59 protein-coding genes and 1 pseudogene (1 of these 60 only partly in view) are annotated in these 55,410 nt (G+C 60.6%); 18 read left to right on the top strand and 42 right to left on the bottom strand.

Annotated elements, in window-relative coordinates:
• The 5 genes from hisD to JM93_RS00265 form a co-directional block, all read right to left on the bottom strand.
• Positions 1 to 1,048, bottom strand: partial view of a histidinol dehydrogenase gene (gene hisD, locus JM93_RS00285; protein ID WP_145340063.1) — the 5' portion only. The gene continues 266 nt to the left of window position 1, outside the view; only the first 1,048 of its 1,314 coding nucleotides appear in the window; it begins with the start codon at positions 1,046 to 1,048; its stop codon lies beyond the left edge, outside the window.
• A gap of 8 nt (positions 1,049 to 1,056) precedes the next feature.
• A complete protein-coding gene (locus JM93_RS00280; protein ID WP_145340062.1) occupies positions 1,057 to 2,388 on the bottom strand; it encodes a TRAP transporter large permease in 1,332 nt (443 codons plus the stop codon).
• Positions 2,389 to 2,399: 11 nt separating this feature from the next.
• Positions 2,400 to 2,915 (bottom strand): TRAP transporter small permease, encoded by a 516-nt coding sequence (locus JM93_RS00275; protein ID WP_145340061.1) that lies wholly within the window; start codon positions 2,913 to 2,915, stop codon positions 2,400 to 2,402.
• 126 nt (positions 2,916 to 3,041) lie between these two features.
• Positions 3,042 to 4,184, bottom strand: coding sequence for a TRAP transporter substrate-binding protein (locus JM93_RS00270; protein WP_145340060.1), 1,143 nt, complete (start codon positions 4,182 to 4,184; stop codon positions 3,042 to 3,044).
• Between the two features lie 33 nt (positions 4,185 to 4,217).
• Positions 4,218 to 4,397 carry a hypothetical protein gene (locus JM93_RS00265; RefSeq protein ID WP_145340059.1) on the bottom strand — a complete coding sequence of 60 codons (180 nt, stop codon included), beginning with the start codon at positions 4,395 to 4,397 and terminating at the stop codon, positions 4,218 to 4,220.
• A 146-nt stretch (positions 4,398 to 4,543) separates the two neighbouring features.
• Here JM93_RS00265 and JM93_RS00260 point away from each other — a divergent pair, with 146 nt between their 5' ends.
• Complete coding sequence (locus tag JM93_RS00260; RefSeq protein WP_145340058.1) at positions 4,544 to 5,584, top strand: LacI family DNA-binding transcriptional regulator; 1,041 nt, start codon at positions 4,544 to 4,546, stop codon at positions 5,582 to 5,584.
• Between the two features lie 28 nt (positions 5,585 to 5,612).
• Here JM93_RS00260 and JM93_RS00255 read toward each other — a convergent pair whose 3' ends face one another.
• From JM93_RS00255 to JM93_RS00220, 8 genes are all read right to left on the bottom strand, one after another.
• Positions 5,613 to 6,395, bottom strand: a complete 783-nt coding sequence (locus tag JM93_RS00255) for a carbon-nitrogen hydrolase family protein (RefSeq protein WP_170230455.1) — start codon at positions 6,393 to 6,395, stop codon at positions 5,613 to 5,615.
• 439 nt (positions 6,396 to 6,834) lie between these two features.
• Complete coding sequence (locus JM93_RS00250) at positions 6,835 to 7,938, bottom strand: variant leucine-rich repeat-containing protein (RefSeq protein WP_145340056.1); 1,104 nt, start codon at positions 7,936 to 7,938, stop codon at positions 6,835 to 6,837.
• 621 nt (positions 7,939 to 8,559) lie between these two features.
• Positions 8,560 to 9,363, bottom strand: coding sequence for an ABC transporter permease (locus JM93_RS00245; RefSeq protein WP_145340055.1), 804 nt, complete (start codon positions 9,361 to 9,363; stop codon positions 8,560 to 8,562).
• A complete protein-coding gene (locus JM93_RS00240) occupies positions 9,360 to 10,217 on the bottom strand; it encodes an ABC transporter permease (protein WP_145340054.1) in 858 nt (285 codons plus the stop codon). Before JM93_RS00240 ends, JM93_RS00245 begins: the two co-directional genes overlap by 4 nt.
• A gap of 4 nt (positions 10,218 to 10,221) precedes the next feature.
• The gene (locus tag JM93_RS00235) at positions 10,222 to 11,262 is read right to left on the bottom strand and encodes an ABC transporter ATP-binding protein (protein WP_145340053.1); all 1,041 of its coding nucleotides are present in this window, start codon (positions 11,260 to 11,262) and stop codon (positions 10,222 to 10,224) included.
• 65 nt (positions 11,263 to 11,327) lie between these two features.
• Positions 11,328 to 12,416: an ABC transporter substrate-binding protein gene (locus tag JM93_RS00230; protein WP_145340052.1), complete on the bottom strand. Its 1,089-nt coding sequence runs from the start codon at positions 12,414 to 12,416 to the stop codon at positions 11,328 to 11,330.
• A 90-nt stretch (positions 12,417 to 12,506) separates the two neighbouring features.
• Positions 12,507 to 13,559 (bottom strand): agmatinase, encoded by a 1,053-nt coding sequence (gene speB, locus JM93_RS00225; protein WP_145340051.1) that lies wholly within the window; start codon positions 13,557 to 13,559, stop codon positions 12,507 to 12,509.
• Positions 13,552 to 14,766 carry an aminotransferase gene (locus tag JM93_RS00220; RefSeq protein WP_244300730.1) on the bottom strand — a complete coding sequence of 405 codons (1,215 nt, stop codon included), beginning with the start codon at positions 14,764 to 14,766 and terminating at the stop codon, positions 13,552 to 13,554. The genes speB and JM93_RS00220 overlap by 8 nt, the downstream gene beginning before the upstream one ends.
• 129 nt (positions 14,767 to 14,895) lie before the next feature.
• Between JM93_RS00220 and JM93_RS00215 the strand changes: the two genes are divergently transcribed.
• On the top strand, positions 14,896 to 15,795 hold the full coding sequence (locus JM93_RS00215; RefSeq protein WP_145340049.1) for a LysR family transcriptional regulator: 900 nt from the start codon (positions 14,896 to 14,898) through the stop codon (positions 15,793 to 15,795).
• Between the two features lie 3 nt (positions 15,796 to 15,798).
• Here the strand turns inward: JM93_RS00215 and JM93_RS21885 are convergent, their stop codons facing one another.
• On the bottom strand, positions 15,799 to 16,719 hold the full coding sequence (locus JM93_RS21885; RefSeq protein WP_208994931.1) for an ankyrin repeat domain-containing protein: 921 nt from the start codon (positions 16,717 to 16,719) through the stop codon (positions 15,799 to 15,801).
• On the bottom strand, positions 16,644 to 17,339 hold the full coding sequence (locus tag JM93_RS21880) for a hypothetical protein (protein WP_208994841.1): 696 nt from the start codon (positions 17,337 to 17,339) through the stop codon (positions 16,644 to 16,646). Before JM93_RS21880 ends, JM93_RS21885 begins: the two co-directional genes overlap by 76 nt.
• 509 nt (positions 17,340 to 17,848) lie before the next feature.
• Between JM93_RS21880 and JM93_RS00205 the strand changes: the two genes are divergently transcribed.
• Positions 17,849 to 19,147, top strand: coding sequence for a DUF4214 domain-containing protein (locus tag JM93_RS00205; RefSeq protein ID WP_145340048.1), 1,299 nt, complete (start codon positions 17,849 to 17,851; stop codon positions 19,145 to 19,147).
• A 696-nt stretch (positions 19,148 to 19,843) separates the two neighbouring features.
• On the opposite strand, the gene JM93_RS00195 is transcribed toward JM93_RS00205, so the two are convergent.
• Complete coding sequence (locus JM93_RS00195; protein WP_145340047.1) at positions 19,844 to 20,647, bottom strand: LuxR C-terminal-related transcriptional regulator; 804 nt, start codon at positions 20,645 to 20,647, stop codon at positions 19,844 to 19,846.
• A gap of 189 nt (positions 20,648 to 20,836) precedes the next feature.
• Here JM93_RS00195 and JM93_RS00190 point away from each other — a divergent pair, with 189 nt between their 5' ends.
• The 4 genes from JM93_RS00190 (at position 20,837) to JM93_RS00175 (ending at position 23,883) form a co-directional block, all read left to right on the top strand.
• Positions 20,837 to 21,250 carry a nuclear transport factor 2 family protein gene (locus JM93_RS00190; RefSeq protein ID WP_145340046.1) on the top strand — a complete coding sequence of 138 codons (414 nt, stop codon included), beginning with the start codon at positions 20,837 to 20,839 and terminating at the stop codon, positions 21,248 to 21,250.
• Positions 21,250 to 22,425 (top strand): MFS transporter, encoded by a 1,176-nt coding sequence (locus JM93_RS00185; protein ID WP_145340045.1) that lies wholly within the window; start codon positions 21,250 to 21,252, stop codon positions 22,423 to 22,425. Before JM93_RS00190 ends, JM93_RS00185 begins: the two co-directional genes overlap by 1 nt.
• The gene (locus tag JM93_RS00180; RefSeq protein WP_145340044.1) at positions 22,422 to 22,970 is read left to right on the top strand and encodes an amino acid synthesis family protein; all 549 of its coding nucleotides are present in this window, start codon (positions 22,422 to 22,424) and stop codon (positions 22,968 to 22,970) included. The genes JM93_RS00185 and JM93_RS00180 overlap by 4 nt, the downstream gene beginning before the upstream one ends.
• A 658-nt stretch (positions 22,971 to 23,628) precedes the next feature.
• Positions 23,629 to 23,883 (top strand): integrase core domain-containing protein, encoded by a 255-nt coding sequence (locus JM93_RS00175; RefSeq protein WP_208994840.1) that lies wholly within the window; start codon positions 23,629 to 23,631, stop codon positions 23,881 to 23,883.
• A gap of 256 nt (positions 23,884 to 24,139) precedes the next feature.
• On the opposite strand, the gene hglS is transcribed toward JM93_RS00175, so the two are convergent.
• From hglS to JM93_RS00155, 4 genes and pseudogenes are all read right to left on the bottom strand, one after another.
• Complete coding sequence (gene hglS, locus JM93_RS00170) at positions 24,140 to 25,501, bottom strand: 2-oxoadipate dioxygenase/decarboxylase HglS (protein ID WP_145340043.1); 1,362 nt, start codon at positions 25,499 to 25,501, stop codon at positions 24,140 to 24,142.
• An 18-nt stretch (positions 25,502 to 25,519) separates the two neighbouring features.
• Positions 25,520 to 25,720, bottom strand: a complete 201-nt coding sequence (locus tag JM93_RS00165; RefSeq protein ID WP_145340042.1) for a hypothetical protein — start codon at positions 25,718 to 25,720, stop codon at positions 25,520 to 25,522.
• Complete coding sequence (gene amaB, locus JM93_RS00160; RefSeq protein WP_145340041.1) at positions 25,717 to 27,219, bottom strand: L-piperidine-6-carboxylate dehydrogenase; 1,503 nt, start codon at positions 27,217 to 27,219, stop codon at positions 25,717 to 25,719. The genes JM93_RS00165 and amaB overlap by 4 nt, the downstream gene beginning before the upstream one ends.
• Positions 27,219 to 28,292: pseudogene (locus JM93_RS00155) on the bottom strand (pyridoxal phosphate-dependent aminotransferase); the annotation flags it as partial. The gene amaB and the pseudogene JM93_RS00155, both read right to left, overlap by 1 nt.
• 244 nt (positions 28,293 to 28,536) lie before the next feature.
• Here JM93_RS00155 and JM93_RS00150 point away from each other — a divergent pair.
• A complete protein-coding gene (locus JM93_RS00150; RefSeq protein WP_208994838.1) occupies positions 28,537 to 29,421 on the top strand; it encodes a LysR family transcriptional regulator in 885 nt (294 codons plus the stop codon).
• Between the two features lie 36 nt (positions 29,422 to 29,457).
• Here the strand turns inward: JM93_RS00150 and JM93_RS00145 are convergent, their stop codons facing one another.
• The 4 genes from JM93_RS00145 to JM93_RS00130 all read right to left on the bottom strand — a co-directional run bounded on the left by JM93_RS00145 (position 29,458) and on the right by JM93_RS00130 (position 32,776).
• Positions 29,458 to 29,895 (bottom strand): universal stress protein, encoded by a 438-nt coding sequence (locus JM93_RS00145; RefSeq protein ID WP_145340039.1) that lies wholly within the window; start codon positions 29,893 to 29,895, stop codon positions 29,458 to 29,460.
• A 4-nt stretch (positions 29,896 to 29,899) separates the two neighbouring features.
• On the bottom strand, positions 29,900 to 31,204 hold the full coding sequence (locus tag JM93_RS00140; protein ID WP_155197405.1) for a TRAP transporter large permease: 1,305 nt from the start codon (positions 31,202 to 31,204) through the stop codon (positions 29,900 to 29,902).
• The gene (locus tag JM93_RS00135) at positions 31,201 to 31,728 is read right to left on the bottom strand and encodes a TRAP transporter small permease subunit (protein ID WP_145340038.1); all 528 of its coding nucleotides are present in this window, start codon (positions 31,726 to 31,728) and stop codon (positions 31,201 to 31,203) included. The genes JM93_RS00140 and JM93_RS00135 overlap by 4 nt, the downstream gene beginning before the upstream one ends.
• Positions 31,729 to 31,819: 91 nt before the next feature.
• A complete protein-coding gene (locus tag JM93_RS00130) occupies positions 31,820 to 32,776 on the bottom strand; it encodes a TRAP transporter substrate-binding protein (protein WP_208994836.1) in 957 nt (318 codons plus the stop codon).
• 254 nt (positions 32,777 to 33,030) lie between these two features.
• On the opposite strand from JM93_RS00130, the gene JM93_RS00125 reads away from it, so the two are divergent.
• The gene (locus JM93_RS00125) at positions 33,031 to 33,780 is read left to right on the top strand and encodes an aspartate/glutamate racemase family protein (protein WP_145340037.1); all 750 of its coding nucleotides are present in this window, start codon (positions 33,031 to 33,033) and stop codon (positions 33,778 to 33,780) included.
• Here JM93_RS00125 and JM93_RS00120 read toward each other — a convergent pair.
• Positions 33,777 to 34,841, bottom strand: a complete 1,065-nt coding sequence (locus tag JM93_RS00120) for a saccharopine dehydrogenase family protein (RefSeq protein ID WP_145340036.1) — start codon at positions 34,839 to 34,841, stop codon at positions 33,777 to 33,779. The two genes, JM93_RS00125 and JM93_RS00120, sit on opposite strands and share 4 nt — an antisense overlap.
• Positions 34,842 to 34,908: 67 nt before the next feature.
• Complete coding sequence (locus JM93_RS00115; RefSeq protein ID WP_145340035.1) at positions 34,909 to 35,394, bottom strand: Lrp/AsnC family transcriptional regulator; 486 nt, start codon at positions 35,392 to 35,394, stop codon at positions 34,909 to 34,911.
• 96 nt (positions 35,395 to 35,490) lie between these two features.
• Here JM93_RS00115 and JM93_RS00110 point away from each other — a divergent pair, with 96 nt between their 5' ends.
• On the top strand, positions 35,491 to 36,408 hold the full coding sequence (locus tag JM93_RS00110) for a LysR substrate-binding domain-containing protein (RefSeq protein WP_170230453.1): 918 nt from the start codon (positions 35,491 to 35,493) through the stop codon (positions 36,406 to 36,408).
• Here JM93_RS00110 and JM93_RS00105 read toward each other — a convergent pair.
• The 3 genes from JM93_RS00105 to JM93_RS00095 all read right to left on the bottom strand — a co-directional run bounded on the left by JM93_RS00105 (position 36,392) and on the right by JM93_RS00095 (position 40,812).
• On the bottom strand, positions 36,392 to 37,660 hold the full coding sequence (locus JM93_RS00105; RefSeq protein ID WP_208994835.1) for an NAD(P)/FAD-dependent oxidoreductase: 1,269 nt from the start codon (positions 37,658 to 37,660) through the stop codon (positions 36,392 to 36,394). The genes JM93_RS00110 and JM93_RS00105 overlap by 17 nt on opposite strands.
• A 60-nt stretch (positions 37,661 to 37,720) precedes the next feature.
• Positions 37,721 to 39,475 (bottom strand): thiamine pyrophosphate-binding protein, encoded by a 1,755-nt coding sequence (locus tag JM93_RS00100; RefSeq protein WP_145340033.1) that lies wholly within the window; start codon positions 39,473 to 39,475, stop codon positions 37,721 to 37,723.
• A gap of 137 nt (positions 39,476 to 39,612) precedes the next feature.
• Entirely contained in the window at positions 39,613 to 40,812 is a 1,200-nt protein-coding gene (locus JM93_RS00095; protein ID WP_208994834.1) for a hypothetical protein, read from the bottom strand.
• A gap of 64 nt (positions 40,813 to 40,876) precedes the next feature.
• On the opposite strand from JM93_RS00095, the gene JM93_RS00090 reads away from it, so the two are divergent.
• Positions 40,877 to 41,095: an AbrB/MazE/SpoVT family DNA-binding domain-containing protein gene (locus JM93_RS00090; protein ID WP_007427722.1), complete on the top strand. Its 219-nt coding sequence runs from the start codon at positions 40,877 to 40,879 to the stop codon at positions 41,093 to 41,095.
• Positions 41,095 to 41,475 carry a type II toxin-antitoxin system VapC family toxin gene (locus JM93_RS00085; RefSeq protein ID WP_145340032.1) on the top strand — a complete coding sequence of 127 codons (381 nt, stop codon included), beginning with the start codon at positions 41,095 to 41,097 and terminating at the stop codon, positions 41,473 to 41,475. The genes JM93_RS00090 and JM93_RS00085 overlap by 1 nt, the downstream gene beginning before the upstream one ends.
• Here JM93_RS00085 and JM93_RS21875 read toward each other — a convergent pair.
• The 3 genes from JM93_RS21875 to JM93_RS22050 form a co-directional block, all read right to left on the bottom strand.
• Positions 41,465 to 41,635: a DUF7697 family protein gene (locus JM93_RS21875; protein WP_425280807.1), complete on the bottom strand. Its 171-nt coding sequence runs from the start codon at positions 41,633 to 41,635 to the stop codon at positions 41,465 to 41,467. The two genes, JM93_RS00085 and JM93_RS21875, sit on opposite strands and share 11 nt — an antisense overlap.
• A gap of 71 nt (positions 41,636 to 41,706) precedes the next feature.
• Entirely contained in the window at positions 41,707 to 42,144 is a 438-nt protein-coding gene (locus JM93_RS00075; protein WP_145340030.1) for a hypothetical protein, read from the bottom strand.
• The gene (locus JM93_RS22050) at positions 42,144 to 42,590 is read right to left on the bottom strand and encodes a phage tail tube protein (RefSeq protein ID WP_244300729.1); all 447 of its coding nucleotides are present in this window, start codon (positions 42,588 to 42,590) and stop codon (positions 42,144 to 42,146) included. The genes JM93_RS00075 and JM93_RS22050 overlap by 1 nt, the downstream gene beginning before the upstream one ends.
• On the opposite strand from JM93_RS22050, the gene JM93_RS22045 reads away from it, so the two are divergent.
• Positions 42,552 to 42,956, top strand: coding sequence for a M48 family metallopeptidase (locus JM93_RS22045; RefSeq protein ID WP_244300728.1), 405 nt, complete (start codon positions 42,552 to 42,554; stop codon positions 42,954 to 42,956). The two genes, JM93_RS22050 and JM93_RS22045, sit on opposite strands and share 39 nt — an antisense overlap.
• 375 nt (positions 42,957 to 43,331) lie before the next feature.
• Here JM93_RS22045 and JM93_RS00060 read toward each other — a convergent pair whose 3' ends face one another.
• From JM93_RS00060 to JM93_RS00050, 3 genes are all read right to left on the bottom strand, one after another.
• On the bottom strand, positions 43,332 to 43,649 hold the full coding sequence (locus JM93_RS00060; RefSeq protein WP_145340029.1) for a type II toxin-antitoxin system RelE/ParE family toxin: 318 nt from the start codon (positions 43,647 to 43,649) through the stop codon (positions 43,332 to 43,334).
• A 4-nt stretch (positions 43,650 to 43,653) separates the two neighbouring features.
• Positions 43,654 to 43,908, bottom strand: coding sequence for a ribbon-helix-helix domain-containing protein (locus JM93_RS00055; RefSeq protein WP_145340028.1), 255 nt, complete (start codon positions 43,906 to 43,908; stop codon positions 43,654 to 43,656).
• Between the two features lie 100 nt (positions 43,909 to 44,008).
• On the bottom strand, positions 44,009 to 44,389 hold the full coding sequence (locus JM93_RS00050; protein ID WP_208994832.1) for a hypothetical protein: 381 nt from the start codon (positions 44,387 to 44,389) through the stop codon (positions 44,009 to 44,011).
• Between the two features lie 182 nt (positions 44,390 to 44,571).
• Here JM93_RS00050 and JM93_RS22320 point away from each other — a divergent pair, with 182 nt between their 5' ends.
• The 4 genes from JM93_RS22320 to JM93_RS00035 are packed head-to-tail and all read left to right on the top strand — an operon-like array spanning position 44,572 to position 47,783.
• Complete coding sequence (locus JM93_RS22320) at positions 44,572 to 45,621, top strand: recombinase family protein (protein WP_341873613.1); 1,050 nt, start codon at positions 44,572 to 44,574, stop codon at positions 45,619 to 45,621.
• A complete protein-coding gene (locus tag JM93_RS22315) occupies positions 45,521 to 46,141 on the top strand; it encodes a hypothetical protein (RefSeq protein WP_341873612.1) in 621 nt (206 codons plus the stop codon). Before JM93_RS22320 ends, JM93_RS22315 begins: the two co-directional genes overlap by 101 nt.
• Positions 46,138 to 47,052, top strand: a complete 915-nt coding sequence (locus JM93_RS00040) for a plasmid partitioning protein RepB C-terminal domain-containing protein (RefSeq protein ID WP_196220703.1) — start codon at positions 46,138 to 46,140, stop codon at positions 47,050 to 47,052. The genes JM93_RS22315 and JM93_RS00040 overlap by 4 nt, the downstream gene beginning before the upstream one ends.
• Positions 47,049 to 47,783: a plasmid partitioning protein RepB C-terminal domain-containing protein gene (locus JM93_RS00035; protein WP_341873611.1), complete on the top strand. Its 735-nt coding sequence runs from the start codon at positions 47,049 to 47,051 to the stop codon at positions 47,781 to 47,783. The genes JM93_RS00040 and JM93_RS00035 overlap by 4 nt, the downstream gene beginning before the upstream one ends.
• Positions 47,784 to 48,173: 390 nt before the next feature.
• Here JM93_RS00035 and JM93_RS21640 read toward each other — a convergent pair whose 3' ends face one another.
• From JM93_RS21640 to JM93_RS00015, 6 genes are all read right to left on the bottom strand, one after another.
• Complete coding sequence (locus JM93_RS21640; protein WP_170230450.1) at positions 48,174 to 48,341, bottom strand: DUF6441 family protein; 168 nt, start codon at positions 48,339 to 48,341, stop codon at positions 48,174 to 48,176.
• Positions 48,272 to 48,658: an amidohydrolase family protein gene (locus JM93_RS22360; RefSeq protein WP_208994831.1), complete on the bottom strand. Its 387-nt coding sequence runs from the start codon at positions 48,656 to 48,658 to the stop codon at positions 48,272 to 48,274. Before JM93_RS22360 ends, JM93_RS21640 begins: the two co-directional genes overlap by 70 nt.
• A 17-nt stretch (positions 48,659 to 48,675) precedes the next feature.
• Entirely contained in the window at positions 48,676 to 48,912 is a 237-nt protein-coding gene (locus JM93_RS21860) for a hypothetical protein (RefSeq protein ID WP_208994830.1), read from the bottom strand.
• 103 nt (positions 48,913 to 49,015) lie between these two features.
• Positions 49,016 to 49,990 (bottom strand): class A beta-lactamase, encoded by a 975-nt coding sequence (gene bla / locus JM93_RS00025; protein ID WP_145340027.1) that lies wholly within the window; start codon positions 49,988 to 49,990, stop codon positions 49,016 to 49,018.
• Positions 49,991 to 50,215: 225 nt separating this feature from the next.
• Positions 50,216 to 51,910 carry an amidohydrolase family protein gene (locus JM93_RS00020; protein ID WP_208994829.1) on the bottom strand — a complete coding sequence of 565 codons (1,695 nt, stop codon included), beginning with the start codon at positions 51,908 to 51,910 and terminating at the stop codon, positions 50,216 to 50,218.
• Positions 51,911 to 52,008: 98 nt separating this feature from the next.
• On the bottom strand, positions 52,009 to 53,568 hold the full coding sequence (locus JM93_RS00015; RefSeq protein ID WP_145340026.1) for an amidohydrolase family protein: 1,560 nt from the start codon (positions 53,566 to 53,568) through the stop codon (positions 52,009 to 52,011).
• A gap of 197 nt (positions 53,569 to 53,765) precedes the next feature.
• On the opposite strand from JM93_RS00015, the gene JM93_RS00010 reads away from it, so the two are divergent.
• Positions 53,766 to 54,767, top strand: a complete 1,002-nt coding sequence (locus JM93_RS00010) for an AraC family transcriptional regulator (RefSeq protein WP_145340025.1) — start codon at positions 53,766 to 53,768, stop codon at positions 54,765 to 54,767.
• A 390-nt stretch (positions 54,768 to 55,157) separates the two neighbouring features.
• Here the strand turns inward: JM93_RS00010 and JM93_RS00005 are convergent.
• Positions 55,158 to 55,410, bottom strand: a 253-nt coding sequence (locus JM93_RS00005) for an ATP-binding protein (RefSeq protein WP_170230452.1), incomplete at its 5' end; no start/stop codon positions are given.

Raw genomic sequence — 55,410 nt, 5'->3', positions numbered from 1 at the left:
CAACGGTGGTTTCTTCCCCGAGGAACAAGGAGCCATAACAGGCCAGGCGGTCCAGCCACCAATCCAGATCTTCGGCCTGCACCGTCAAATGCTCGGGAGCATAAGAATCCGAGGTCGCCGCCATCTCCTCGCGGGTGCCGCACAAGATCACTTCGGCATAATCCCGCCAGGCGGCCGCCGCGTTCTGGCTGTTCACTTCCGGCAGATCGTCGATGAGCTTGGGAACCAAAGCCATGACCTCTTCGGCCAGGGACCGTGTGTTGGTGACGAGCCAGACCGGCGAGTTGTAGCCATGCTCGGCCTGACCGACGAGATCGGCGGCGACCACTTCAGGATCGGCTGTCTTGTCGGCAAGGATCAGGCTGTCGGTGGGTCCTGCGAACATGTCGATGCCGACCCGGCCGAACAGGATGCGCTTGGCTTCGGCGACAAACTGGTTGCCGGGACCAACGAGGATGTTCGCCTTTGGAAGACCGAAGAGGCCAAAGGTCATGGCAGCGACACCCTGAACCCCGCCCATGGCGACGATCTTGTCGGCGCCGCACACATGGGCCGCGTAGATGATTGCCGGGTTGATGCCGATGCCGGGGCGCGGCGGGGAGCAGGCGACGATGTTCTCGCAGCCCGCCACCTTGGCGGTCGTGACCGTCATGATCGCGCTGGCAATGTGGCTGTAGCGGCCGCCGGGGATGTAGCAGCCGGCCGTGTTGACCGGGATGCTCTTCTGGCCCGCGATCAGGCCCGGAACAACCTCGACCTCGATGTTCTGGCAGGTCGCTTTCTGCGCTTCGGCGAATCGCTTCACGTTGGCATGGGCGAATTCGATGTCGCGCTTCAGCTTTTCAGGCACCTTGGCGCTGGCGGCCTCAATGTCGGCATCGGTCAGGATGATCGTGCCGTCATACTTGTCGAACCTGGCGGCGTACTCCATCGCGGCGGCATCGCCGCCCGCCTCAATCGCATCGAGGATTTCCTGAACGATCTTCGTGGTCTCGGACGCATCGGTCTTTGAGGTCAGATCTGCTTTCTTCAGATATTCAACGGTCATGGCTGAACCTACTTGTAGATTTCAGGCAGCAGCGTTGTGGAGATTGCCGGCACGTAGGCAATCAGCAGGGTCACTGCGAGCATGAAGAGGACGAAGGGAACGGCGCGGGCGGCGATCTTCAATATCGACTCACCGGTCAGGCCGGAGACGACAAACAGATTGAGACCGAGCGGCGGGGTGATGAACCCGACACCGAGTGCGGTGATCATCATGATGCAGAACTGGATCTCGTTCATGCCGATGTTGTCGGCGAGCGGTTTCAGGATCGGCGCCAGGATCACGATGTTCGGCGTGGTTTCCATGACGCAGCCCGCGGCGATCAGCACGAGGACCATCATCATGATGAGCACCCAGGGCTCATCGCTGATGCCCGTTGCGACAGCCACAAACCCTTGCGGCACACCGATGATGGCGAGCGCTTCGGCCAACGGAATGGAGAAGGCGATGATCGGAATGATCACCCCGTTGACCTTGGCCGAGCTGACCAGCATGGCCGGGAAGTCCGAAAACCTCATCGTTCCGAGGATGAACCCCATGACAATGGTCACGACGACGGCGGTGGCGCCGGCCTCGGTCGGTGTCAGGCGGCCTGAGAAGATGCCGTAGAAGATGATCACCGGAACGATAAACGCGTACCAGCCGGACTTCAGGGCGACCCAAAGGCGGGAGAAGTATTCGCTCATGCCGATGTTGCCGCCGCCCTCCCAGCCGTAGAGCCGGTTCATGATGATGTTGGTGGCGAGGATCGAGACCAGGATGGCAATGCCGGGAATGACGGCCGCGAGAAACAGCGTGGATGCCGAGATCCCCAGGACAAGGCCGATGATGATATAGGCGATGGACGGCGGGATCAGGATGCCGGTACAGGCCCCAGCCGCCACCAGGGCGCAGGCATAGGGGCGCGGATAGCCGCTTTCCACGAGCCGGTCGATGGTCATGCGCCCGACGGCAGCAGCCCCTGCGGCATCCGATCCGGAAATGGCCGCGAACATGCCGCAGACAAGAACGGTCGCCGAGCCGAAACCGCCTTTGGCGAATTGGGTGAGGGCCTCCGCCACGTCGAGAAATTTTCGACTGAGCCCGGTTCGCACCAGCGCATCGCCGGTGAGGATGAACAGGGGCACGGCCGTCAGCGCGAAGGCGTCGATGCCGCTGAAGAGCTTTTCACCGACAAGGGACAGGGGCAGGGCCCCCGACCAGACTAGCATGAGGCTGGCGGCGGCGCCGATCGCCGCCCAGACCGGCACGGCCAGTGCGACAAGAAGAACGAACAGCAGGACCGGACCGTAAAAATCCCAGCCGAGTTCGATGGTCTGTGGTTCAAGATGTTGCCAAAGCATAGCCGCCCCCCTCAATCGAACAGCTTGTCGCCTTCGTAGACGGGCTTGCCGTCGCGAAGGTCGCGAATGTCGCGCAGGAATGACTGGGTTAGGCGGAAAAGGATCAGCGCAAAACCGAGTGGCACTGCACTCAGGAACCAGACCTGCGAGATGCGCAGGCCATGGGTCACCGATCCGAATTTTGCCGAGACAAGCACGGTCTCGAGCGACCAGTAGAAGGCGATCACCGCAACGGCCGCCATGATGATGTCGCCGAAGATGTAAAGCAGTGCCTTCACCCTGGGGCCGACATACTGCATCAGCACGTCGATCCGGATATGACCCCGCTCTTTTACGGCGGAAGCCGCCCCGATCCAGGCCAGATAGATGAAGGAGTAGCGGACGATTTCCTCGCCCCAGATGGACGAGTAGGCGAAGATTTCACGCCGGACCACCTCGATGAACATCGTCAGGACAAGCATGACGTAGAACACGAGCAGCAGCCAGCGTTCGCCATTCTTGTCTATTGCGTGAAGGACACTCGACATAAAGCACTCCTCTACCGTTCCCATCAGGCGGCAAGCCCGATGCGGTGGTCGCGCGTTAAAGGGTGTGGAAGTACACAGTGGTGGCGCCGGCGCTCTTGGTGGCGCCGGCGGACCGTTCAGCCCTTATCAGGCGTCATGCACGTAGTAGCGTCCCTGCGTGCTGGCAGCCTCTTCCAGGCGGGCAAAGGCGTCCATGGACCCGGCCAGTTCAACCTTGAACTCGTCCCACTCGGACCGCTGGTAGCCGCCGGCATCCTGCCATTCGGCCAGCTGGTCTTCAGTGAGGGAGTGGAACTCGACGCCGGATTTCACCAGTTCGGCCATGGCATAGGAGCGGGCGGCCGGAACCTTGGCAAGGTTTTGCTGGGCGGTGATTTCACCGGCAAACTCAATGCCTTCCTGCACATCGGCCGGCAGCGAGTTAAACCACTCCAGGTTCATCGAGTAGACCTGGCTGTCCGGCACGGCCTGTGTGAACGTCACGTGGCTCAAGATGTCCTTGAAGCCGAAGACATAAAGAGCGCCGACAGAGGGATCGAGCGCATCGGCAACGCCCTGCTTGATCGCCGAAGGTGTCTCACCCCAGGCAACCGGTGTCGGGTTCGCGCCGACCATGCGGTAATACTGCTGGAGCATCTTCGAGCCGGGCACGCGGAATTTCACACCGTCCAGATCGCCCGGGGTAATCACCTGGTTGCCGCCCCTGCGCACGGCGACGACGCGGGGGTCGATCACCACATAGAACAGGGCCTTGAAGCCGGAGGCCTCGATCTTGGGGTGAACTTCGCTTTTCCAGGCGTCGGAGGTCACGAGGTTGGTGAAGCGCTGGTTGGAGCCGCAGAAGTACGGCATGTTGATCAGGTCGACAGCGGATGCAAAAGGCGCGAAGTTGGACAGGGAGTGCTGGGCTGCTTGAATGGTGCCGCCCTGAACAGCCTGGGCAAGGGCACCGCCGGCACCAAGCTGTCCGCCCGGTGCGAGCTTGACATAGACCTTGCCGTTGGTGGCGTTCTGGATGTTTTCCTTCAGGTCCAGCTGCATGATCGGGTAGCTGCGCGACGCGCCAAGCACATAGGCGGTTGCCAGTGTCATGGTGTGATCAGCTGCCTGTTGGCGCTCGCGCTCCTCCTGCGCGGTCTGGGCAACGGCTGCGTCGGACCAGAGCGTGCCGGCCGCGCCGGCAACGACAGCGGCGGTGAAACCGCCCCGGGCCGTCAATTTCAGAAAATTACGGCGCTCATGCGAGGCCAGGTCTTCCCTCTTTTTCATGATTTCCTCCCAAGAAATCGTTTGGTGTTCCGGTTACTTGCCGGCTTTCCTCTCTGCTTCCTTTTTGAGAACAGCCGCCGTGAACGCCACCGAGACGGCGAACAGGCAAAGCATCTCTCCAACATTTCCGAAAAACGGTGTTCCGCCGAAGGAACCGATCGATACATTGATCACAAAAACGGCAAAGAGACCGCCAGCCAAGGCTAAAAGCATGATCACCTCCCAACGATCAGGTCACTTAGCGTAAAACTGAATGTAAGCGGTTACATTTTTTGTGGCAAGCAGAAAGTGTATTTTCTACGATCGGAAATCGGGCTAGGCGGTGAAACGCGTGGCGGCCTTGTTACGGAACCGTGAGAATGGACAAGACAGATAAGACCGGCGGTGTTCCGGTGCCGACCGTTGCGGACGTGGCGGCCGCGGCCGGCGTCTCGACGGCCACGGTGTCCCGTTGCCTCAACTCGCCGGGCGTTGTCAGCGAAAAGACCTTGAAAAAGGTGCTGGAGGCCGTGGACCGCCTTGGCTATGCGCCGAATTTCAGCGCCCGGGCGCTCGCCTCAAACCGCACCAACATGATCGGCGCCATCATCCCGACGATGGAAAATGCGATCTTTGCCCGCGGCTTGCAGGCATTCCAGGAGGAATTGCAGAAAAACGGCCGCACGTTGCTGGTGGCGTCCTCGTCTTATCGGTCAGACCTTGAGGAGGAGCAGATACGGGCGCTGACGGCCCGCGGTGCCGATGCGCTGCTTTTGATCGGCTACCATCGCGATTCACGCCTGTACGAGTTTTTGGAAAAACGCCGGATCCCTTACGTGGTCGCCTGGGCCTATGATCCGGCGAAACCGCATCTTTCCGTCGGCTTCAACAACCGGGCTGCCATGCGGCAACTTGCTGACGAGGTGATCGGCAAGGGACACCGCAAACTCGCCTGCATCTCCGCCGACACTGCCGAAAACGACCGCGCACGCGAGCGTGTCAATGGCATCCGGGACGCCATGGAAGCCGCAGGACTTGATCCGGCAAGTCTCGACATAATCGAGACAAGTTATGCGATCGATGCGGGTGATGCGGCATTTCGAGCGCTGGTCGGGGCCAAAACACCGCCAACCGCGGTGATTTGCGGCAACGACGTTCTGGCCGTCGGCGCTTTGCGGGCCGCGCTGGCGCTCGGTATGAACGTCCCGGAAGACGTGTCGATAACCGGCTTTGACAACATCGAGCTGGCAGGGCTTGCCCCGGTGCCACTGACAACCGTTCATGTGCCGCACAGACGGATGGGCCAGTTTGCGGCCCAGGCGCTTTTGGCCGCACTCGGCGGCACACCCCCACCGCATAGCACCGAACTGCCCGCGGAACTGTGCCTGCGCGCCACTCTCGCCCGAGCGCCGGCCGGGTGACCAATTGGGGATTCCCCTTGGCTATCGGTCATTGGCTCGACGCCCTTACCTCGTCCAGATAAGGATTTTGGGCTCGGCAGGCATCGTAGGCGGTGACCATGATGTCGGCCACAGCGACCTCCGCACCGGTGGTCGAAGCCTGAGCCAGAAAACTTCCGTCAGGCGCTGCAATACAAGAGCGCCCCTGATAGGAGAACCGGGCGTCGGCGCCGCAATGATTGGCATAGGCAACAAACACCTGGTTTTCGAATGCCCGCACCGGCAAAACAGACCCGGCGATGAACGCACCCCCGGCGCTTTGAGGCAAGGCGGTCGGCACCAGGACGGCGTCCGCGCCCCGTAAAGCGAGATCCCGCACCCGCTCGGGAAACTCTACATCGAAGCAGACAAGAAGCCCGAGGTTTAGGCCTTCGAATGCGATGACCGGCGGGCGCTCTTGGCCCAGAGTGAACAACGCCTTTTCATAGCCGCCGTAAAGATGGAGCTTGTGATAGGCGGCGACAGTGCCATCGGGCGCGGCGAAGATGGCAGCGTTGCGCAGGGTCTCCCCGTCCCGCAAGGCCAGCCCCGCAACAAGGGCGCTCCCAGTTGCGGCCGCAAGGTCTTTCAAGAAGCGCACCTGCACTCCATCAAGCCCCTGCGCATTGGCCGCGATCTGATCCCCCGCGCCATATCCCGTCAGCGCCAGCTCCGGAAAAACAATGACCCGGGCACCTTGGCCGGACGCCTTGTGCGCGGCTTCTGACATCTGTTGCCTGCGGCAGACCGGATCGGTTTCGCAGGCGTCCATCTGGACAACGGCAAGCTTCATAACTGAGGTCTCCAAGCGTCTTCGCAGCTCCATAAACCAATCATGTACCCAAATGGGAAACCAAAAGCAGCGGCCCGTCCCAAGAAACGGATGGCAAGTCCGCTTAAAATGCGGTCAAGAAGAAGACCCATCCCGGTAGTGCCTTCATTGACGCCTGGGCATGGAACACCGTTGCACCGGCCGCCAATTCAAAAACCCGCAATGACCGCGCATCAACGGGCCGGCGTTTTTCAAGGCAATCGAACACAGACAGCGCGCTCCCTTAAACCGAGGTGCACGAGCCGATTTTTCAATTCAGGCAAATTGGAAGTTTATCGGAACAAAAAAATGCGGGCCAAATTGGCCCGCACTCGAGTGGCACCTGCACCAGCGCCGGTAATGCATTAGAGGATCCGATCGACCAAAAACAGCTTCATGCTGGGCCGTCTGTCTAAGCGCATCAGTCTATGTCGCTGAGGTTTGCGTCGACATTCATATTTGCAGCAACATGAGCCGGTGTGTTCGGATGGGCGTAGACATTGTCCCGAACCACTTCATCTTCATCATTTGCCAAGCGCGTCAACGTGTTGGCAGCAGTATTCGGGTTGTCCGCAACTGCAATTCGGACGAATTCATGATCGCTGTTGGCCAGAGTGTCCAAGATCTGAGGTGTGGCGCTCGGGTTGTCGGCAACCGCCGAAAGCACTTGCCAATTGTTGCCACTGCTCGGATTTGCCATGACAGCCAAATCCTGAACCGGAACACCAGGGTTCGAGATCGCTGCCAGCGAAACGGCAAGATCCTCGGGGTCTTCAGCATTCACATCGATGAGACTGTCACGCACCTTCGCGGGTAGGCTGGGGTTGCCAGCCGCGGCGACGCGAACATCCTCCCACTGGTCGTTGCCGGTAAAGCCCACCAACATTTCTGCAGGTGTGCTTGGGTTTCCTGCAAGCGCTTCAGTCAGATCATCCCGGTTGTCGATATTGCCAAGATCCCGCAAAATATCCACAGGCGTTGAAGGGTTGCCTGCAAGCGCCACCTCTACTTGTGGATCATCGATTTCTGCAAGTTGCCGCAAAAGATCAATGGGCGCATTTCGGTTTCCAGCGATTACCCGGTCGAGTTCATCATCACCAAGCGCCTGAAGGTCCACAAGAATATTTTGTGGGGTCGCCGGATCACCAGCTGCGTTAAGCATCCGCTGCGGCTCCATTCTCAAGACATTCATCCGGCCATTGCCCGTCGGCCGGTCGTAAAGTTCCCGGGCCGGGAACGCATTCCGAACAGTACCATCATCATCGCGGTAGGCTGTTGCGGCGCGAAATGAGCCGCTGGATTTGACATCAAGGTAGCTGTTCACGTTCCGCTTGACATCGTTGGGGATCCCGGACAGGGAAGCATTCGGGTTACGATTGAAGTTGTTTGCAAGTCCACCTTGACCGCCGATACCCCTGGCTGGACGGTTGTTCACCTGCATGGTGGCGTTGGTGTCGTTCTGATTGTTCTGGGTGTTTGTGGCTCCTCCGACCTTTGAACTGCCGTTGACCTGATTAAATGCCATAATGAAAATCTCCTGGAACAGAAAAGAAGCCGGCAAAAGGCTCCTTTTACAATTTTGACAAAGATTTGAACTGTGCATGTTCAAAACCCAGGAACTGAATACTAAACAAAAGAACTTAATAGAAATAGAGATAGCCTATTATTGGATAATAGTATTTTAGATAAAAAATAAGTAATGAAATAGTGTCCATTATGAAGAAATATACGGTAAAATATATGTCACAAAACTGATAATTATTATTAATTAATACAATCAGACACGAGTATTCGTATCGAGCAGCAATGCGGCAATAAATTACCGCCGGCATTTCGGTGTAGGTGAATATGCGGTTGCGGTCGCTTTGCGGGAGTGACGTTCCGCCGGTCCGCTCAAGGTTCAACGACGGGTTGCCGAGAGATTTCATCCGCCCCGCTGCAGATCAAGACTTAGATGGTTTTCTTTTGCCGCAAGCACCGTCTGAGCGCTTTTCTGCCATAAATTCCAGCGCAACCCGTTTTGTAAGCTCATTTTTGGCAAGCGGCAGCCCGACAGGCCGCTCTCCTGATCCACGATTGTGCGTGGATTTTGAAATCTCATTTCAAAACAAGACCACACTCAAAAAAGCGGAAACGATGAAAAAGACTAGTCTTTTTCGCCTTCGCTCCACGCCCCCAACAACTTGGGCAGATCGCCAAAGCGTGCAACGAGGCCGAACACCGCGATGGCCACCAGAATAAAGAACACGGAGACCGCCGCCATTGTCGGCGTGTACCCGTAACGAAGGGCGTTGAACACCTTGATCGGAATGGTTTCCAGCGTGAAACCGACGGTCATGTAGGCCACGATGTATTCGTTCAGCGACAGGACGAACGCAAAAGCGAAGCCGGAAATCACATAGGGCCGGATCAACGGGAATATAACTGTCTTCAGCAGCGTCTTGTCATCGGCGCCCATGGTCATGCCCGCTTCGATGATTTCCCGGTCAATGGTGGCGAACCCGAGCGTGATCGTCACCAAAGGCAAACTGACGAAGAAGATGCCGTGGCTGATGACCACCGTCCAGGGCTGGCCATAAAACCCGGTGGTGGCCCAAAAACTCAGCGCTCCGAGCGCAGTGATCACCGGCGGCAGAATAAACGGCGAAAAACCGATCACCTCGACCAACCGGGCCCAAGGTGCCACCCGGCGCCACAAAAACCAGGCGAGTGGCAGCGCGATCGCAACACTGATCGCCGCGGCAACAGCTGCAACCAGCACCGAGTTCATCAGCGCCGAGCGCCAGCCCTCGTCAGTGAAGACGCTCAAGTACCAGTCTGCGGACAGGCCTTGGGGCGGGAATGCCAGCGTCTTTTTCTCATTCAGCGCCACCCCAGCAATCACGATGATCGGCATTGCCAGAAACAGGGCCATGAGGCCGAAGAAAGAACGTGTCAGAACCGTTGTCACTGGCCTGCTCCCTTCCGGCCGGAGATCGCAACGGAAAGGCCAACCAACGCCAGGCTTGCCATTACTAGGAAGACAGCCATGGCTGCGGCAAACGGCATGTTGGACTGATAGATCGCCTGATCGGTGACCAGCACGGACAGGGTCCAGTGCTGCGGCCGCCCGAGTATTTGCGGCAGCAAATAGGCCCCGAGCGCGAAAATGAACACAATGATGGACGTGGCCAGCAGTGTCGTGCGCATGGCGGGCAAAACCACGTTCAAAAACGCGCGTATTGGCGAAGACCCAAGCGTGCGTGCGGCTTCCATCAAAGAAGGATCCAGCCGGGAAAACGCTGGATAAAGCACCAGGACCGTGTAGGGAAATGCCTGGTAGACAAGGCCGGTCAGCACAGCACCAAAGCTTGGTGTCCAGGACTGCGGACGATCCATCAGCCCGAGCCAGACGAACAGGTTGCTCAGCCCGGCCGTACGGCTCAAAAGGGTTGACCATGAGAAGCCGATGATGACTTCCGACAGGGACAGAACGCCGAGCAGCGCGATCAGCCAAACCACCTGATTGCCACGCCGCAAACGGGTCAAAAGATACGTGAACGGCACACCGATCAGCAAGCAGATGGCGGACACGAACGCGGCCAGAAACAGGGAGAACACCAGCACTTCGCCGAAAAACGGCGACAGAAAACGCGCATAATTGGCTAGTGTGAAAGCAGGTTCATAGAACCCTCCTGGCACCCGCTTGAACACGGAAACCGCGACCATGATGGCAAACGGCACCACGAAAAACAGGCCGAGCATGGCGGCCGGAAAGGCGATCGGCAGGTAGTCGGTCAGTTTCTGCGGAGGACTGCGGCGCATCTCTTCAAGCCCCTGCACCGTCAAACACCACACAGGCTTCTGCCGGCATGGAGAGTGACACGGTGGAACCGACTTTGAAGTCGCCATGGGTCTTGGGCGCTGCATGGGCGACAATTCGCTCTCCGCCCGCATCAAGATAAATTTCGACGATGGCGCCCATCTCGCGAACAAACACAACGCTTGCCTTCACCGGACCTGTCTCGGATGGCAGGACGGCAATATCCTCCGGCCGGATCGATACGAGCGCCCCCTCGCCGCCAGCAACGTCAAGACCCGGGATGGTGCCGCCGGAGAACCGCGCACCGCCCTCGCCCGCAGCAACCTTGATCAGGTTGGCCTGCCCCAGGAAGTCGGCAACAAACGGTGTCGCCGGCCGACGGTAGGCCTCGATGGGTGCTCCCATTTGTTCCACCTTGCCGTTGGACATGACGACGATCTGGTCGGACATGGTCATGGCTTCACGCTGGTCGTGGGTGACAACGATAGTGGTAATGCCAAGCCGCTGCTGCAGCTGGCGCAGTTCAACCTGCATCGCCTCGCGCAACTTGGCATCCAACGCTGAAAGCGGCTCATCCAGCAAAAACAGTTGCGGCGAAACCGCGAGCGCACGGGCAATCGCAATGCGCTGCCGCTGACCACCCGACAACTGGGTGATCGTACGGTCGGCCACACCCGGCAGCTGGACCATATCCAAAAGTTCACGCACCCGTTCGCCGCAGGCCGCTTTGCTTTTACCGCGGATGCGCAGCGGATAGGCAATATTCTCGCCAACGCTCAAATGCGGAAACAGGGCGAGGGACTGAAACACCATGCCGAGATTGCGCAGATGCGCCGGCGTGTCGTTGAGCCGCCGGCCCTGCAATAAAATGTTGCCAGATGTCGGGTCTTCAAGACCGGCAATCATGCGCAGGAGCGTGGTCTTTCCGCATCCGGAAGGCCCCAACAGGCACACGAACGTTCCCTCGTCCACCGAAAGGGAAATGTTGTCAACGGCCGCAACCGAACCGAAGCGCTTATGAATATCAACGAGTTGGAGGCCCGACATGTCTTCTTCCGAACATTTTCAAAGGGCGGGCCGGAGCAGTTCAGCACCGGCCCGGAACATCGGCTTTAGCCAACGATGAGTTCCGTCCACTTCTGGTTCAGCCAGTCGGACTTCGTTGTGTAAAGGTCGTACCGCGGCAAAACCGGATCGATATCGGACGACACGGATGCAAATTCGGCATCGGTCAGGTCGAGCGTGTCGCGCTTTAGTGTCGGCGCCGTGCCAACCTTGCGCGACATCAGCGCCTGCATCGACGGCTGGCTCATGAAGTTGATAAACTCGTGAGCCTCATCGCCTTTGTCTGACGCGCGGGACAAGGCCCAGCAGCCGGAGTCCAGAATGCCACCCTCTTTCGGGAAGGTGGAGCGGACCGGGAAGCCGTCAGCAGCGGCAAGGCCGGTCACATCGTGATAGTACTGCCCCATCGGGATCTCCCCGGATTTCAGCGCCTGCTCGAACTGCGCCTCGTCGCGGTACCACAAGCGGACATTCGGCTTGAGCTCGGCCAGCTTGTCCATGACCTGCAGGATGCCCTCATCCGTGTCGAGAATATCCGTCCCGCCGAAGAATGTCTTGGCAGTGACTTCCAGCAGGAACGAGTTGGAGACGAGGGCCAGAAGACCGAGCTTGTCTTCATTGGCCGGATCCCACATGAACCCCCAGCTTTCCGGAGCTTCGGGATAGGTGTCGGTGTTGGACACCAACGTGATGTACCAGGCAACGGCGCCGACGCCGGCTACCCGCCCATCCGGATATTCGTTGATGAACTGCGGCAGCATCTTGTCGGCGTCCGCAACTTTGGACAGGTCGAGCGGCGCCCACAGGTCGGTCGACTGGCCCTTGAGCATCGCAACTTGTGACATCATCGACAGGTCGGCCGGCGCCTGCCCGGCGCGCGCTGCCTGCTGCAACTGAACCAGCCAGGCTTCTCCGGTGGGTTCTGCGATGGAGTCTACGGAAATACCGGTCGCATTGGTGAATTCCGGGAAGATGTGCTGGTCGAAACTGTCTTTGAAATAGCCGCCATACACGCCGACCTTGATCGAGCGCTCTTGCGCGCGCAGCACATTCGGCATGGCAAGCGTCGTGGCCCCGAGCGCTGTTGCGCCCAGGAAGGCACGCCTTGAGACGGTCAGGTTTGTCTTGTCAGTCATCTGCAGTTCCCCTTGTCGATGGACCGCCTGGACAACGGTCATTTTTAAACAGGCTGCCCGTTGTTGCCGGTGCTGGCCTGCCGAAAAAGCTCAGGCGCCACGCCTAACCGATGGGCTAAACACCATAAGCGATAGGATTTCAAACAGCATTTGCGCACCGGCATGAGCTGTGTTGGTGGTCGCATCATATTGCGGCGCAACCTCCACCATGTCGCCGCCAATCAGATCGACGCCCTTGAGCGCGCGCAGGATTTCCTGGGCTTCCCGCGTGGTCAATCCGCCGATTTCGGGCGTGCCTGTTCCCGGCGCAAAGGCCGGGTCGATGCTGTCGATGTCGAACGACAGATAGACCGGACCATCCCCAACTTTTTCCCGCGCCATTTCTGCGACCCGTTCACACCCGAGCGCCGATATCTCTTCGGCATGCACCACGGCCATGCCGGACTCGGCTGAAAACTCCCACAAATAGTCGGAGGACCCGCGAATGCCGATCTGAATTGTGCGGTCCGGATCCAGAACGCCTTCCAGCACCGCCTGGCGGAACGGGCCACCATGGTGGAACCGGCTGCCGTCAAACGGTCCGGACGTGTCACAATGGGCGTCGATGTGAATCATGCCGACGGGCCGTTGCTTGCCGAGCGCGCGCAGGATCGGCAACGAAATTGAATGGTCCCCGCCAACGGAAAGCGGCGTCACACCTGCATCCACTATTTTTGACGTCGCGGCTTCGATGTCTTGATGAGACTGGTCGAGATTGAACCGGCTGCGGAATGGGACATCGCCGATATCGGCAACGCGCAAATCGGCGCCGGGCATGCATTCCAGAACATGATTGAACGGCCCAACCCGCTCGATCGTGCGCACGGCCCGCGGGCCGAACCGGCAGCCGTTCCGGTTCGTGATGCCAAGATCCATCGGCACACCAACGATTGCAACGTCGAGATCGGAAAAGTCGGGCGCCTGCCAGTTTGTTTGGCGATATGGCATATCGAGAAAGGTCGGAACCCCGGCGTAAGGCGCCACCCGGGTGCCGTTGGGGTCAAACAGCTTTTCGACAATCGACTTGTAGAGCGGTGTGTAAATCGTGCTCTCGTTTTCGCCGGAAAACTTCGCCCTCAGGGCCTCCAGCTTTGCCTTATCCATGCCCTTGATCTCTCGCTTCGATGTCAGTTTGCGCGGCGGTTTGCGCATAAAGCGCGAGGCGTTCGCAAGCCTTTTCGATCGTGGCGGCGTCCACATTTGCAAAGGCAAACCGCAAATGATCGTCCTGCCCTGGCCCGAAATAGCTCCCCGGCAGCACCAGAAGGCCAAATTCCCGTGCCAGGTGTTCGGCCACCGCAGTCGCTGACACGCCGGCAAACGGGTGGCGGACATAGGCGAAATAAGCCCCGATCTGATCAAGCCGCCAGCCCGGACACAGATCGAGCGCCGCCTGGAAGGCAATCAGCCGGTCCGCCAAGGTCGCGTTCACGTCCTGCCGCCAGTCCGTCAGATTGTCCATCGCCCAAGGGAGCGCCATCTGTGCAGCACGCGCCGGGCAAATCTGCACACAGTCCAGCACCTTGCCGATCTCTTCGATGACCGGCGCCGCGGCCGTAATGGCCCCTACCCGGTGGCCCGGGATCGCGTAGCTTTTTGAAAAGCTGTAGAGACTGATTACGCAGCTGCGCCAATCCGGCGTCGTGAACGCGCGATGCAGCGAGGAACCCGGCAGAAAGTCCCGGTAGGTCTCGTCAATCACCAGCCACAGGTTGTTCTCAAAGGCCATTTCCTTGAAGGCGGCGACCGTCGCGGCCGGATAAACCGCGCCGGTCGGATTGTTCGGCGTCACCAGAACGATTGCCTTGACCGTGTCGTCAATCAGCGGCCGCGCCGCTCCGGCATCCGGCAAAAACCCCCGCTCGGCCGAAAGAGGCAAGGGCCTTGCCTCGATGCCCAGCATGTCGAGCGTCATTTTGTGATTGAAATACCAGGGCGACGGCAACAGCACCGCATCTCCAGCCTTGGCTACAGCCAGAATAGAGACAAAAAACGCCTGATTGCACCCCGCGGTGATCGCCGTCTCTTCCGGGGTGATCGGAGCACCATAAAGGCTGCTGCACGCTCTCGCATAAGCCTGCCGCAGTGCCTCATCGCCAAAGATATCGCCATACCGGGTCGCCTCGGCGCTGGCTGCAGCTGAAGAAATCCTGTCGAGAAAGACTTGGGGCGGCGGATCGCCCGGAACCGCCTGACTGAGATTGATGGCCGGCCCAAAGCGGCCGTCATAGCCTGCCAGCCACCCGGCAGCTTCCGGGATTGGTGGGGTCGCCGTGTCGACCAAATGCGTGTTCAAATTTGGGTGCGTCACATCCCTGCCCGTCATTACTCCGCACACTTTCTAAGCATGCTTTACAAATGATCATAATCTGTTTGAAAGCTTGTAAAATAGAAATTTTTCAATCATTACATTGAAAAATACAAATGTAAAAGGCGCCGAATGCACCCGACCGGAAGCGACCTGCGATTGCTGCAAGTGTTTGACGCTGTCGTGCGCCACGGCGGGTTTTCGGCCGCAGAATCCGAACTCAATCTCAGCCAATCGACGATCTCAAATCACATGGCGGCCCTGGAAGAACGCCTTGGGATCGTTTTGTGCCGACGCGGCCGGCGCGGCTTTCAGCTCACAGAAGAAGGCCGCGCGGTGCATGACGCCGCCACACGGCTGAATGCTGCCCTTTATGACTTTTCCGCCGATGTTGGCTCTGTTCAGGGCAGGATCAGCGGCGAATTGCGCATCGGAACGCTGGATGCGATTTCCGACGACCCCGGCAACCGCCTGCACATGGCGATCGCCGCCTTCCTGGAAACCGCACGAGATGTCAAAGTCCTGATAGCCCAGGAAGCTGCCCAGGATCTTCAGCAAAAGGTGTCTGACGGCACCTACCATTGCGGCATCGGTGTTGACCTGTCCCCGGTCGACGGGCTGGACCATCTGCCGCTATATATCGAAACCCACAGTCTTTATTGCGGGCGCGGCCACGCATTTTTTCAAGTCGCCGACGACGATCTGAACCGCGAGGAAGTCCTCGACCAGCCATTTGTACAGCGCGGTTACTGGCACAATGCCGAGGCCCGCCAGAACGCGTTCCACAACGTGGCTGCCACCGTTTTTCAGATCGAGCCGCAACTCATGCTGATCCGGTCCGGCCGATATCTCGGATTTCTGCCGGACCCTTATGCTGAACGCTGGTGCGCGAACGCGCAATTGCGGCGCCTGGGACTCGACGGGATGCGCTACACTGCCCCGTTTTTTCTGATCACCGCGCGTGACAAGCGCAAATCCAGCACCGTCACCGCCTTTATGCATGCTGCGCGAAAGGCGTGGAACATAGCCTGAGTCTCAGACCGGACCGCCATCGACCACCTGCTCCGGATGCTGCGCGGCCCAGCTTTCCAAAAGCACAGCAAGCTCGGGAACACCCGCCCGGTCCGCTGCAGTCCTTGGTAGCGGCACGCCTGCCTCAAGCGCCAGGAGCAAACAGCCAACATGATCGCGCCCGGCACGCTTCGGACAGTTTTCGGAGCCATGGAGAATGGTCGACAACAGCGTGCCGCCATAGCCGTTTTGGTGATCAAGATCGGGACCCAGCGACATCAGGTAGGCCATGACGTCCGCAAGCCCTTCCCAGCCCGCAACCTGAACCGGCGTCAGACCTTCCGCATCCGGCTGGTCGAACTCGACGCCGATCTCTACCAGCCGCTTGACATGCGCTAGCCTGCCAGGCAGATGCAAGACGCTGCGGATGATTGTCCGGTAGGCTCCGGGCAGCTTTTCCGGATCAAGATGTCGCCCGCCGGTCTGTAAACCATCTGCGGCGGCGGCCAAGAGCTGCTCTTCGTGTGTCAAGTCAACCGCCCCGCCCCGCGCCTCGAGTTCAGCGCTCAGCGCCGCATTGCCAAAAACCCGGGCATAGCCGTAGGCGCTGCAGCCTTCGAACCGGCGGGCCGGGTCGGCACCGGCATCCAACAGCAATCGCACCATTTCCGGCGAACACATCCGGCGCGCCGCCTGATGCAGTGCCGGCACCACAAACGGCCGCTCGCCGCCGACATGTGTGCCATCAAACTCGTCTGCCAAGCCCCCTGCGTCCAGCAGCATCCGCACCGCCTCGACATCATCGAAGTCCATCGCCCGCAACAGCGCATTGGTGCCGCGCGGGTCAGCACCGTGGGCCAGCAGCATTTTCAGTCCCTCGTGATGGCCAAGCTCGGTAGCGTGATAAAGCGATTCATTGTCGTTCGGATTGGCGCCCCGCTCCAGAAGCCACCGCCCAACACCATGTTGTCAGCGTGTCCTATCGCTCCGTAGAGCGCTGAGAGCTGATGATCATTGTCCGGAGCCACAGGCATGGACGCATCGACATCCGCGCCATGAGCAACGAGCATCTCAGCAATCGCGATCATGCTGTCAGCCAGCTCGGGCCGCTGGTGGATGTAGCGTGAGAAGGCAAGATGGCACATTGGCGGGCGTCCACCGATATCCCGTACCGCGTTTTGCGGATCTGCATTCAATGCGGCTTCGACAGCGTTTCGCTCGTACAGCGCGATTTGAAGCCCCAGGTGACCACTTGCCAAATCCGGTGCGCCTTGCAACAGGCGTTCCACAACATGGGCCTGGCCGAAATGCAGCGCCACTTTCAACCGCTGCTGCTGCGCTGCCCGGTCCAAACCTTCCAGATCGGCGGCAAGTTTCAGCGCCGGCCAGCTTTGAAAACTGTTTTCCCGCGCAATCACATGCAGAAAATCGGCATGTTTGAGCGTGCCCAAATCGGCGCGCGGCGGATGATTGGCGACACGCTGTCGGGCATAAAGCTCACCTGCCTCATAAGCCTTTTTCAGGGTTTTTGCGTCACGGCGCAGCTGGTCTAGGGATTTGGTCATCGGTTTCCTCATCATTGCGCCCGGCGATCCGCTTGGACGGGCATGAGAAAAACCGCAGGTATCGGCTTCAAATGTCTGAGGAGGTGCCGATATCGGCTTTCCGCGGATCCGGATGCCACCCCACTGGCAATGCGAGATTATTCCAGAACCAGCCCAGTCCGCAAGAGCGCAGCTTGCCTCCGGCCGGACCTCCCGACGCCCGCCGATCGCCAACCAAGTCCGCCGCGCCCTGCACACCAACACTCTGCGGGCTGATGCTTGTGACGCGCGGCGCGGTGCCCGCGGCAGATTGCCTGCGCCGCAGCGTGCCCCGAGGCCAAGATCTTCCGCCACTTCACTGGGGTGTCGCAGCCGGCCGTGCCATGAAACCCGTGTTGCCGCGGAAGAAACCTGACAGTTCAGGAATACGACGGGCGCATCTTCAACTTTTAAGGGTGCGTTTAATGAATTGGCAGTTAAAGATGCGCTAAGCACGACAATATCTCAAATTAAATATAGGTGAAATATTTATGTCGAGTAATGACTATCGGATTGATGCGCTGGCAAACGAACAGTCCCGATGGAATAAAGCCCAGGATCTCGGATCGGCAACAGTAATTACATATAGTTTTTCCGAAACACTGCCCGACTACTTTCAAGAAACATGGTGGGGTATAAAGGATTTTAAGTCGTTTTCGGATCAGGCGCGGATTGCAACTCGCGAGATACTCACCGCGTTTTCCGAAATGGCCGGACTCCGGTTTGAAGAAACGGACCACAGCGCGGCAATGCAGTTCATGATGTACTCCGGTCGAAATGGAATACCAGCCGGTATTGCCAGCGACGCCGAAGCGTTTCTTCCAAGTGATACGGGTTTGCACGCCGGTGATGTGATGATCAATCACACATCTGAAAAAATGCAGGACTTTACCAGTGGTTCGGTTGGATATTGGATTTTAGCCCACGAAATCGGCCATACCTTGGGCCTGAAGCATCCAGGTCAGTACAGTGGTTTCGATGAAGGGCCGTTCCTGCCGGGTTCGGAAGACAATCGTGCAAACACGATAATGTCCTACAACGACACCCACCTCAGTACCTTGAAAGCGCCATTCGATCAGTTGGCATTGCAGTATTTGTATGGTGAACCGGCCATTTCCGGGCAGCTGGTATTTGGGCAGGAGACATATACCTACTATGGTGCAAGCCGTTCGGAAATTATGGGAACTTCGCACTCCGAATATTTTGTTCTCCCCCGAGTGTGGCAGGATACCTATTCGGTTGATGGCGCCGCTGGGACGGATACTGTTTCATTTAAACAAAACTACTCAGGTCTGAACCGGGATCAGTTTATCGTCACGTCCAGCGATAGTGGCGTAACGGTAGGCTTGGATGGAGTTCAGTTTGCTCTGGCCGCAGTGGAGCGCATCGAGTTTGATGACGGTCAGGTCGCTTTTGATCTTGATGGATCAGCAGGTCAAACCTACCGCCTCTACCAAGCGGCCTTTGACCGCACGCCTGACGACATAGGCCTGTCTCACAACGTGAATTTGATGGACAATGGACTATCTATTCTGGAGATGGCCTCGGCATTTATCGGCTCCGAGGAATTCCAGAAAACATACGGTACAAATGTGGACAATACCGCATTCCTGACGTTGCTCTATCAAAACGTATTGGACCGTGGCCCGGATGATGATGGCCTGACCGGCTGGCTTTCCCTGCTCGATGGCGGGACGTCCAGGGAAGAAGTTCTGTTCGGCTTTTCAGAGAGCGCTGAAAACAAGGCCAATGTTGCCTCAGCGATCGATGATGGGATTTGGCTGGTGTAGCGAACATGTCCAGCATCCCAGCCGACATCCATGAACCGCTTTTCAAAATCTGGTCCGTCTTGGTCCCGTCGCGGCTTGAAACGGTTGGCGGACGACGTTTAAGCGATTGATGTGGCGTGGGATGCGGTTGGCGAAGCCCGTCATTCCACCACATCCCCGCGAGCCAAAGCCGGCAACGGCGGCGTCCTACCGGCGGCAGCGTATGCAAACCGAACTCTCACGGCTGCCTATCTTGTAGAGACCTTTTGGCGGACGTTTCAAAGCGCCTTAATGGCAGGATCGAGGATCAGTTTGGTGGCCGGTGCCATGGATGAAATCGACTGGAAAAAGGCTCCAAGGAATGAAGTGTGATGGGCGATCGATGCAGATGGCTCAGCACACTGGTTTATATTCCCGATGTCGCCGCCTTTGCTGACTTTTGGTTTCAGGAACCTCAACCAGCCCGGACCTTTGGATTGGAAGGCGATTGGCGGGAGAGTGTGACGAAACGGCCGAAAAAGTGTCCAGTCTTAAAGACTTATTGTCGAAACGAAAGGGCGGATACGAGACATTCGCTGCACCGGGAACCAACGGCGGCATTGCGGACAAAGTGAGCTTTCGCTGCAACCGATTCTATGGCAGCTTTCGCCTCGAGTTTAGGTCTGCCGCGATCTTTCGCACACGGCTGCTGAGCTATTCCCTCCGGGGATTTCTGGGTTACGCGCGCGCCTCCTGCATGGCTCTGATGATCCGGGCGTTTTCCAAAGCGATCACGCTTTGGGCAGCAAACATCTGGGCGAGCCGGGTGGTGTCATCGGAAAACGGACGGACCGTTTTCCGGTAAAGCGCGAAAGCCCCGACCAATTCGTCTGCGGCCATCATCGGAATGGCGACAAAGGATCGTGCCCCACCCAAATCAGCAGTGGCATAGCGCAAGGGATCGTCGGTTCTGTATATGGCCTCCGACTTGACATCGAAAATATTGATGACCTCGCGCTGCGCATCCATCCGGCCAAGCCCTGTCTGAGCGCCTACGGTGAACCACCCCTGATCGTCGAACCATGTTTTGAACTCAGATGGAATTCCGAGCGTAAACGTCGCGTGAAACTTCCCCCGATACCCGTATTCGAAGAGGATTCCGAACTCGGCGTCGCAAAGCTCGAGCGCATACCGCAGGATCAGGGGCATCACGGCGTCAAGATCGCCTTTCCCGGCGCTGATGATGCGCAACACCTCGATGAGGGCCTTTTCCCGGCTGATCGCTTCTTCAAGGCTCAGCGCCAACTCCGACATCACCGCTGTGATTTCGGACGGGTTTCGGGTGTGCGCAGCTTCGCCATCCAGCCGCGTTGCCAGTTCCTGCTTCGAGGACACTTCCAGCTTGCGGTAGATGGTTGCCAGATGCGTGCGCACCGTGGACGGGGCAATGTTCAGGGTGTCGGCGATCTTCTGATAGGTCGCGCCACTTGCGTAGGCTTGCGCGACTTGCAACTCCCTTGGGCTAAGCTCGACGTGTTCCAAGTTGGGCCGTGCCTCACTGATGGTTATCCGGTGTCAGTGTGCGCATGGCCGCTGCGACGCGCAATCCTGAAAATGCTTCAATGGAAATACTGCAAGGGTGAGGCATTTTTTACAGCATCTGCACGATACCGGGCGTATCTGGTGCCGATCTAAAGTGATCCTGCAATCACCTGCATGGAGCACTCTGCGATGTCACATTGTGAAACTGCAAAAGCCTTCTTTGAGGCCTGCGAAACCGGTCAGGGATGGGAGGCGTGCAAGCCCTTCTGCCACGATGGTGCGACGTTTTCCTGCCAAGCTGATGCGCTTGCTGACACGAAAACGCTTGCAGACTATGCCGAATGGATGAAGGGCCTGCTGACGCCTGTGCCGGACGGGCGCTATGTGCTCAAGGCCTTTGCCTTTGACGGCGCGCATAACGCTGCAGTCGCGGCTGCCGAGTTCCACGGAACACAGACCGGTGATGGAGGACCCGTGCCACCTACCGGCAAATCAGTCGTTTCCGACTATGCCTACGTCATGCACTTCGACGGGGACAGGATCGTTCACATGACCAAGATCTGGAACGACGTGCATGCCCTGCGCGGACTTGGTTGGACGTGATGCGCTGGCGCATCCTGGCACTGCTGTTTCTGGCCCGCATCGGACTTGGGTTTCAGTTTCAGACAGTGGCGTCTGTAGGCGACGACCTCGTCGTCGCCTTCGGACTCGACTATGCAGGTATAGGGCTCCTCATCGGGCTCTTCATGGCTCCAGGATTGGTGCTGGCCATACCCGCAGGCTATTGGGGACGTTTTGTTTCGGACCGCATCATGGTGGTGATGGGTCTGGGCGCTTTGGCCCTGGGCGGGGCCGTGTCGTCCTTGGCAACAGAAAGCTGGGCCATCGGTCTGGGCCGCATCTTTGCCGGAGCCGGGTTTCTGTTCACGACGCTGTATTTCACAAAAATGGTGGCGGACTGGTTCGAAGGCCGTGAAATCGCGACCGCCATGAGCATCCTTGTCATGTCTTGGCCATTTGGCATTGCCATGGGACAGGTCGGCCACGCCTGGCTTGCGCAGGCTTACGGGTGGCAGGTTCCTTTTCAGGCGGCCTCGGTTTACTGCCTGTTCGCGGCGCTCGGAGTTCTTCTGTACTACAGGCCGCCACACGATTTGCCGCCTGCACAGGGTGGCTCGGCCGTTGCCCTAACGGGTCAGGAGTGGCGTTTGGTTGTCTGTGCGGCGTCCGCGTGGGGCATGTTCAATGCCGCTTATGTGACGTACCTTTCGTTCGGACCAAAGGTTCTTGAAGAGCTTGGTCAATCTGCCATCGCTGCCGCTGGTATCGTCAGCATCGGAAGCTGGCTGATGATCTTTTCCGGCGCGGTGTGCGGCCAGGTGGTCGACCGTTTCGGCGGCCGGAATGCCGTTTTGGCCGTTTGCATGGGCGGGGCTGTTGCTTCTCTCATGCTGCTTGGCGTGCAAGGGGGCGGGCTGGGCGCGAGCGTGCTTTTCGGTCTGATCGGCATGGCCCCGGCCGGCGTCATCATGGCAATGGCGGGCCAGGCGATGCGACCTCAAGTGCGGGCGTTCGGAATGGGCATCTTCTTTACGGTCTACTACGCGATCATGCTGGTCACGCCCCCGATAGCGGGCGCAATCCTGGATGCGACTGGGAATGTGCAAGGGCCGATCTGGCTGGCCATCGTCATGTTCGCCGCGGTAATCCCCTTGGGCCTTGCTTTTCAATATTTCAAAGGCCTCCCGTTTGCGGGTCTGGAAAGGAAAGTTGGATGAGGAGTGTTCGGAAAACGGTGTTCATTCGCGAAGTTATCGCCGCAGATGAAATGGGCAGATCATGTGATACGATCATTCGCGTCGCCGCCGCCGCTGTCTTCAAAAACCCTTATGCCGGGATCGATCAACAAGATCTGTCTCAGCTTTTCGAGGTGAGTGCGGAACTTGGCCAATCCTTGGTACACGACCTTATGAACATGCTGAGTAGGCCACCTGTTTGCTATGGCAAAGCAGCTCTCATCGGGTCGGCCGGCGCGATGGAGCATGGTGCCGCTGTACTTCATCCCGCCCTTGGCAAACCCGTTCGAGCAGCCATCGGTGGCGGCAAGGCTCTTATACCGTCAAATCACAAGGTCGGCCCATTGGGCGGGTGCATTGACTTGCCGCTTGGGCATAAGGACGAGCCTTGGTCGTTTGATCACATCGATACAATGACGCTTTGCGTACCAGATGCACCGCGGGCAGACGAAATCGTGCTGTGCATTGGTCTCTCAGACGGAACCCGTGCAAACCCGAGAGCTGGAAAAGGCCCAACCCAATCTTAACATTTCAAATCCTTCGCATTGGCACCGCATTGCGGTCATTTGCATAAGTCGCAGCAATGGCCAAAGTGGTCTCTTTTCGGACTTTACCCGCGCTCTATCCGAACAAACGCTGTGGGCCAAAAGGGGCTTTAAATTGGGTGCCAAATGAACTTGCGCGATTTGCGAAAGGAAGTTGCGCGCTACAATTTCAGAGCGATTTTCAGCTCCGCAACAATGCAGCTGTCAAAAGTTCAACAATTACAGATTGTTAAAACCAAATGATGGCGGAGTGGATGGGTTTGGAATCCAACGCTCTCCACCTCCTAACCCATTGATTTTGCATAACTGAACCGCGGACTCTAAACCTAACTGGCACGAAAGGGGTCTGGAATCCAAACGCACTCAATAATCGCGGAGTGTATCATTGCGGCGCTCAGCACTGTGTTACGCCGCCAGTCACGAGGATCAACGGGCGGCGGCTCAGGCCCTATCACGGCCGCTGCCCTGACTTGATGCCGGCGTCTTCTGGTCTGCGCTTTTTTGGCTTCCGTGAGCGGGGTGCCAAAATGTAAACTTGGCCCATCGAGTTGATTTAACGAAGTTTTTAGATTCAGAACTCGAGCGCGGCAAGATAAATTAGACCTTCTCTCTCCTCCTGTTCTTACTGTCCCAGTTCTTCATGCCCCGCCACAACGCACAGGTGCGGCTACTGAGGACCCACATCGACATCCTGCGGGTCCGCATTCCGGCCAACGGGATCGACTACATCCTTCGCACTTGGGTGCGCCACTACAACACCGAGCGGCCACATCGCGGAAGTGACATTGGCAACAACGTGCTTCAGATCGATTTTCGGCCCGCACGTGACGGGCCTGTCTGCCGCAAGAGCCAGCTGGATGGAATCATCACCACTTACACATGCGAAGCGGCGTGAGGGCTCGGCTTGACCAACCTCTGAGGTCAATGGCACGAGAGTAGCGACATGATCATTGTATCCAGCGAGTTTCTGGAAATTGCCTCTTCTTCAACGCGTTGCCCCTCGCTTATATCTTGGCACCCCGCTCAAATTGAGCTGCTGGAAGGACGCGAACCAAGACGAGCCGTCGAGCAGAATGAAACGCGCGAAGTCGGGACCCTGCGCTCTTAGATACCCTTGGGATCGGTGACCGACTGTATACCCGCCGGAAAACTCATGCTGCGCCCTTGTTCACTTGTTCCAACGCCGCCGTGTAGGATGCCGCTTGCATAGCTTCATAGAGGGCAAACTCATCGATCACGCGCTTGCCAAGGGCGGCCTCAAAAGAAGAGCGGCTCGACGCGGCTTGGCTGTCAGTGCGCGCCTCGTCGCCAAGATTTGATTGGAAAATACCTGCGGCACTGACGGGTAAAAAGTCTTCGTAAATAATGGGACTGAGGGTTAGGGCACCCGAATCTAGCAAAGCCTGTAGACCCTCGCCCTTAACTGCCCCATTTCCCGGCGCATACTTAAAGTAGCCGAGGTCCTGATCGTGAAGTTCGCGCCATGTGTCGGGGAAAGCTTTGAACACGTCTTCTAGCTTTGCGACGTAGTCCGCCGCGTTGGAGCCGTCAGCAGCTGGCAGTATTTCGGCACGAACGTCTGCCAGAAGCTGATCGTAAAGCGCGCGACCTTTCGGGGTCAGCGCCACGCCACGTTGTTCGATTTCACCAAAACGTGCTGTGTGCTGTCCCTCTTGCCAGCCGCCGTCCACGGGGAAGCGGATCGCCTCGTTCAGCGCCTTGAACGCGGTTTGCCGCAACAGGATCGGACAGGCGCGGCGCGGCGGGCCTTCGACGATGGCTTTTGCGGGCAGGCCGTGGGCCAACATTTCGGCCTGGGCCGCGTCAATATCGAGCGTCCGCGGCGTCAGATGGTTGATATGCGGCCCTTTGAACGAGACGACATCCGCAATCAAACGGTGTGCTGCGATCAACTCGTCAAAGGTAGCATCATCGACGCAGGCTTCTGGATGCCAGCGGAATGTCTCTAGAACCTCGGTAACAAAGCGCGATGCATCCTCGGCCCCGAGCCCACCTTCAGCTTCGGCTTTTTCTGTCAGTCGAATTGCATCATCGGTAAAAATACAGCGGCGGGCAAGCGTTGCGGCGGCCTTATCCCGCAAGACTTCATCCTGGATCAGTTCAAGCCGCAACAGCGACGTAAAGACACGAAACGGGTTTTCGGCCAAAGCCTCCCGCCCAATAGGGCGAAACGCGGTAGAATGCACGGGTACGGAAGCAACAGACAGATCGTAATAGCCGATGGGCTCCATCCCCATGACAGCGAACACCCGCCCCATCATAGCCAGTTCTTCGGCGGTACCCAACCGGATCGCGCCGTGGCGTTCGGCGCTGATGCGGTTGGTGTCTTCGCCAGGCGTCAAGGCAAGCGCATTGTCATCGCGGTCCAGAACGCCTGCGTTTACCTGCTCGACAATCCTGACGAGAGTGCCGTAGGCGGGCACCTCCGTGCGGTACATCTCCGACATTGCCGCCGAGAAGTCGGCCCGAATCTGGCCCGGGGAAACCGTCATATTGTGGTCCTTTGGCGTCTAAATGCGCCCGTTCGTTAAATGTGTGAGCGCCGCGCCGGTCTCGTAGTAGAGGCCCTTGGCGGCAGCGTAGGGTTCAGATTGGGCATCATGAATCGACAGAGGCGGGTCTCCGGTGCCAAACGCCCCAAAGATCATCCGCTCCGCCCGGTCAGTGGCCGTGTCGGACCACAGACCATCGGAGCACGGCGCGGTTCTCATATCTCGAACGAGATGCCTTGGGCGAGCGGCAACTCGCGCGAGTAGTTCACCGTGCTGGTCTGGCGACGCATGTAAGCGCGCCATGCGTCAGATCCGCTTTCGCGCCCGCCACCACTTTCCTTTTCGCCGCCAAAGGCCCCACCGATCTCCGCTCCGGACGGGCCGATATTGACGTTCGCGATGCCGCAGTCAGAGCCTTGCGCCGACAGGAAATGCTCGGTCTCGCGCACATCGGTTGAGAAGATGCAGGACGAAAGCCCCTGCGGCACGGCGTTCTGCATCGCAATGGCGGCGTCGAGGTCAGAGTACTTCATGGCGTAAAGGATCGGGGCGAAGGTCTCTATATGCACAACGGCGCTTTGTTCAGGCATTTCGACGATCGCGGGGAAGACATAGGCCGCATCGGGGTACTGACCGGTCAAAGCCCGGGCACCACCATGGACGGTACCGCCTTCGGCTTTGGCCTGCTCCAACGCTTTTTGCATCGCCGTCATGGCTCCGGCGTCGATCAGCGGGCCGACAAGGGTCCCGTCTTCCAGCGGGCTGCCGATGGAAAGCCCCTCGTAGACTTTGGTCAGGCGTGGGATCAGTTGATCGTAGATGTCTTGATGCACGATCAGGCGACGTAGCGAGGTGCAGCGCTGGCCTGCCGTACCCACGGCGGAAAAGACAATCGCCCGCACGGCCATTTCCAGATCAGCCGAAGGCGCCACAATCATCGCGTTGTTGCCACCCAGTTCCAGGATGCTCTTGCCCAGACGCTTCGACATATCTGCCGCAACCGCCTTGCCCATGGCCACGGAGCCGGTGGCCGAAATGAGCGCAACATCGCGCGAGGCTGTCAGAACCTCGCCCAAATCAGGCTCTCCGATCAGGGTCTGGATCAGGCCATTGGGCGCATCTTCGCCAAAGGCGGCCATGGCACGCTCACAAATCTTCTGAATCGCCAGCTGTGTCAGCGGTGTCTTTTCCGAGGGCTTGGCGATGACTGGATCACCGCAGACCAGCGCCAGTGCGGCGTTCCAACGCCACGGCGCAGCGGGAAAGTTAAAGGCGGTGATAATGCCGCAAATACCGATGGGGTGCCATGTTTCGCGCATCGAATGCCCCGGACGCTCGGATGCGATGGTCAAACCGTAAAGCTGCCGCGACAGGCCGACAGCGAAGTCGCAGATGTCGATCATCTCCTGCACTTCGCCCAGTCCCTCCTGATAGATCTTGCCGCATTCCAGCGACACGAGGCGGCCAAGGTTCTCCTTTTCGCGGCGCAGCTCTTCACCCAAGATGCGCACCAGCTCGCCCCGGCGCGGTGCGGGCACCTTGCGCCAGACGTCGAAGGCATGCACCCCCTTGGCAATCGCAGCCTTTGCGTCTGCAACGGAATGCATCGGGACTTGCGCAATTTCGCTGCCATCAATAGGTGTGGTGACGGGAAGCATGCCGCCGGTGGTGTCTGCCGCGATCAGGCCGCAGGCGTCGAGAATGTCTTGGTATTTCATCAGGCTGTCCTTTGGTTCGAGGCCAGGCCTTGAACAGCCCGGGTCAGGCGCGCGCAGCCGTCTTCAAGACTGGCGCGTGCATATGCGTAAGAAAGGCGGAAATGCCCCGGCAGCCCGAAGGCGCGACCGGGCACGATGGCAAGGCCCGTGGTAGCAATCACATAAGCGCAAAAGTCGGTGTCGGTTTCCAGCCGAGCGCCGTCCGGGGTGCGGAGGCCAAGCACCGCCTCGCAGGACGGAAAGACATAGAGGGCTCCGTCAGGCACCGAGCAGGTGAAGCCGGGTATGGCGTTCAGCGCATCCACAACAAAATCCCGGCGGTCGCGGAAGGCGTCGAGCCGCTCCGTAATGTGGCTTTGATCCCCGGTCACCGCTTCCAGCGCAGCCGCTTGCGAGATCGAGCAGGCACCCGAGGTGATTTGCCCCTGCACGGCGATCATTGCCTGGATCAGTTCGGTCGGAGCAATGGCCCAGCCGATCCGCCAGCCCGTCATCGCGTGGGCCTTAGACACGCCGTTGATGATGATCGTCCGATCCGCTAGATCGGGGCACGCGTTGCAAAACGACGTAAATGGCGCGTAACAGATCAGGTCGTAGATTTCGTCAGACGCGATCCAGACATGGGGGTAGCGTGCCAGGACTGCCCCAAGCGCAGCCAGCTCTTTGGCAGTGTAAACGGCGCCCGTCGGATTGGACGGCGAGTTGAGCAAGACCCAGCGCGTGCGCGGCGTGATCGTGGCCTCAAGCTGTTCCGGCGTCATCTTGAAACCCGCGTCGGCACCACAACGCAGGAGCAACGCTTCACCGCCCGACAGGGCGATGATGTCCGAATAGCTGGTCCAGTAAGGAGTCGGCACAATCACCTCGTCACCCTGGTTCAGCGTGGCCAGAAACATATCGGCCAGAACCTGTTTCGCGCCGGTGGCGACGATTACGTTTGCCGCGGCCACACCCGCCTTGTCGGCAATGGCCGGCCGCAACGCGGCGGTCCCGGCGGTTGGCGGATACCGCGTCTGTCCTGCCTGCATCGCCCTGTACGCGGCATCGCAGATATGCGCAGGCGTCGGAAAGTCGGGCTCGCCCGTTCATAATGCTAAAACGTCATGGCCTGCGGCACGCATCCGCACAGCCTCTTCTGAGATCGCAACAATCTCCGAAAGCTCGATTCCGTTAATTCGATCTGCTTTCTTAAGCATTTTCCGCTCCTATTGCAGATCGTTTTTGACATGTCCGCTGATCTTATGCGAAATACAATTATCGAATAACATATACCAAAAATTCATACCTATGCCGCACCCAAAGCGCTTCCTGCCCCCGATGACCGCCCTACGAGCCCTGGAATCCTTTGAACGGACCGGGAATGTCTCGCAAACCGGGCTTGAGATGGGCGTGTCCCAAAGCGCGGTCAGCCGCCAGCTCAGGCTGCTCGAAGAGTATCTCGACATGGCGCTCTTTATCCGGGACAAGAGGAGCATCAAGCTGGCCCCGGCCGCCCGCGACTATTGCACGCAAGTCCGCGGCGCGCTTGAACAGATCGGCACAGCGAGCCTGCGGCTCAAAGCGAACCCAGCCGGCGGTCAGCTGAACATCGCGATACTTCCGGCCTTTGGTGTGCGCTGGCTGGCGCCGAAACTGCCGGATTTCGTGGCAAACCATCCAGAGGTGACCGTGAATCTCAGCACCCGGCTGAGACCTTTCGACTTTGCAGCAGAACCGTTTCACGGTGCCATCCACTTTGGCCAGTGCGATTGGCCCGATGTCGCCTACCAGGAACTCATGCGGGAATATGTGGTGCCCGTGGCATCGCCCGATTTGGCAAAAACCTTGAAGGGCAGTGCGCTGAAGGATCTACTGTCGCTGCCAATTCTGCACCTCGAGACACGGCCGAACGCTTGGGAAACCTGGGCTCAGACGACGGGGGATGAGCTCGAATGCCCTACCGGCATGCTGTTCGATCAGTTCGCTTCGATTATTCAGGCGGCCATCCATGGCATGGGAGCGGCCCTGCTACCGACATACCTTATTGGAACCGAACTGAAGGATGGCAGGCTTGTCGCGCTTTGGCCCGAGAGCAGAACCAGCATTGGTGCTTATTACTTTGTCTGGCCAAAAGACGAACCAAGCTATCAACCCCGAGACCTGTTCGTAACGTGGCTGGCCAAGATCCGAGAGGACGCGGGACCGAAGGACATGGATCGTTGACGCCCTTAGACTAAGCCCGACATGGGGATTTCTGCATTAACCGTACCCCGCGGCGTTGGCCTGATGCCGGACAAGATGAACGCTGCATTCCGCGTGGCGAGCGATCTGCGCCGCATGGGTGCCGAGCGTGACATGGGTGCTTTCGCTGCGCATCGCATTCAAGACGATGATTGAAGCCTTCAACTTGGCGGCCAAGCGCAGCGATTGCTCGCCGATCCCGCCGCGCAGCACGTGGAGTGTCAGCTCCGCCCTCAGCCCGGAGACCAACGCCCCCAACTCGTCATGGGCGCGCGCGGCGGCAGCCTTCTGGCTTTCCTCGGATACGAAGGGTTCGACATAGCTGTAAAACCCGTATGGCATGACATAGGCGACATGAATGTCGCGCTCAGGAAAGAGGTCGATGGCATGACGCAGAAGGGCCCCGCCGCTCTCGGCATGGGCGATGTCGACAAGACACAGGATAGGACCCGTCACGGCACTAGTTCCTTTCGCTCAGGAGTTCGGGCAGCCAGGTTGCCATCTCGGGGAACATGAACAGGATTACGATGAACACGCCCATCACGCAAAACATCGGGAAGGAGGCGCGGCTGATGAAGCCCATATCTTTGCCCGTCATCCCCTGGAGCACGAAGAGGTTGAAGCCGATGGGTGGCGTGATCTGTGCCATCTCGACGACTATCATCACGTAGACGCCGAACCACAGCATGTCGAAACCCGCCGCGCGCACCATCGGCTCGATCACCGCCATTGTCAGCACGATCGAACTCAGCCCATCGAGGAAACAGCCCAGGATGATGTAGAAGAGCGTCAGGATCAGGATCAGCATGAGAGGACTAAGGTCCCAGGCCTCGATGCCCTCGGCCAGCGCGCGGGGGATGCCGGTAAAGCCCATGGCGAGGCTGAGGAAACCCGCGCCCATCAGGATCAGCATGATCATCGCATTGGTGCGCACCGCGCCGATGACGCTTTCGACAAGGCTCGACCAGGTGAGCGTGCGTTGGAGCGCAGAAAGAAGGATGGCCCCGAACACGCCAAGCGCCGCCGCCTCGGTGGCAGTCGCGATGCCGGCATAGATCGAGCCAATCACGGCCGCGATCAGACACAGCACCGGTAGCAGGTCCAGAAGCCTCCGGCCGATATTCGACGTGTCCACATCCGCGATTGGGTTGAAGGTCTTTTTGTTGATCATCGCCCAGATCACAACATAGACCATCATGCAGGCCGCGAGCGCCAGACCCGGGATCAGCGCCGCCATGAAGAGCTTGGAAATGCTCTCGTTCACGGTGACGCCGAAGACAATCATGGCAATCGATGGCGGGATCAAAAGGCCCAGCGTGCCTGCGCCCGACAGGGTGCCAACGATCATCTTTTCGGGATAGTTGCGGCGGCGCAGTTCGGGAATGGACATCTTGCCCACGGTCGCCACGGTCGCAGCAGACGAGCCCGAGATCGCTGCGAAAACCGCCGACGCGCCGATATTCACATGCAGCAGACTTCCCGGCAGGCCTTTCATGAACGGTGCGAGCCCGCGGAACAGCGTTTCGGACAGTTTCGTTCGGAACAGGATCTCGCCCATCCAGATGAAGAGCGGCAGCGCGGTCAGCGTCCAGGAAGATTGTTCGGACCAGATGGTCAGCGCCATCGAATCCCCGATGGGCCGCGATGTAAACAGCGCCATGCCGATGCCGGCCGTCGTCAAGAGCGCCGCCCCGACCCAGACGCCAAGCGCCAGAAGGACGAAGAGCGTTCCGACGAAAATGACGATGGCAAGTGTCTCGATCATACCTCGTTCACCTCTCCGCTCGCCGTTTCCGGATTGATACTGTCATAGTCGAAGAGCGCCTGAATCAGGCTATGTGTGACGGCAATGGCGAAAAGCGCGGAGCCCAGCGCCACGGGCGTCTGCGGGAGCCACAGGGGCGTGGCATCTGCGCCTTCGCTGCGCTCACCGAAAATGTAGGCGAAATACACCAGACGCCCCATGTAGCAAGCAAAGAACCAGACCACCGCAGCCATGATCGCGAGGCAGGCAATCTCTAGCCCGCGCCGCGCCCGGCCGGTGAAGCGCTGGATGATCAGGCCGACACGGATATGACCGTTGGACCGAAACGTGTAGCTGAGCGCCATGAACGTGCTAGTTGCCATCACGTAGCCGGCAAGATCGTTCACCCCGCCGAGATAGAGGCTGAGGAGGCGCGCCAATACCGAATAGAGGATAAGGCCGCAAAGGAAGACGAGCAGCACCGCGGCGCCGTACCCTGCAAAGGTGTAGACGGTGTCGAGACCGTTGGAAATGCGTCGCCACATGGTCGCCGATCCTTTTCATAGAAAGCCCGCGCACCGATGACGGGACGTCGGCCGCCCAACCAGGTTTGGATGGACGGCCAAGGGGAGACAGTTATTGGAGGGCGTCCACGATGCCCTGTCCTTGCGCGCCCGCGCGCTCCAGCCAGTCGGCGCTCAGTTCCGCGCCCACGGCCTGGAAGGCGGCCAACATTTCGTCATTCAGCGTGCCAAGCGTCATGCCATTGGCTTCGAACTGCTCCAGGTACCAGCCGGCCAGTTCCTCGGCGCGTGCCCAGCAGGTCGCTTCGGCATTGGCGGCGGCGGTTTCGACCACGCGCTGCGTATCGGCATCCAGCCCATCCCACATGCGCGCGTTCACGAACACCATGTTGCGCGGCAGCCAGGCCTGCACGTCGTAGAAGTAGTCGACATGCTCCCAAAGGGCGCGGTCATACCCCGTCGAACCCGACGAGATCATCGACTCGGCCACGCCGGTTGCGAAAGCCTGGCTCAGTTCCGCGGCCTCGATGGTGGTCGGCACCATGCCCAACCCCTCGGCCATGCGCGAGGTGGTGGCGTTGTAGGCACGGAACTTCAGGCCAGAGATGGCGTCCATGTCGGTCGCCTCGACAACCGAGTAAAAGCCCTGCGGCGGCCAGGGGCAGGAATAAAGGAAATGCAGCCCGGCTTCTTCCAGGGTCTCCTCAAGCGCCGGACGCGAAGCTTCGTAAAGCGCCATAGCACCGTCGAAGCCGGTGGCCAGGAACGGCACGCTGTCGATTTCGTAGATCGGGTCCTCGTTGGACAGCGCCGAGATCAGACGCTCGCCCATCGGTGCGAGGCCGCGGCGCACGGCACCGAAAATCTCGGAGCCCGAGAACAGCGAGCCGCCCGGATGCGTGACGATTTCCAGATCAGAGTTTGCGGTGACCTCGGCGGCGAAGGCAGCCGCGATCTCGGAATGGTAGTTGGTGGCCGAATAGGCCAGCGCCATGTCCCAGGTTTCGGCCTTGGCCGAGACCGCAGAAAGCGCCAGCGTCGATCCGGCGACGAGAGCCATATGCTTCATGGTGAATACTCCCCGTTGCAATACAGTTGCGTGTCGATTACATGACGCTAACAGAACTGTGCCGCCAACAAAGCCAAACTTTGTGACAACTCGGCAAAGTGCCGTGCCTTGCCAGCAATCCACCGAAAAAGACCGCTAAATCGCCGGGATTGCTGGAAAGTGATGCTTGGTGGATTGGATCGCGGCGGCACAATAGAGACCTGGCATGGGTCCAGACGTATCGGGTCTGCCAACGGGATGGGACAATTGAGACGGTGGTAGAACAGATGGGGCAGCAGTTGACGCGGCATAGCGACAGTACGGTGCAGCCGCCGACCATAGGTATTCTGTCGCTCGACACGAAGTTTCCTCGCCCCATCGGCGATGCGGGCAATCCGCTCAGTTACGCGATGCCTGTGCGGGTCAGGATCGTCGAAGGCGCCGACAGTCCCCTGATCGTGCGCGACGGCCTGCCTGGCGACGACATGCTCCGCCGTTTCGAGGAGGCCGCGCGCGGGTTAGAGGCCGAGGGCGCCGACGTCATCGTATCGACCTGCGGCTTTTTGGTGACCGCGCAGGCGCGGCTGGCCAGATCGGTGCGGGTGCCGGTGCTTCTCTCGGCCCTGTCGCTGGCGCCACTGGTCAAGGTCACGCGCCCCGGGCGGGTCGGCATCCTGACGGCCTCGGCCAAGTCGCTGGGACCGCACGTGCTCGCCGCTGCCGGGCTTGACGCGGCGGAGGTCGCAATCCGGGGCCTCGACGACGTGCCGGAGTTTCGCGACACGATCCTGGTGACGCGCGACGCGCAACCGGCAAATTTTGACCAGGCCGTCGTCGCACGCGCGGTTGGCGAACGCGCTGCGTCGCTGGCCAAAGATCATCCCGATCTATCCGCCATCATCCTGGAATGCGGGAACCTGCCACCTTATGCGGCGTCCGTCCGCGCCGCCACGTCGCTGCCTGTTTTCCACATCGTCGACGCGGCGAACGCGCTGGCCCAAAGCGGCGCCAGACCGGCAGTTTAAGCCGATCTTTCGTCGTAGCGGCTGCCGTTCTGGGTGTTCAGGAAGGCGCCGAGCGGGATGTCCTCTTGCTTGAGGAACCCGCTTGCGGGCAGGTGACCGTCACGCAACATCTCGATCACCGCGACGACCGAGGAGGCCGTGGTCCAGGAAATCGCCGTGCGCATCCGGCCGCCGATCTCGACGGGCCTGAGGGCGCGGACAAACTCGCGGCGCACCAGATCGCCATCTGCCGTTCCCTCCGCCGCGACATGGATATAGACCACGTCATCGCACACCGGCGGCTTGGCGTCGACAAGGATGCGGCCCGCCTCTTCTCGGCGGTCGCGCATCATCAACTCGTGGAAGAAAAAGTTCATCTGTTTGACGTGACCGGGATAGCGCATCGTCTTGTAGTCGATGTCGGACACGCGCCCGAGATACGTCTCACACATCGTGCCAAGCCCGCCCGAGGTGGTGAAGGCCTCCAGTTCGACCCCGCCGATAACGATCTTTTCAATCCATTCCATGGCTGAGACCATCTTGATCTGTCCGCCCTCCAATACCTCGCAATCGTTGAGATATTCGTTGACTACGCCCTCGGGCGACCAGTTGAAGGAATACCCCATCAGTCCCGAGGGATGCTGCGGCAGGGCGCCCACCCGCATCCGGCAGGATCGGCAGGTATCGAGCGTCTCGATCAGGTGCGCGCCGACAATCCCGACGAAACCCGGCGCCAGCCCGCATTGCGGCGCCATCAGACCGCGCGAGGTCGCAGCCATTTCACGGATCGCCTTGGTGGTCGCCACGTCTTCGGTGAGGTCGAAGTAATGCGCACCAAGCGCGTGGGCCGTCCGCGCAACGGCGGCGTTCAGCGCGAAAGGCAGGCAGGACAGGACGGCATCCATCCCCGACAAGGCGCGGTCGAGCGCCGCCTCGTCGCTGACATCAAGCGTGTTGCACTCAAGACCGGCAACAGATGGTGGTTTGGCATCGAAGCCCACCGGCTGGAACCCCGCCTCCTGCAACAGCTCGGCCGCGAGCCTGCCCACCTTGCCTAGCCCCAAAACGGCAATCGTTTTCATCTGGTCATTTCCGTTTCGTTTCGGGTCGTTTCGTATCGGGACCGCCGGAAACAGCGGCTGGGCCAGCCTAACTGGCCAGCGTCAGGTGCTTGGCCGCGCACATGTCCTGCCGGGCATGCCGGTCGAATTTGGTGCAGAGCACGATGGTCACCTGCGTCTGCCGCACCCCGTCGAGACCGGCAAGCTCATCGACCAGCGCATCGATATCCTCGGCACAGGGCGCGGTGACGAAACACATCAAGGTGTGGGTCCCGCTGACCGTCATGCACTCCTGGATCTCGGGATAGCCGCCAAGCGCGTGAACGATGCCCCGACATTTCGACTGCACCACGTCCAGTTGAAGATAGGCCCGGGTCTGCATCGCGTCGCTGTCGGGGGTCAGCATCGCGCGGTAGCCCACGATGACGCCAGACTTTTCCAGCCGTAGAATCCTCTCATTGACCGTCGAGCGGGCCAGTTGCAGGCGCCGCGCTATCTCGGAGGTCGACATCCGCGCATTGGTACTGAGAAGGGCAAGAAGTTCTCGATCGATTGCGTCCTGAGCCCGTGTCATTTTTTACCCCTTTTCATTGAAAAGGGCATGAAGACACGAGTTTTGCCCTGACAAAACCTCTTGATTGCTCGGTTTATCATGATAAACGATCATGGTATGCGCCGTTTCGTGCCCTCTCTCGCTGCTCTGACCGCCTTTGAGGCGGCTGCGTCCTACCGCAATTTCACCCGCGCGGCGGAGGATCTCGGCGTGACGCAGGGCGCGGTGAGCCGGCAGGTTGCCGCGCTCGAGCAGCAATTGGGCGCCAAACTCTTCCGGCGCGTCGGTCCGCAGCTCTTTTTGACCGAGGCGGGGCGCAGCTATGCCACGGCCATCACCCCGATCCTCCACGCGCTCGAGGAGACATCCATTGACATCGTGCGCGGCCGCGGGCTTGGCAACACGCTCCAGATTGGAGTGCAGGATAGCCTCGGAAGCCAATGGCTGGTGCACCGCCTGCCCTCGTTCACGCGCTTCGCGCCCGAGATCGCCTATACCGTGCGCCCGGTCAGCGCGGCACCCAATTTCGTTGAGGACGGCGTCGATGTGGCAATTCTGCGCGGCACCGGCTCCTGGGCCGAGGCGCATAGCTTTCGGCTATTCCCCGAGACCGTGGCCGTTGTCGCCTCGCCCGCGATGATCCCAGTGGGCGCGCCGTTGAACCCCGACGAGTATCACCGATTTCCGCTGATCCAGAACGCCCATCGCCCCGATAGCTGGCTGCGCTGGCTGGAGGCCAAGGGGCTCGAACGGAAACACCCGATCTCGGGGCCGCGCTTCGCACAGACGTCGATGGTAATCTCGGCGGCGGTGGCCGGGATCGGGCTGGCAATCGCCCCCCTGATCATGATCGAGGACGAGTTGGCGACCGGGCGTCTGCACACCGCATTGGGGCCGCCGGTGCCCAGCGGCTTCAGCTATTACATCGTCTATCCGCTAAGCAAAGGCGACACGAGGCACACATTGGCATTGCGGGACTGGCTGCTGGCAGAGACACGCGCCCTGCGGACGGACGCGATCAGCGCGCCCGAATGAACCGGTCCGGCCGGAAGGGCGCAGCCGGGATCGGCGGCGTGCGACCTTCCATCAGATCGGCCAGAAGACGGGCGCTGCCGGGACCTGTCGAAAAGCCAATATGCTGATGCCCGAACGAGGCCCAGACGTTTGTCGCTTTTGGCATCGGCCCGATGGCGGGCCGACTGTCAGGCAGCGTCGGACGGCTACCTAGCCAGCATTCGGGGTCGATCGCCTCGCCCAGGTCGATGGCCTGGCGCGCGGCCCGTTCGGCCTGGTCCATCTGGCTGGGATTCGGGACAGCGTCCCGGGCCGATAGCTCGACCCCGGTGCTCAGCCGCAGGCCACGCGCCATGGGGGACAGGACGTAGCCGCCTGCGCTGTCATGCACGGGCCGCTGCAGCCCACTATTTGGCGCAGCGCCGACGCCGCCACAGAAATGCCGATGATAGCCCCGCTCGTAACCTAGCGGCACTTTGCACCCCATGCGCTCCACGAGGTCGCGCGCCCAGGGCCCGAGGCAGATCACCGCCCGGCCGCAGGTCAGTTCGTCGCCATCGGCGCAGCTTAGCTTCACCGCATCGCCATCGTTGCGGATGCCGGTGACCTCGGCCCGGACGATTTGACCGCCCGCTTGCGCGAACCGCCCTGCATAGGCCGCGACGATGGCGCCGGGATCGTCCACGGACAGGCTGTCGCGGACCCAAAGGGCGCGGTCGAAAACGGGCTTGAGGCTGGGCTCCAGGTCGGTGAGATCGGCTCTCGAGAGCGTCACCGTGTCGACCCCGAAAGCCGTCATCACCTCATGGAACGACCGGGCGCGGGCATATCCCGTCTCACTGCGGTAAAGCGTCAGCCACCCCGCATCCGACAGCCGGTGCAACTGCCCCACCTCGGCGATGCGCTCACGGTGAATGTCGATGGACAGCCGGATCAGCCCATCGAGCGCCTGGGTCGTCTCATGGAAAGTGGACGCCCGCGCATTGGCGAGAAACCCCAGCGCCCAGCCGGGGTTTTTCAGCAGATAACGCAGATCATAGCGCAGAGCGGCGCGCCGGTTGCCCAGAAGGCCCGGCAAGCTGCGCCACAGGCTGGGATTGTTCAGCGGGACCAGCGAGGATCGCGCAATCACGCCGGCATTGCCCCATGAAGTCTCGCGCCCCGGTTCGCGCCGGTCCAAAAGCGTGACCAGCGCACCGCGCGCCTGAAGCTCCAGCGCCGTGCAGACGCCAACCATGCCCGCGCCGATGACATGGACGGTCGTTCCGGCCAAATCCCCCGCCCCCTCTATGGGCCTCGTCTGTGAGCTTTGGGACAGGACCGCCACGGTGCCTCACAAGAAGGAGATATCGTCAGTTTCGAGCGCCAGTGGATCGCGGCCTTTCTTAGTCAGCCATGAATAGACCGGCGGCACGCGGTCCGCAATCGACTCGACATGCAGGTCGATGAAGCAGGGCCCCTTCCGCCAAGCAAAGGCCTCTGCGAGCGCGTCGTCGAACTGAGCGGAATTGGTCGCCGTCCAGGCCTTGAGGCCGAAGGCCTCGGCAATGGCCTGACCCTTCGGCGGGGTGAAGTCAACCCCAAAGCACTGGTTGTGGCCATTCAACCGGTGCAGGCCCTTGATCCAGCCAAATACGCCATTGTTGAAGAGGATCAGGATGGCAGGGACCTGCAAGCGCACAAGCGTTTCCAACTCGCCCACCGTCATCCCGAAGGAGCCGTCCCCGAAAAGCCCGATGGGCCGACGCGTCGGATCGGCCCGCCACGCCCCAACCGTTGCAGGCAGCGCCGAGCCGAGGCCGCCAAAGGCGCGCGGGATGGCAAAGCGCGTCGCGGGATCGTTGATCTTGAGAAACCGCGTCATGTAAGGCGTCGGTGTGCCCGCATCGGAATAGATCAACGACGCCTGCCCCGAGGCTTCCAGCGCCTCGTTGAAACAGCGCACTGCACGTTCGGGACGCAAGGGCTTGCTGTCGTCTGTCAGAAGCCGCCACGCGTTCTCCCAGAAGGTGGATCTGAGTGCGTTGAGATGGGTGATCCAAGGCTCGAGCCGCGCGATATTGTAATTCTCCGGCACAGCGGCCAGCATCTCCGAAAGCACGAGCCTAGCGTCGCCCGCAACCGACATGACGTTTTCGTAATTGTTCGCCATGACCTCGGGGTTGATGTCGATCTGCGCCACGCGCTTGTTCAGCGTTAGTTGCGGGAAGGTCCAGCCGATCGTCACCACCGAGCCCATGCGCGAGCCCACAAAGAGGACAAAATCGCTTTCCTCCATGGCGCGGTTGGCATGGGGATGATAGCCGTTGTCACCGATCACCCCAATCGACAGCGGATGGTCGTCGGGCATCGTGCCCTGCCCCGTCATCGTGGTGCAAACCGGCACGTTGAGCCGTTCCGACAGCTTCAGCACGTCGTCACCCGCGCAGGATCGGATCACACCGCCGCCGGCCACGATCAGGGGGCGCTCGGCGCGCGCCAAATGGCCCAGAAGGTCCTCCACCAGCCCCGGCGCAGGGCGCATCGGATAGGCCGGGAACGTCTTGCACGCCTCCTCGACATGGAGTGAGACCTTGGCCGGGTCGATTTCAGCCTTCAGCATGTCCTCGGGGATCTGCAGATGCACCGCGCCCGGCTTGCCGGAGCAGGCCGTGCGAAAGGCGCGCCGGATGATCTCGGGCAGTTTCTCGGGCGATTTGACCTGGACGCTCATTTTGGTGATCGGCTCAAATAGCCGCGCGCAATCCAGTTCGGTCAGCACACCCCGTCCTTCGCCCGGCAGCGGGATGTCGATGGTCAGCACGATCACCGGCACGCTGGACGCGTTCGATTCTGCAATCGGTGGCAAGGTATACATCGCCCCCGCGCCCGAGGGGCATTCCACGATGCCGGGACGGTCGGTGAAGCGGCCATAGGCGTCGGCCATGTAGCCAGCCGAGCGTTCGTCGCGCGCCATGACATGGGTAATCTCATCCTCGTGAAGCTGCAACGCCTCGTAGAACAGGACATTGGTGTCGCCCGGCACGCCGAAGATCGTGTTGACCCCGTATCCGATCAGCATCCGCGTCAAAAGCTCGGCGCCATTCATGGCCGCCCTCCGTGAAAGAAACTCATTTCGTATAGGGATACGCACCCGCGCGGGCGGTTGCTACGGTCAGATTGCCGATATTGAGACGCAAAATCCGTGAGTATGGTTGACCAAATCGCGAAGCTGTCGGTTCTGGTTCAGGAACAGGTCGAATGCCTTGTGTCGACGGACGATGAGGCCTTCAGGTCGAAGAACATCGCCGTGGCGGCCGCACCCGCCGCAGCCGCCCCCATCCTGATCCGCTCCCAGACCTCGACGGCGAGGTCCTTCAGGAGGGACATCGCCTCGCCAAAGCCACCCGCACCGGAGACGAGACGGGTGAACTGGTAGACGAGCTCGCCCGCGCCGACGATCAGCGCGCCGATGCCGGTACGGATCAGCGCTCCGCGCAGGACGACCAGCGCCGTGGCGAGGCCACGGACCGAGAGAGCCGCAGCGGCCATCCCCGCCACCCAGCGGCCCGCGAGGAAGGCGGCGAAGGTCGCGGCATAGATCGTCAGGCGGCCGATGCTGTCGAAGAGACCGCGGATCGCGATGCCGAGCGGACCGGTCCGGCTGGCCACCGCCGCCATCGCGTCGGCGACGGCTTCCAGCGCCGGAGCCGCGGCAACGGCCAGCTGGTTCGACAGCCTGCGCCAGATGAGCCCGAGCCGGGAGATCGCATCGTTCGTCCGCTCGATCTGTTCGGCATCCTGCTCGGAGACCACAACCCCGAAGGCGCGCAAGTCCTCCGTCGCCTCGCGCAGCGTCGCGGTGTCGATCCGCGACATGGCGATGGAGCCTTCCTCGCCGAAGAGCTGGCCCGCAACGGCGGCGCGTTCGGCCACGGGCACGAACTCCTCGATGGCGGCGTTGATCGCGCCGACGCGCTGGTCCAGCGGCAGGGCGATCAGCTCGTTGGCGGAGAGTCCCAGCCGGTCCAGCGCGTCGGCAGCGGGACCGGTCCCGGCGGCCGCCTGGCTGAGACGGCGCGTCAGATCCTTGGTGGCTTGCTCGATGCCGGACATCGACACGCCCGCTAGTTCGCCAGCCCGCTCGAGTGTCTGGATCGAGGCGACGGTGGTGCCGAGGGACTGCGCGAGCTTCGCCTGCGCATCGACGGTCTGCAGACCGGAGCGGATTATTGCGACACCGGCCGCCGTGGCCGCAGCCACCGCAGCAGCAGCGGCCACGCGCACCCTTCGCGAGAAGGCCGCGAGCCGGGCATTGGCCGCTTCCATCTCGCGGCTCAGCCGTCCGAAGCCGCGCGAGCCGGCCTCACCGACACCTTCCAACTCGGCGCGCACCTGCCGTCCGCCCACGGCCGCGAGGCGGACGATGACGCGTTTCTCGGCCATCGGTCAGACTCCTTGCTTTCGCCGCATGGGCGTCTTACGTTTATGCCATCGATCAAATGAAGGTATGACCATGGCCGAGACCGCGACCCTGTCCTCGAAGTTCCAGATCTCGATTCCCAAGGCGATCCGGGCCGCCCAGCACTGGGAGGCCGGTCTGACCTTTGCCTTCATCCCAAAAGGCACGGGCGTCCTGCTGGTCCCGGTGCCCAAGCGGGAGGCGCTGAAGGGGCTCGCGCGCGGCGCGTCCGCCACTGATTATCGCGACCGGACGGATCGGTTCTGATGATCCTCGTCGACACGTCGGCGTGGATCGAGTGGCTCATCGGCTCGCCGACCGGCGAGAAGCTGTCCGAACATCTGCCCGAGCAGGGCGAATGGCTGGTCCCGACAATGGTCCAGTTCGAGCTGGCGAAATGGCTGACGCGCGAGGTCGGCGAGGACAAGGCGGATCAGGTCATCGCCTTCACGCAGGTCTGCCATGTGGTGCCGCTCGACACTGAGATCGCGCTGGCGGCGGCGGAGTCGTGCCGGGAGCACAAGCTCGCGACTGCCGACGCGATCATCTTCGCAACCGCCCGCGCACAGGGCGCGACGCTCCTGACCTGCGACGCACATTTCGAGGGACTGCCCGGTGTCAAGCTGATCGAGAAGATCAAGGCCTGACCTCCGGGCCGCCATTCGCGCTCAGTTCCTCGTTCAGCTTCCGGACCATCACCGCTTCGATGACGGGCAGCAGTTCGGCCATGGCGAGCGGCGGCACGCCGAGGGCGTCACCGAGCGCCAGCGCGGCGGACATGTCCCAGCCGATCACCGCGCCGGGCAGGACACGCAGCTGCCCGCCGAGGCGGCCGACAAGGTCCCAGACCTGCCATCCCTCCGGAGTTTCCGGACGGTTCAGCCGCGCCGGGCAGTCTTCGCACGCCCTTTGGCAGGCGTCGCAGTAGCGCTCGCCCCCGCCGAAGGACCACTCGGCGAGAGCGCGGAGGCGTTTTTTTCCTGCTCCAGCAGCAGACCCTTGGAGACGTAGGTCAGCTGGAACGCCTCGAAGATCGGCCAGACGTCGAGCAGCGCGTCGATGGCAACGGGGCTGGGATCAATGGGCTTGCCGTCCGCATCGCCGATGCCCTCCCAGCCGAGCACCGCCCGCCGCGCCAGCGCCTTGGCGAAGGCCACAGCGCGTTCCTCGTCCGATGCGTCCTCGGGCACCGCTTCCACCACGGGGTCGCTGCGCGTCGCCACCATCAGCGCGGTGGTCAGCGGGCGCAACTGCACCCGGACGCCGGGCGCGAGATCATGCCAGCGCGGTTCATTCGTCAGGTCGAGCGAAAGCATCAGTACACCTCGATGTCGTTGATCAGGGTTGCGGTGCAGATCCGGCCGACCACGCTGTCGCGGGCGGCCTGCCAGTCGAAGGTCGCCTGCACGCCCTGCGGCCCCGAAATCTCGATCCGCGGGCGCGGCTGGTAGACGGCGTGCACGGTGAACGTGAAGCTCTCGCCCGAGGGCAGGACGTAGGCGAACTCCATCTCGCAGGCCTCGCTGTTGATCGCCTGCCCCACCAGCGTCTGGTCGGCGAAGCGGACCTCAATCCGGCCGGTGAGCGCGGCGATGGACGGGTCGGCGCCGTCGATGCGGCCGTCGCTTCGAATGGTCTCGATCCGGTCGAGGTTGTTGGCATAGGTGATCTCGGCCGAGACGACGTTACCGAGTGCGGTGCCGTTCCGGGTGTCCAAGAAAGCGTGAAGCTGATCCGCGGCTTCATCGTCGTGCAGACTCACCGACCGACCAGTCCGGAGGTGACACGCGAACTAGTCGAGGCATGGTACCGAGACCGAGCCCACATCAAGTTTCCGGAGCGGATCGAACTCTGTCTCGGCCTGTTCCCGGATCCCGAGGCATTCAGGCCGATGGGCCTTATCGTACGTCAGACCCGGCAGCGATGGGGGTCCATGTCACCGGCCGGACGTTTGCTACTCAATCGTCGTCTTGTTCAGGCCCCTGTCGACGCCATCGACTACGTGATCACCCATGAACTCTGCCATGTGGCCGAGCCTCATCACGGGGCAGCATTCTTTGACCTCCTCGACAAGGTGATGCCCGATTGGGAGCGTCGGAAGCAAAGGCTCGAACGGGCCATGGCCTGAGAAATTCCGAAGCCGGTCGCAACAGACGCTAACGCGACTCCAATCCAAGCAATTTCGGACGCTGGATTTTCTTTTTCTCTTACAGAGGCTTATAAGAAATTCACCAAATTGGCTCAGTCATGAGGTCCGGAGAATATGGGCCTTGAGAGACCGCTTCCGGGGTCCTCGCGCCGCAGCCGGTGAACAGCTCCTCCTGCATAACCCTCGAATACAACGGAAAAATCCGGCCGCAGCCGAATGGGGAGAACGCTTTCGCCGGGGCAAGTGGCGGAGGAAGTGTAACAAATACCGAACTCTCTCCCGTGCCAGTGTCTGCCGCCGCGTGACGGCCGCGAAACCCTGCGCAAATCTGACGCTCATTGGAAAATCGGCCGATCAGCCGAGCCCGAAGTCATCCCGGAAACGATCAATCTGATGCATCCGCTCGTGGAGGATCGTGACAATACCGATATCGCCGTTCGAGAGATGACGCCAGTAGACGAAATGGCGCTCGTAGCGAAAGAAGAACCCTTCGACGCCGAACTCGGCCGGGATGGGCTTTGAGGCGACACCGTGGGCGGCGATCTTGTCGAAGGCTGCGAACAGGCCGGTGATATATGTTTCGGCCTGATCGTCACCCCACCTGTCGCTTGTGTAGCGGTAGATGTCATCGAGGCGGTGGGACGCCCCTTCCTGGATACGGATGGCGGGCATCGGATCAGGCCCGGTTCCGCGCGATCACCTCGGCTGCGGTCAGAGGTTTGTACGTCTCCTCCGGGGCTGCGAAGGCATGGGTCAATTCCGCCTTCAGCCGATTGAAGGCTTCGGCCTCTGCCCTCTCCTTGTCACGCCGGATCAGGTCGCGGATGTATTCGCTGACGTTCTCATAGGATCCGTCATCACCCACATTGGCTGACACGAAGTCACTCAGGGCCCCACCAAGGCGGACGGTCATCGTGGTCGTTCGGGACATGGCGCAGCACCTCTCATCTCTCCTGTATTCAATATAACCAAAAACGAACGCAAAACAAGAGAGGATTTCCCCCGTATGGCTGTCGCACATCATTCGCGCCTCAGCCGTCAGCCTCATCGACAATGTGGCGCCCCGCCAGCGCAAGCACAACATAGAGCACGGCATCCGAATGCCGCGCGAGGGCGATCAGATGATCACCGCTCGGCCCCCGCTCGCCGGCGAACCAGTACTTCACGGTGCGTTCGCTGGCGCCAGTCCAGCGCATGGCCATCTTGATCGCCCGATGCGTTTCGCCCAGCTCTTCGTGCAGAGCCATCGCCAAGGCGGTTCGATAATCGGTGGGTTCTTCGACCAAGTGCACAAATGTGCCCATTTTCGGCACAACTGTGCCCATCTTCACGCGCATCTCCACGTCCTTCTTCGTTAAATGATTGAAGAACCATGAAAACGGCGAGTGCCGATTTTGTCCGTGACGGGTCATTGGATCGCGTCCGACGGCTACAGCTACTTGAGGGGCGCGGCGATGAATTGGAGTTTGAGGCCTGACGGCCGGGCAAACGGAAAGACCTTGCCCGTTTTGGGAAACGACTTTCCAGAGGCGCTTGTGTCAGATGGAAAAATATCAGCCAAGCAACGCTTGAACGGCTAAAAGGAACATACTGTTTGAAAAGCGGTCGAGACAACAGAACGGACGGAGGCGACAAGGCCGGGCAGGACATCCCGGCCGTCGCCTATGTCCGGATGTCGACCGATCACCAGAAGTACTCGACCGAAAACCAACTCGACATCATCCGAAATTACGCCACCGCACGGGGCCTGACCATTCTGCGCGTGTTCGAGGACTCCGGCCGGTCGGGATTACGGCTGGACGGCCGCGAAGCGCTGCAGAACCTGATGGCCGAGGTCCAATCCGACCAAGCAGACTTCAAGGCGATCCTCGTCTATGACGTCAGCCGCTGGGGTCGGTTTCAGGATGCCGATGAGGGCGCATACTATGAACACGTCTGCTCCCGTGCCGGAATCCGTGTGCACTACTGCGGCGAGCAGTTCGAAAACGACGGCAGCATCGGCTCCAACCTGCTGAAGACCGTAAAACGCGTGATGGCCGGCGAATACAGCCGTGAGCTTTCGGTGAAGGTATTTGCCGGGCAATGCCGCCTGGTAGAGCTTGGATATCGCCAAGGCGGCGCGGCCGGGTACGGGCTTCGGCGCGTGTTGATCGACGAGCACGGCAACCCGAAGGGTGAGCTGTCGCGCGGCGAGCAGAAGAGCCTGCAGACCGACCGTGTGATCCTGGTCCCCGGCCCAGAGCAGGAACAGCTGGTCGTCCAGCGCATTTACCAGATGTTCGTGAATGAGGGGCGGCCCGAGCGCGAGATCGCGGAGGTTCTGAACGGCGAAGGGCTCCACACCGATCTCGACCGGCCGTGGACCCGGGCGACCGTCCATCAGGTGCTGACCAACGAAAAATACATCGGCAACAACGTCTTCAACAAAGTATCGTTCAAGCTAAAGCAGCGCCGCTTCGTGAACCCGCGGGACATGTGGATCCGTGCCGAGGGCGCCTATCCGGCCATCGTCGACAAGGCGCTATTCCTGCGCGCGGGAAATCGTGGATGCGCGCAGCCGCCATTTCACGGACGAGGAACTGCTCGACGCCCTGCGGGCGATCCTGAAGCGGCAGGGCACGCTGTCCGGCCTGATCATCGATGAAGAGAACGACCTGCCCTCGTCCAGCGCTTACCGGAGCCGATTTGGCAGCCTTCTGCGCGCCTATCGCCTTATCGGCTATGAACCAGAGCGGGACTACCGCTACATCGAGATTAATAAGGCGCTGCGCGCGGCCCTCCCCCAGATCGTTGAGGGAATCGTGGACGGCGTGGCCATCCAAGGTGGTCGCGTGGTGCAGGACCCCGACACGCAGCTGCTGCGCGTGAATTACGAATTCACGGTTTCGGTCGTTCTGGCCCGCTGCCAAGCGACGGCAGCGGGCTCCTTGCGCTGGCACATCAGGCTCGACACCGGCCTGGTTCCGGACATCACGATTGCTGTGCGGATGAACGAGACCAACGACGCACCGCGCGACTTCTACCTGCTGCCCAGCATCGACATGACCGACGCGCGCCTGAAGATGGCCGAGCAGAACGGGCTGTGGCTCGACGCCTATCGAACGGAAACGCTTGACGATTTCTACGCCCTCGCCGGGCGGGCGAAGGTGACGGAGGTGGCATGATGGCCAAAAGCGCGGAAGAAACTCACCCTACGGAAGTCACCCTGGTCCCGACCGACAGCATTCGGGTTCTCAATCCACGGGTCCGAAACCCCAGGGCATTTGCGGATATGGTGGAAAACATCGCCAAGATCGGCTTGAAGCGCCCGATCACCGTGACCCGCCGCACCGACACGGATCCGCAGGAGTATGATCTTGTCTGCGGTCAAGGTCGCCTCGAAGCCTTTATCGAGCTGAAACAGACAGCCATCCCGGCCATCGTCATCGACGCCGATGAGTCCGACTGCCTGGTAATGAGCCTCGTCGAGAACTGCGCTCGCCGTCAGCATCGCCCGATCGATCTGATGCGGGAGATCGGCACGCTCCGCGAACGCGGCTACAACGACCGGCAAATCGGCGACAAGATCGGCGTTTCGCCGGACTACGTCGGGATGATCGCGGGCCTTTTGGAGCGCGGCGAAGAGCGGCTGGTGACGGCCGTCGAAACAGGTCTGCTGCCGCTCAACCTCGCCATCGACATATCGAAGACCGATGCCGAAGGGGCGCAGCGTGCGCTGATGGACGCCTACACGCAGAAGAAGTTGCGAGGGAAGAAACTCGCGGCGGCCCGGCGCCTGATCGAACAGCGCGAGGCGCGTGGAAAGAAGATCCATCCCAAGCAATACGGACGCGACAGTCGAAACCGGCGACCTCTGACGAGCGAAGCGTTGGTGCGCGCCTATCAGAAGGAAGCGGACCGTCAGAAGCTTCTGATCAAGAAAGCGGAACTGACGCAGGGGCGGCTCCTGTTCATCTGCCAGGCATTCCGGACCCTCCTTGAGGACGATCATTTCGTGACGCTGCTGCGTGCGGAAGGCCTGGAGACCCTGCCCAGCTACCTGCAGGACTCCCTCGCCGAGGGGGCAGCGCCATGACCAAGAAGGTTCAGCTCGGCTTCGAGAACGATTGCGTCACGATCCCGGTCGCGGACATCCTGCCCGTCAGGGTCTTGAGCAAGTCCATCAAGTCCAGCCGGAAATACACCCAGATCACAGCGTCGATCCACGAGATCGGTTTGGTCGAGCCGCCGGTGGTCGCGCGAAACGGGGATGCCAGCGGCAGCTGGCTGCTGCTCGACGGACATGTCCGGATCGAAGTCCTGAAGGATCTGGGTCAAGAACAGGTTGAATGCCTCGTGTCGACCGATGACGAGGCCTTCACCTACAACAAGCGGATCAGCCGCATCGCGCCCATTCAGGAGCACCGGATGATCCTGAAAGCGATCGAGCGCGGTGTCTCGGAGGAAAAGATCGCGGCGGCGCTTGATCTCAACCCGCGCAGCATCCAGCGGAAGGTCAAGCTGCTCGACGGCATTTGCCCCGAAGCCGTAGCGATCCTGAAGGACAATGCGTGTACCGCGGCCGTTTTCATCACGCTGCGCAAGATGATCCCTTTGCGCCAGATCGAAGCCGCCGAGCTCATGGTGAACGCCAACAACTACTCCGTCGCCTATATCTCGGCGATCCTTGCCGGGACTCCGAAGACGCAGCTTGTCGAGGCGAACAAGCCCAAACGCATCAACGGTGTCACACCGCAGGCGGTCGCCCGGATGGAAAAGGAGCTTGCCCGACTTCAGGAAGGGATCACACAGATCCAGGACACCTAAGGCCAGGACCATCTCCAGCTGACCGTGCTCCGCGGTTACGTCGCCAAACTCCTCGGGAACGCGCGCGTGGTTCGGTATCTGATGCAGACGCGCCCTGAGTTCCTGACCGAATTTCAGACCATCGCCGAGATGGAGTCTGTGGTGCCGGCCGACGCGGAATAGCCAGCGCCTTCGATCCGATGGGGACCCGGACCCGATAAGCGCGGGGACCGCGGGAGACGCCGGACTGTGGGCCGGATCGAGCGCGGCGGTGGGGATGGCGGCCAAGGCTATTAGTCCATGAAAACCGCGGCAAGCAATGGGGTACGGAAGTCATCGAACAAGAGTTCGAACGAAAACGGACGTAACCCATCTGGACTTGAACGGCGGCAAAGTCCCGCATAGCCGCGATTACCACCTTCCATCGACCCAGTTCGCCACGATCAGCCCCGGCACGCTGTCCAGCGCCCGCTCAGCATCGCGGTCAAGATCGAGCCGCTTCGGCAGCTTCACTTGCGGGACCAGCAAAAAGATTGGCGCGGTGACCTGGTTGCGGCCGGTCTTTGCGCGCGACGCCACCGCCTGGGGATCCTTTGGAGCTGATGGGAGAGTATTCTTCCAGGCTCGGCAGGAACGGCCGTCGCGGGACGAAAATCGACGTGACCCGAGGTCTGGCCTATCGCCGGACCGGAGGGAAAGATGCGCGGTCCATTGTAGACCCCGAGGTCCGTCATCGCTTTCAGCGAGTCCACATTGCCGCCAGCGTCGCGCACGGTGGTGAAGCCGCGCATCAGCGCTCTCTCGTTCGCCTGGGCCGCCAAGAGAAGGTGATAGGCGTGGTCGGTACCCATAGCCACTTCAAACGGGATCTCGGCGTAGGCGGAATGCCAGTGCATGTCGATCAGGCCGGGGATCAGGGTGCGTCCACCGCCATCGATGACGCGCCCCCCGCCACCGCCAAAGGCTCCGGCGAGATCTCGGTGATGATGTTGCCGGTTATCACGACGCTTGCGTCTTCGATGAGGTCTTCACTGACCCCATCGAAGACGTTCACGTTTTCGATCAGGATCGGTCCGGCCGGCTCCTCTTGGGCCCACGCGAGGTTAAATCCAAGCAGAACGCCAACTGCCGCGGATAGGATCCTCTTCATATCATCCCTCGTGTTCCATTTTTGTCGTTCTCGAAGGCTGCCTGTTCGGTTTGAGCCTCGCCGTTCTCAACCGAGCTGCCCCGGAAGTGGGCGGAGGAGAAGACTATTCCTCTGCGTATAATGCCCAGTCGTAAGCCGCCCGTGCGATTTGCGCGATAACTTGCTCCTTCGCCTCGATCGAGGCGGTGTTGCGGTTGTAAACCGCGATCACCATCGTCCGCCCGTCAGGCAGTCGAATCCAGCCCGCATCATTGATCGAGTCATGGCCGGTTCCGGTCTTGTGACCAACGATGGTCCCTGGCGGCAACATGCCTTGCAAGCGCGCTTTGCCTGTTCGGGTCTGCTCCATGATGTCGATGAGGATCGCGGTCCGCTCTTCATCGAGAACGTCACCCGCGAGGAACCCGGATAGAAGCCGCGCCATGGCGTTCGGTGTGGTCGTGTCCCGCGGATCGTCCCACAACGGGGACTCGATCGGACGGATGAAGAATCCCATCACGCCACCGGGCTCTGTCGCCTTCTCGTCGAAAAAGTCCACGACCTCGTCGAAATCATCGAACTCGTAAACATCCACAAAAAGACCGTTGAGATTTCGCGCAACGCTAATCTCGTCGACACCCTGTTCACGCACGAATGCTTCGACGCTCTCGGGACCTCCCATGACGCGCATCATCGTATTGGGAGTCGTGTTGTCGCTGTCGACGATGGCAGTCCAGATGAGGTTGTAGAGCGTCGTCGTCGTGGGAGCCTGCGGGAAGGTCAAATTCACGGGAGACATCACCGAAAGATCGTCTTCCATGATCGTGATCTGAGACTCGAGCGTCATCTCTCCCTCGGACACCCGGTCAAGCGCCGCCATCGAAACCAGTGTCTTGACTGTGCTCATCATGGGGAATGAACGGTCCCCGTTGATGAGATCGATCGGCGGCTCTCCAGGAAACGCGATGCTTGCTCCGACGCCCTCTCCGACAGTCTCAGCTATGCGCGAAACCTCTGAGCGCAGTGTTTCAAGGGAGTCTGCGAGCGCAGGGCCACTGATGAGCATGGCGACCCCAAGCAATACCGTTTTCAGCTTCATAGGTGCGTTTCCTCTCTCTGTACTTCTTGAGTGGCGGTTTATTTATCCACGCCAATCAATTCCAAACGCCGCCAAGTTCTCCATGGCGCATGTTCCTGCTCGAGGCGTGCGGTATCGCAGTCGAAACCGTGGATCTGCAACAGCTGCCAGATGCAACCCGAGAGCGACTGCAGCGGCTACGGATCGCCCCAGTGGGCACGAGACGGGAACTTCCCCGTTGCGCGTTCACTCGCAGCAAGGGATCACGCTGGCATCGTAGACGGGTTGCATGTTCGGCACCCCGCCGCCGAAATCTGTTGGAACCGCAACGAAGGTGCGCTCCCACGCTTCTACGTCGAGCGGCTCGAACAGGCTGTCGCGCGGCTCATGGCGGATCGGCTGGCCGGGATTGACATCACGCAGGACCTCGCCGCCATCGACGACCACGACGCCGTTCACGATCACGAATGGAATGCCGGAGGACGGCAGATTCCCCTGCGCATAGGTGGCGTTGTCGGTCACGGTTTCCGGGTCGAAGATCGTGATGTCGGCAACCATGCCCTCTTGCATCCGGCCACGCTCCTGCATTGCCTTCAGGCCGGTCTCACCCAAGGGGCGGGCAGAATTGTAGCTGCATTGAGCGAGGGTCTGCATCAGCGGGATGTCGTTCTCCCGGCCCAGCCGAAGCGCACGGGCGTAGGAGCCGGCGCCTCGCGGATGCGCGTTGGGCAGGTCCTCGTACGGCGTGTCCCAGGTGATGCTGCCATCCATGATCGGCATGCCATCGGACGCGATCGCCACATCCGGAAGCTTGAGCCAGTCGACGATAGCCTCCTCGGGCATCTTGTAGACCAGCACGAGGCGCGCAGGCTCCTTGGCAATCATCTCTGCCCGGCTTTCCGCCGTGTACCATTCGCCCGAAATGGCGTCCTGGATGGTTTCCTCGTACTTGTAGCCCAACTGATCCACCCAGACTTCTGGCTCGAGGAACACCGCGTTCAGAGCGGTTGATCCAGCGGCATAGGGGTAGAGTTCGCCCCAGACGTTGTGACCTTGCGCGCGAAGCCGAGTGAGCAACTCATGCACGAGGTTGTAGCCGGGATTGTTGAAGTGGCAGGCGATGGCCGGCGCACCCAGAGAGGCTGCGTTCGCCAGCATCTCCTGAATGCCGTTGGCCTCCGAGGTGTCTGTGCCCGGCGTGTAGCGGAAGTGGAAGGCGGAGGGGCGGCCGTAGCGGCCCGCCACGCGCTGGATCTCGAACACCTCCCGCGCGGACGCGCCGTCGCGCATGTAGCCCAGCGTCGAGCCCATAGCGAGCGCGCCAGCGGCCATTCCCTCGTCGATCACGCGGAGGATTTCGTTGCCCTGGTCGATATCGGGGCGGGTGAGCGCCCAGCCCGATTTGTCGCTCCCGCGCGTGTTGAGCGCCTCCGGCGTATCGATTGCGGTGTTGCCGTCGAGCACGAGCGCACGCGCAAACTCATGCGCGCTGGCGCAGCCATAGTTGATCTGGTTGGTGCCCGCACGCTCAGCGTACCAGGCGTCGACCATCGTGCCGAGCGTGCCGATCTCGAGGTCCATGACGGAGGTGCGGCCATCCAGGAGCGCGAGCTTGTTGCCCATCGGCCGGGGCCAGTGGAAATGCGTGTCGATGAAACCCGGTGCCACGACATGTCCGCTGGCGTCGATCTGCCGGCCGCCTTCCAGGTCGTCAGCCGTGATGGCGACGATCCGCCCGTCCCGAACGCCGACATTGGCGACCTGGTCGAACCCGGTTTCGGGGTCCATGACCCGCCCGCCGCGGATCACAAGGTCGAAAGGCTCAGCGGTCTGTGCAGCTACGCTACCTGCAGTGCTCACGAGGGCGGCACTCGCCGCGAGGGTCGTATTGAACTCCCGACGCGTTAATTCCGAACCGCTCATCTCTTCATCGACACTCATGTCTGTTCCTTTGGTTTGGAACGCTTCGGGCACGAAAGTTGCCAAGGCGCGTTCGAGGGGGTCGCGTTGGAAGGTTGGGGGGCGTGCTGTCTTCGCCTCTATTCAATGATCTCCCGACGGATCGGTTGGCCGTGTGGGGCATCTAGGATGAGGCTTCCGTCCCGAACGACGAAGCCTCCGTTCACCAGCACCGTCTGCACGCCGACGGCGGTCTGGTTGGCGTTCTCGTAGGTGGCCCGGTCGGCGATCGTTTCGGGGTCGAACACGACGATGTCGGCGTCCATGCCCACCTGCAGGCGGCCCTTGCGACGCATCTGCGGCACGAAGTCTTCCAGCGTCTGCGCCGGCATCAGCGACATCTTGCGGATCGCCTCACTCATCGATAGGAGGCCACGCTCCCGGACATAGGAGCGCAGGATCTTCGCGTAGGCCCCGGCCGATCGAGGATGGGCGAACACGTTGTCGGGCAGCGGCCATTCATCGCCCGTGTAAGTCTGGATGGTGCCGTCTTCGTCGAAATAGGACCAGAACGTTGCATCCGACGCGATCATCGTCGCGGGATGGGTGATCGACATGTCCAACAGCGCCAAATCGTCAGGTTTGCTCTCGTCGAGGAAGTGCCATGTGATGAAGGTGCCCGGCTCGTTGGCCTGGTAGTCCTCCAGTTCCTCCTCGGTCATGCGGTCGTCGCCGAGCTGGAAATTCTCAGCCGTCGACTGCATCCGGTCGCGCCAACCCGGTCCCGTGAACATGGCGGCGCCGACGACGGTGCTCGCCGCGCCATAGGGATAGGCTTCCACGGTGATATTGATGCCCCGCGCCTGTGCCTCTTCGACAAGCGAAAGCGTTGCCTCGATATCCGCCAGCGACGAACTGTTGATGTGGCAGATATGCATGTGTGCGCCCGTGATCGCGGCATTCGCGATCAGTTCCTTGATCGCCTCGAAAGAGCTTTGTGGCTCTGTGACGCTGGCGTACCGGACATGGGTGTATGTTGCCACGCCATATTCGTTGGCCAGTTCCGCCAGTGCGAAATATTCCTTCTGCCCGTATCCAGGCGCGTAGCCCGCATTGATACCGATGCCCAAGCCGCCTTCCCGCAGCCCCTGCTCGACCAGATCCAGAATGCGCGTGGATTGGTCCTGATCGGCGATTTCCATCTTCCAGTCATTCTCTGCCTGCGCATCCTGGAAAAATGCGACCGTGGCCAGCGGGTCGGTATTGTCGAAGGTTGCGATCCGGCCAAAGGTCCAGCCTGCGGCCGCCCCGTAGTTGATCGGCAGGTTCTTCGCCGCCTGATCCTCGTACCATTCGCCGATGGGCAGGACGCCGGACTCGAGCTCCAGCTGGGTCGTCACCCCCTGCATCGCCTGCATCCGGGCGTCGCCGATGCTTTGCCCGTGGGCGTGCAGGTCGATGAACCCCGGCGAGACGACGTGCCCCGTGGCATCGATCACCGTATCACCTTCCAGCGGGAACTCGCTGATCGCGGAGATGCGACCATCTTCCACGCCGACGTTTCGGATTGCATCGAGGCCCGTCTCCGGGTCGATAACGCGCCCATTAAGGATCACGACATCATTCGCAAACGCTGCGGTTGTGCTCGCCAGGAAGACGGCGACCGTACTGATGGCGCGCCAGGCTTTTCTTGCTGTCACAGGCAGTCTCCCTTCACCTACCGCCACCTTCCAGAGTGGTGGCCTGTCGCGAAAGATGCTAAGCACATCTTGAGCCGGGTTGCTTACCCCCACAGGACAAGCAAAGTTAAAACCTGTCCTCAAAAGCGCACACCCCGAGCATTTGTACGCAAAAGCGGGTATTGGTGCGCGCAGATCTCTCACCGGGGGACAGCCGAATGGTCTCTGAAGGGATCGTGTTCAACCGCGCGCTACAGCTTCGCCCCTTCCTCGACCTGTTCGAGAAGCGCGGCGGCCAGGCTGCCCCTGTGCTCATGGCTGCCGGCCTCGACCGGGTCGACCTCAACGACCCGGCTGCGCTGATCAACGGCAATGCGCTCTACAAAGCCGTCGAGGAAATGGCCGATGCGCTCGGCGACCCCTACTTCGCGGCACGAGCAGGGGCGGCTTTCGTGGAGGCAGGACCCGTCTTCGTCCGCGAGAGCTATGCAGCAGCCCACACCCTGGCCGAGTTCCTGCCATTGGCCATTCTCGAACTGGACCGGCAGATCAACAACGTTCGATACTCCCTCCAGATCTCTGCGGATATTACGCTGATACGCGCAGTGAGGAGCTTCGTTCCGGCGGCACCCATCGTTCAGGCGGATGCCGCGACTGCGAGCCTTTGGGTGACCTTGCTTCGGCTGGTGGTCAAAGACGATTTCGACCCGACCCGGATGACGGTCATTGCTCAGGAGGGCGCAGGCATTCCGCCGGAACTGCTCCCGAAATCCTCATTCCTGAGACGGAAATGGAATGGTGTCCAGATCGGGTTCCCTTCCGAGTGGCTGCAACGTCCGCTAGCATTGAACTGGCAGATACCGACCACCAAGCGCGGAGAGTTTCGTGATACATCCCAGGGCGAGGCGATCCTGATTTGGGTCGAACAAGTCTGCATTCAAAGGGTACACGAAAAATCCTTCGATCTGGACAGCCTCGCCCATCATCTTGGCGTTCATCCAAAAAGCTTGCAGCGACTACTTGCCGAACTGGGCACGTCGTTTCAGGAGATCCGAGATGAGGTCCGGCGACAGAAAGCGCTGGACTTGCTGTCGCAGTCTCAGCCCGCATCCAACGGGGAGATTGCCGACGCTCTGGGCTTTTCGAGTGCGGCCAGCTTCTCGAGAGCCTTCAAGCGCTGGATCGGCGTCTCGCCTTCGGATTTTCGGAAGACCCTATGAGCCGTTCGCGTCCACCCCTACGCGCGCACGGCGCTGTGCCAAGGTCTGGCCCCATATTTCGTCGCTAAGGTTTGCGCGGATTGGCGGCGGCTGATTCAAACTCTCGAAAGAGGGCGGGACAGAATGCGCCGTCAACGCAACCTGATCGAACGCTTCTTCAGGCGATCTCCGCGGGCGAGAAGTTCGGCCAAGCCAGCTTCGTGGATGCAGCCCACGACCGTGCGAGAAGCGGATGGGTCGGAGACCCCGCTGCCACGCTTCGAAAGGCACCTGTTGTGCGCCGAGGATGGCATGTTCCCAGAGGACTGTTGATTTTCACCGAGAACTGCCCCGGTATTTCCACCGAGAATTGACCCGCCTTTTGTGTATGGAACGGCAGTTACGCCGTGGTCAAGATTTTGGTTTCCTCCCTTCGTTGTCGGCCTGATTTGCGGTGCTGTTTTTGAAGCGGAAGCTTTCGTTTCCGGTTTCAAGGATATGGCAGTGGTGGGTGAGCCGGTCGAGCAGTGCGGTGGTCATCTTGGCGTCCCCAAAGACTGATGCCCATTCCGAGAAGCTCAGATTGGTGGTGATGATGACGCTGGTGCGCTCGTAGAGCTTGCTCAGAAGATGGAAGAGCAGAGCACCGCCGGACGCGCTGAAC

Source organism: Roseibium hamelinense (genome assembly GCF_007830545.1).
Lineage (GTDB): Bacteria > Pseudomonadota > Alphaproteobacteria > Rhizobiales > Stappiaceae > Roseibium > Roseibium hamelinense.
Note: the sequence above shows the minus strand (reverse complement) of the source record. Positions and strands in the feature narration are given on the sequence as shown.

Excerpts from the sequence above, each read along its gene's own strand:
- JM93_RS00050 (WP_208994832.1), bottom strand. The coding sequence starts at position 44,389 with ATGACCCGTCACGGACAAAATCGGCACTCGCCGTTTTCATGGTTCTTC.
- JM93_RS00085 (WP_145340032.1), top strand. The coding sequence starts at position 41,095 with ATGATCCTCGTCGACACGTCGGCGTGGATCGAGTGGCTCATCGGCTCG.
- JM93_RS00060 (WP_145340029.1), bottom strand. The coding sequence starts at position 43,649 with ATGCCCGCCATCCGTATCCAGGAAGGGGCGTCCCACCGCCTCGATGAC.
- JM93_RS00235 (WP_145340053.1), bottom strand. The coding sequence starts at position 11,262 with ATGTCGGGCCTCCAACTCGTTGATATTCATAAGCGCTTCGGTTCGGTT.
- hglS (WP_145340043.1), bottom strand. The coding sequence starts at position 25,501 with ATGACGGTTTCCCCGGGCCAGATTCGGGCCGACTTCTCGGCGGCAATG.
- JM93_RS00090 (WP_007427722.1), top strand. The coding sequence starts at position 40,877 with ATGACCATGGCCGAGACCGCGACCCTGTCCTCGAAGTTCCAGATCTCG.
- JM93_RS00175 (WP_208994840.1), top strand. The coding sequence starts at position 23,629 with ATGCCCCGCCACAACGCACAGGTGCGGCTACTGAGGACCCACATCGAC.
- JM93_RS00255 (WP_170230455.1), bottom strand. The coding sequence starts at position 6,395 with ATGAAGCTTGCCGTTGTCCAGATGGACGCCTGCGAAACCGATCCGGTC.
- JM93_RS00230 (WP_145340052.1), bottom strand. The coding sequence starts at position 12,416 with ATGACTGACAAGACAAACCTGACCGTCTCAAGGCGTGCCTTCCTGGGC.
- JM93_RS00280 (WP_145340062.1), bottom strand. The coding sequence starts at position 2,388 with ATGCTTTGGCAACATCTTGAACCACAGACCATCGAACTCGGCTGGGAT.
- JM93_RS00185 (WP_145340045.1), top strand. The coding sequence starts at position 21,250 with ATGCGCTGGCGCATCCTGGCACTGCTGTTTCTGGCCCGCATCGGACTT.
- JM93_RS00215 (WP_145340049.1), top strand. The coding sequence starts at position 14,896 with ATGCACCCGACCGGAAGCGACCTGCGATTGCTGCAAGTGTTTGACGCT.
- JM93_RS00275 (WP_145340061.1), bottom strand. The coding sequence starts at position 2,915 with ATGTCGAGTGTCCTTCACGCAATAGACAAGAATGGCGAACGCTGGCTG.
- JM93_RS00270 (WP_145340060.1), bottom strand. The coding sequence starts at position 4,184 with ATGAAAAAGAGGGAAGACCTGGCCTCGCATGAGCGCCGTAATTTTCTG.
- JM93_RS00135 (WP_145340038.1), bottom strand. The coding sequence starts at position 31,728 with ATGTGGCGACGCATTTCCAACGGTCTCGACACCGTCTACACCTTTGCA.
- speB (WP_145340051.1), bottom strand. The coding sequence starts at position 13,559 with ATGGATAAGGCAAAGCTGGAGGCCCTGAGGGCGAAGTTTTCCGGCGAA.
- JM93_RS00265 (WP_145340059.1), bottom strand. The coding sequence starts at position 4,397 with ATGCTTTTAGCCTTGGCTGGCGGTCTCTTTGCCGTTTTTGTGATCAAT.
- JM93_RS00010 (WP_145340025.1), top strand. The coding sequence starts at position 53,766 with ATGGTCTCTGAAGGGATCGTGTTCAACCGCGCGCTACAGCTTCGCCCC.
- JM93_RS00075 (WP_145340030.1), bottom strand. The coding sequence starts at position 42,144 with ATGCTTTCGCTCGACCTGACGAATGAACCGCGCTGGCATGATCTCGCG.
- JM93_RS00250 (WP_145340056.1), bottom strand. The coding sequence starts at position 7,938 with ATGGCATTTAATCAGGTCAACGGCAGTTCAAAGGTCGGAGGAGCCACA.
- JM93_RS00055 (WP_145340028.1), bottom strand. The coding sequence starts at position 43,908 with ATGTCCCGAACGACCACGATGACCGTCCGCCTTGGTGGGGCCCTGAGT.
- JM93_RS00190 (WP_145340046.1), top strand. The coding sequence starts at position 20,837 with ATGTCACATTGTGAAACTGCAAAAGCCTTCTTTGAGGCCTGCGAAACC.
- amaB (WP_145340041.1), bottom strand. The coding sequence starts at position 27,219 with ATGAAATACCAAGACATTCTCGACGCCTGCGGCCTGATCGCGGCAGAC.
- JM93_RS21860 (WP_208994830.1), bottom strand. The coding sequence starts at position 48,912 with ATGAAGAGGATCCTATCCGCGGCAGTTGGCGTTCTGCTTGGATTTAAC.
- JM93_RS00120 (WP_145340036.1), bottom strand. The coding sequence starts at position 34,841 with ATGAAAACGATTGCCGTTTTGGGGCTAGGCAAGGTGGGCAGGCTCGCG.
- JM93_RS00205 (WP_145340048.1), top strand. The coding sequence starts at position 17,849 with ATGTCGAGTAATGACTATCGGATTGATGCGCTGGCAAACGAACAGTCC.
- JM93_RS22360 (WP_208994831.1), bottom strand. The coding sequence starts at position 48,658 with ATGCACTGGCATTCCGCCTACGCCGAGATCCCGTTTGAAGTGGCTATG.
- JM93_RS00035 (WP_341873611.1), top strand. The coding sequence starts at position 47,049 with ATGACCAAGAAGGTTCAGCTCGGCTTCGAGAACGATTGCGTCACGATC.
- JM93_RS00020 (WP_208994829.1), bottom strand. The coding sequence starts at position 51,910 with ATGAGTGTCGATGAAGAGATGAGCGGTTCGGAATTAACGCGTCGGGAG.
- JM93_RS00095 (WP_208994834.1), bottom strand. The coding sequence starts at position 40,812 with ATGGCCGAGAAACGCGTCATCGTCCGCCTCGCGGCCGTGGGCGGACGG.
- bla (WP_145340027.1), bottom strand. The coding sequence starts at position 49,990 with ATGAAGCTGAAAACGGTATTGCTTGGGGTCGCCATGCTCATCAGTGGC.
- JM93_RS00180 (WP_145340044.1), top strand. The coding sequence starts at position 22,422 with ATGAGGAGTGTTCGGAAAACGGTGTTCATTCGCGAAGTTATCGCCGCA.
- JM93_RS00140 (WP_155197405.1), bottom strand. The coding sequence starts at position 31,204 with ATGATCGAGACACTTGCCATCGTCATTTTCGTCGGAACGCTCTTCGTC.
- JM93_RS00100 (WP_145340033.1), bottom strand. The coding sequence starts at position 39,475 with ATGAATGGCGCCGAGCTTTTGACGCGGATGCTGATCGGATACGGGGTC.
- JM93_RS00165 (WP_145340042.1), bottom strand. The coding sequence starts at position 25,720 with ATGAGAACCGCGCCGTGCTCCGATGGTCTGTGGTCCGACACGGCCACT.
- JM93_RS00110 (WP_170230453.1), top strand. The coding sequence starts at position 35,491 with ATGCGCCGTTTCGTGCCCTCTCTCGCTGCTCTGACCGCCTTTGAGGCG.
- JM93_RS00240 (WP_145340054.1), bottom strand. The coding sequence starts at position 10,217 with ATGCGCCGCAGTCCTCCGCAGAAACTGACCGACTACCTGCCGATCGCC.
- JM93_RS21880 (WP_208994841.1), bottom strand. The coding sequence starts at position 17,339 with ATGACCAAATCCCTAGACCAGCTGCGCCGTGACGCAAAAACCCTGAAA.
- JM93_RS00040 (WP_196220703.1), top strand. The coding sequence starts at position 46,138 with ATGATGGCCAAAAGCGCGGAAGAAACTCACCCTACGGAAGTCACCCTG.
- JM93_RS00130 (WP_208994836.1), bottom strand. The coding sequence starts at position 32,776 with ATGAAGCATATGGCTCTCGTCGCCGGATCGACGCTGGCGCTTTCTGCG.
- JM93_RS00115 (WP_145340035.1), bottom strand. The coding sequence starts at position 35,394 with ATGACACGGGCTCAGGACGCAATCGATCGAGAACTTCTTGCCCTTCTC.
- JM93_RS00150 (WP_208994838.1), top strand. The coding sequence starts at position 28,537 with ATGACCGCCCTACGAGCCCTGGAATCCTTTGAACGGACCGGGAATGTC.
- JM93_RS00260 (WP_145340058.1), top strand. The coding sequence starts at position 4,544 with ATGGACAAGACAGATAAGACCGGCGGTGTTCCGGTGCCGACCGTTGCG.